This is a genomic window from Actinomadura luteofluorescens (assembly GCF_013409365.1).
Taxonomy (GTDB): Bacteria; Actinomycetota; Actinomycetes; order Streptosporangiales; family Streptosporangiaceae; genus Spirillospora; species Spirillospora luteofluorescens.
The window spans coordinates 6,794,844-6,852,514 of the sequence record NZ_JACCBA010000001.1; the positions used below are offsets into that span (position 1 = coordinate 6,794,844).

Annotated in this window: 42 protein-coding genes (2 of these 42 cut by a window edge); 20 read left to right on the forward strand and 22 right to left on the reverse strand. The window is 74.6% G+C overall.

The features are described from left to right. Both BJY14_RS31640 and BJY14_RS31645 read right to left on the reverse strand, forming a co-directional pair. Nucleotides 1–93 carry the 5' portion of an ExeM/NucH family extracellular endonuclease gene (locus tag BJY14_RS31640; RefSeq protein ID WP_179846958.1) on the reverse strand. Its footprint begins 1,596 nt before the window's first position, so 93 of the gene's 1,689 nt are visible here — the first part of the coding sequence; it begins with the start codon at nucleotides 91–93; the stop codon falls past the left edge of the window. Nucleotides 94–169: 76 nt separating this feature from the next. Beyond that, entirely contained in the window at nucleotides 170–1,033 is an 864-nt protein-coding gene (locus BJY14_RS31645) for an NAD(P)-dependent oxidoreductase (protein WP_179846959.1), read from the reverse strand. Nucleotides 1,034–1,113: 80 nt separating this feature from the next. Between BJY14_RS31645 and BJY14_RS31650 the strand changes: the two genes are divergently transcribed. Then, entirely contained in the window at nucleotides 1,114–4,089 is a 2,976-nt protein-coding gene (locus tag BJY14_RS31650; protein WP_179846960.1) for an AfsR/SARP family transcriptional regulator, read from the forward strand. Nucleotides 4,090–4,121: 32 nt separating this feature from the next. Here the strand turns inward: BJY14_RS31650 and BJY14_RS31655 are convergent, their stop codons facing one another. Further along, nucleotides 4,122–5,312: an MFS transporter gene (locus BJY14_RS31655; protein WP_179846961.1), complete on the reverse strand. Its 1,191-nt coding sequence runs from the start codon at nucleotides 5,310–5,312 to the stop codon at nucleotides 4,122–4,124. A 47-nt stretch (nucleotides 5,313–5,359) separates the two neighbouring features. Here BJY14_RS31655 and pdxR point away from each other — a divergent pair, with 47 nt between their 5' ends. From pdxR to BJY14_RS31675, 4 genes are all read left to right on the forward strand, one after another. Next, a complete protein-coding gene (pdxR, locus tag BJY14_RS31660; protein WP_179846962.1) occupies nucleotides 5,360–6,769 on the forward strand; it encodes a MocR-like pyridoxine biosynthesis transcription factor PdxR in 1,410 nt (469 codons plus the stop codon). Nucleotides 6,770–6,880: 111 nt separating this feature from the next. Continuing rightward, nucleotides 6,881–8,152 carry a lipase family protein gene (locus tag BJY14_RS31665; protein ID WP_179846963.1) on the forward strand — a complete coding sequence of 424 codons (1,272 nt, stop codon included), beginning with the start codon at nucleotides 6,881–6,883 and terminating at the stop codon, nucleotides 8,150–8,152. A gap of 48 nt (nucleotides 8,153–8,200) precedes the next feature. Further along, nucleotides 8,201–9,169: an acyl-CoA desaturase gene (locus tag BJY14_RS31670; RefSeq protein ID WP_179846964.1), complete on the forward strand. Its 969-nt coding sequence runs from the start codon at nucleotides 8,201–8,203 to the stop codon at nucleotides 9,167–9,169. After that, on the forward strand, nucleotides 9,166–10,923 hold the full coding sequence (locus tag BJY14_RS31675) for a fatty acyl-AMP ligase (RefSeq protein ID WP_179846965.1): 1,758 nt from the start codon (nucleotides 9,166–9,168) through the stop codon (nucleotides 10,921–10,923). Before BJY14_RS31670 ends, BJY14_RS31675 begins: the two co-directional genes overlap by 4 nt. Nucleotides 10,924–10,939: 16 nt before the next feature. On the opposite strand, the gene BJY14_RS31680 is transcribed toward BJY14_RS31675, so the two are convergent. Continuing rightward, on the reverse strand, nucleotides 10,940–12,184 hold the full coding sequence (locus BJY14_RS31680; RefSeq protein ID WP_246396187.1) for a PucR family transcriptional regulator: 1,245 nt from the start codon (nucleotides 12,182–12,184) through the stop codon (nucleotides 10,940–10,942). 291 nt (nucleotides 12,185–12,475) lie between these two features. On the opposite strand from BJY14_RS31680, the gene selA reads away from it, so the two are divergent. The 3 genes from selA to selD are packed head-to-tail and all read left to right on the forward strand — an operon-like array spanning nucleotide 12,476 to nucleotide 16,556. Then, nucleotides 12,476–13,795 carry an L-seryl-tRNA(Sec) selenium transferase gene (gene selA, locus BJY14_RS31685; RefSeq protein ID WP_179846966.1) on the forward strand — a complete coding sequence of 440 codons (1,320 nt, stop codon included), beginning with the start codon at nucleotides 12,476–12,478 and terminating at the stop codon, nucleotides 13,793–13,795. Beyond that, the gene (locus BJY14_RS31690; RefSeq protein ID WP_179846967.1) at nucleotides 13,792–15,558 is read left to right on the forward strand and encodes a selenocysteine-specific translation elongation factor; all 1,767 of its coding nucleotides are present in this window, start codon (nucleotides 13,792–13,794) and stop codon (nucleotides 15,556–15,558) included. Before selA ends, BJY14_RS31690 begins: the two co-directional genes overlap by 4 nt. Next, on the forward strand, nucleotides 15,555–16,556 hold the full coding sequence (gene selD, locus BJY14_RS31695) for a selenide, water dikinase SelD (RefSeq protein ID WP_179846968.1): 1,002 nt from the start codon (nucleotides 15,555–15,557) through the stop codon (nucleotides 16,554–16,556). Before BJY14_RS31690 ends, selD begins: the two co-directional genes overlap by 4 nt. A gap of 180 nt (nucleotides 16,557–16,736) precedes the next feature. On the opposite strand, the gene fdh is transcribed toward selD, so the two are convergent. The 4 genes from fdh to BJY14_RS31715 all read right to left on the reverse strand — a co-directional run bounded on the left by fdh (nucleotide 16,737) and on the right by BJY14_RS31715 (nucleotide 24,399). Then, nucleotides 16,737–19,988, reverse strand: a complete 3,252-nt coding sequence (gene fdh, locus BJY14_RS31700; protein WP_179846969.1) for a formate dehydrogenase — start codon at nucleotides 19,986–19,988, stop codon at nucleotides 16,737–16,739. Nucleotides 19,989–20,081: 93 nt separating this feature from the next. Next, the gene (locus BJY14_RS31705; protein WP_218905675.1) at nucleotides 20,082–21,812 is read right to left on the reverse strand and encodes a hypothetical protein; all 1,731 of its coding nucleotides are present in this window, start codon (nucleotides 21,810–21,812) and stop codon (nucleotides 20,082–20,084) included. Between the two features lie 143 nt (nucleotides 21,813–21,955). Beyond that, a complete protein-coding gene (locus BJY14_RS31710; protein WP_179846970.1) occupies nucleotides 21,956–22,693 on the reverse strand; it encodes an SCO6745 family protein in 738 nt (245 codons plus the stop codon). A 125-nt stretch (nucleotides 22,694–22,818) separates the two neighbouring features. Beyond that, nucleotides 22,819–24,399, reverse strand: coding sequence for an MDR family MFS transporter (locus BJY14_RS31715; RefSeq protein WP_179846971.1), 1,581 nt, complete (start codon nucleotides 24,397–24,399; stop codon nucleotides 22,819–22,821). A 108-nt stretch (nucleotides 24,400–24,507) separates the two neighbouring features. Between BJY14_RS31715 and BJY14_RS31720 the strand changes: the two genes are divergently transcribed. After that, nucleotides 24,508–25,083 carry a TetR/AcrR family transcriptional regulator gene (locus tag BJY14_RS31720; RefSeq protein WP_179846972.1) on the forward strand — a complete coding sequence of 192 codons (576 nt, stop codon included), beginning with the start codon at nucleotides 24,508–24,510 and terminating at the stop codon, nucleotides 25,081–25,083. A 45-nt stretch (nucleotides 25,084–25,128) separates the two neighbouring features. Here the strand turns inward: BJY14_RS31720 and BJY14_RS31725 are convergent, their stop codons facing one another. Next, the gene (locus tag BJY14_RS31725) at nucleotides 25,129–26,508 is read right to left on the reverse strand and encodes a PP2C family protein-serine/threonine phosphatase (protein WP_179846973.1); all 1,380 of its coding nucleotides are present in this window, start codon (nucleotides 26,506–26,508) and stop codon (nucleotides 25,129–25,131) included. A gap of 264 nt (nucleotides 26,509–26,772) precedes the next feature. Next, a complete protein-coding gene (locus BJY14_RS31730) occupies nucleotides 26,773–27,297 on the reverse strand; it encodes a MarR family winged helix-turn-helix transcriptional regulator (protein ID WP_179846974.1) in 525 nt (174 codons plus the stop codon). A 417-nt stretch (nucleotides 27,298–27,714) separates the two neighbouring features. Here BJY14_RS31730 and BJY14_RS31735 point away from each other — a divergent pair, with 417 nt between their 5' ends. Genes BJY14_RS31735 through BJY14_RS31750 form a run of 4 tightly spaced genes read left to right on the forward strand, consistent with a single transcriptional unit; the run spans nucleotide 27,715 to nucleotide 35,324 of the window. Beyond that, nucleotides 27,715–29,166 carry a lipase family alpha/beta hydrolase gene (locus tag BJY14_RS31735; protein ID WP_179846975.1) on the forward strand — a complete coding sequence of 484 codons (1,452 nt, stop codon included), beginning with the start codon at nucleotides 27,715–27,717 and terminating at the stop codon, nucleotides 29,164–29,166. Then, nucleotides 29,163–31,121 carry a hypothetical protein gene (locus tag BJY14_RS31740; protein ID WP_179846976.1) on the forward strand — a complete coding sequence of 653 codons (1,959 nt, stop codon included), beginning with the start codon at nucleotides 29,163–29,165 and terminating at the stop codon, nucleotides 31,119–31,121. The genes BJY14_RS31735 and BJY14_RS31740 overlap by 4 nt, the downstream gene beginning before the upstream one ends. After that, nucleotides 31,096–32,040: an AAA family ATPase gene (locus tag BJY14_RS31745; RefSeq protein WP_179846977.1), complete on the forward strand. Its 945-nt coding sequence runs from the start codon at nucleotides 31,096–31,098 to the stop codon at nucleotides 32,038–32,040. The genes BJY14_RS31740 and BJY14_RS31745 overlap by 26 nt, the downstream gene beginning before the upstream one ends. Continuing rightward, a complete protein-coding gene (locus BJY14_RS31750) occupies nucleotides 32,040–35,324 on the forward strand; it encodes an SAV_2336 N-terminal domain-related protein (protein ID WP_179846978.1) in 3,285 nt (1,094 codons plus the stop codon). Before BJY14_RS31745 ends, BJY14_RS31750 begins: the two co-directional genes overlap by 1 nt. On the opposite strand, the gene BJY14_RS31755 is transcribed toward BJY14_RS31750, so the two are convergent. Genes BJY14_RS31755 through BJY14_RS31770 form a run of 4 tightly spaced genes read right to left on the reverse strand, consistent with a single transcriptional unit; the run spans nucleotide 35,317 to nucleotide 40,940 of the window. Continuing rightward, nucleotides 35,317–36,519, reverse strand: a complete 1,203-nt coding sequence (locus tag BJY14_RS31755) for a hypothetical protein (protein WP_179846979.1) — start codon at nucleotides 36,517–36,519, stop codon at nucleotides 35,317–35,319. The genes BJY14_RS31750 and BJY14_RS31755 overlap by 8 nt on opposite strands. A gap of 11 nt (nucleotides 36,520–36,530) precedes the next feature. Then, nucleotides 36,531–38,570 carry a hypothetical protein gene (locus tag BJY14_RS31760; RefSeq protein ID WP_179846980.1) on the reverse strand — a complete coding sequence of 680 codons (2,040 nt, stop codon included), beginning with the start codon at nucleotides 38,568–38,570 and terminating at the stop codon, nucleotides 36,531–36,533. A gap of 10 nt (nucleotides 38,571–38,580) precedes the next feature. Next, nucleotides 38,581–39,537, reverse strand: coding sequence for a hypothetical protein (locus tag BJY14_RS31765; protein ID WP_179846981.1), 957 nt, complete (start codon nucleotides 39,535–39,537; stop codon nucleotides 38,581–38,583). A 29-nt stretch (nucleotides 39,538–39,566) separates the two neighbouring features. Beyond that, nucleotides 39,567–40,940 carry a hypothetical protein gene (locus BJY14_RS31770; protein ID WP_179846982.1) on the reverse strand — a complete coding sequence of 458 codons (1,374 nt, stop codon included), beginning with the start codon at nucleotides 40,938–40,940 and terminating at the stop codon, nucleotides 39,567–39,569. 288 nt (nucleotides 40,941–41,228) lie between these two features. On the opposite strand from BJY14_RS31770, the gene BJY14_RS31775 reads away from it, so the two are divergent. From BJY14_RS31775 to BJY14_RS31790, 4 genes are all read left to right on the forward strand, one after another. Beyond that, nucleotides 41,229–42,662: a DUF4407 domain-containing protein gene (locus BJY14_RS31775; protein ID WP_179846983.1), complete on the forward strand. Its 1,434-nt coding sequence runs from the start codon at nucleotides 41,229–41,231 to the stop codon at nucleotides 42,660–42,662. A gap of 7 nt (nucleotides 42,663–42,669) precedes the next feature. Further along, entirely contained in the window at nucleotides 42,670–44,205 is a 1,536-nt protein-coding gene (locus tag BJY14_RS31780; protein ID WP_179846984.1) for a protein kinase domain-containing protein, read from the forward strand. Between the two features lie 24 nt (nucleotides 44,206–44,229). Beyond that, nucleotides 44,230–44,571 (forward strand): hypothetical protein, encoded by a 342-nt coding sequence (locus tag BJY14_RS31785; protein WP_179846985.1) that lies wholly within the window; start codon nucleotides 44,230–44,232, stop codon nucleotides 44,569–44,571. Between the two features lie 110 nt (nucleotides 44,572–44,681). Next, nucleotides 44,682–45,101, forward strand: a complete 420-nt coding sequence (locus BJY14_RS31790) for a hypothetical protein (protein WP_179846986.1) — start codon at nucleotides 44,682–44,684, stop codon at nucleotides 45,099–45,101. A 7-nt stretch (nucleotides 45,102–45,108) separates the two neighbouring features. On the opposite strand, the gene BJY14_RS46795 is transcribed toward BJY14_RS31790, so the two are convergent. Continuing rightward, nucleotides 45,109–45,654 (reverse strand): TetR/AcrR family transcriptional regulator, encoded by a 546-nt coding sequence (locus tag BJY14_RS46795; RefSeq protein ID WP_179846987.1) that lies wholly within the window; start codon nucleotides 45,652–45,654, stop codon nucleotides 45,109–45,111. A gap of 28 nt (nucleotides 45,655–45,682) precedes the next feature. Further along, a complete protein-coding gene (locus BJY14_RS31800) occupies nucleotides 45,683–46,846 on the reverse strand; it encodes an acyl-CoA dehydrogenase family protein (RefSeq protein WP_179846988.1) in 1,164 nt (387 codons plus the stop codon). Between the two features lie 96 nt (nucleotides 46,847–46,942). Between BJY14_RS31800 and BJY14_RS31805 the strand changes: the two genes are divergently transcribed. Next, entirely contained in the window at nucleotides 46,943–48,094 is a 1,152-nt protein-coding gene (locus BJY14_RS31805; RefSeq protein WP_179846989.1) for an enolase C-terminal domain-like protein, read from the forward strand. On the opposite strand, the gene BJY14_RS31810 is transcribed toward BJY14_RS31805, so the two are convergent. The 6 genes from BJY14_RS31810 to BJY14_RS31835 all read right to left on the reverse strand — a co-directional run bounded on the left by BJY14_RS31810 (nucleotide 48,069) and on the right by BJY14_RS31835 (nucleotide 53,923). Continuing rightward, nucleotides 48,069–49,304: a cytochrome P450 gene (locus tag BJY14_RS31810; RefSeq protein WP_179846990.1), complete on the reverse strand. Its 1,236-nt coding sequence runs from the start codon at nucleotides 49,302–49,304 to the stop codon at nucleotides 48,069–48,071. The two genes, BJY14_RS31805 and BJY14_RS31810, sit on opposite strands and share 26 nt — an antisense overlap. Further along, complete coding sequence (locus BJY14_RS31815) at nucleotides 49,301–49,942, reverse strand: GTP-binding protein (protein ID WP_218905676.1); 642 nt, start codon at nucleotides 49,940–49,942, stop codon at nucleotides 49,301–49,303. The genes BJY14_RS31810 and BJY14_RS31815 overlap by 4 nt, the downstream gene beginning before the upstream one ends. Next, on the reverse strand, nucleotides 49,923–50,285 hold the full coding sequence (locus BJY14_RS31820; protein ID WP_179846991.1) for a DUF742 domain-containing protein: 363 nt from the start codon (nucleotides 50,283–50,285) through the stop codon (nucleotides 49,923–49,925). Before BJY14_RS31820 ends, BJY14_RS31815 begins: the two co-directional genes overlap by 20 nt. Continuing rightward, nucleotides 50,282–50,686: a roadblock/LC7 domain-containing protein gene (locus BJY14_RS31825; protein WP_179846992.1), complete on the reverse strand. Its 405-nt coding sequence runs from the start codon at nucleotides 50,684–50,686 to the stop codon at nucleotides 50,282–50,284. Before BJY14_RS31825 ends, BJY14_RS31820 begins: the two co-directional genes overlap by 4 nt. A 129-nt stretch (nucleotides 50,687–50,815) precedes the next feature. Next, nucleotides 50,816–52,468, reverse strand: a complete 1,653-nt coding sequence (locus BJY14_RS31830; protein WP_218905677.1) for a sensor histidine kinase — start codon at nucleotides 52,466–52,468, stop codon at nucleotides 50,816–50,818. Between the two features lie 231 nt (nucleotides 52,469–52,699). Beyond that, nucleotides 52,700–53,923, reverse strand: coding sequence for a cytochrome P450 family protein (locus BJY14_RS31835; RefSeq protein WP_179846993.1), 1,224 nt, complete (start codon nucleotides 53,921–53,923; stop codon nucleotides 52,700–52,702). Nucleotides 53,924–54,191: 268 nt separating this feature from the next. Here BJY14_RS31835 and BJY14_RS31840 point away from each other — a divergent pair, with 268 nt between their 5' ends. Beyond that, complete coding sequence (locus tag BJY14_RS31840; RefSeq protein WP_179846994.1) at nucleotides 54,192–54,980, forward strand: DeoR/GlpR family DNA-binding transcription regulator; 789 nt, start codon at nucleotides 54,192–54,194, stop codon at nucleotides 54,978–54,980. A 201-nt stretch (nucleotides 54,981–55,181) separates the two neighbouring features. Beyond that, nucleotides 55,182–57,671: the 5' portion of an alpha-L-rhamnosidase gene (locus BJY14_RS31845; RefSeq protein WP_179846995.1), read on the forward strand. It continues 207 nt past the right edge of the window; the window shows 2,490 of its 2,697 coding nt (coding positions 1–2,490); it begins with the start codon at nucleotides 55,182–55,184; the stop codon falls past the right edge of the window.

Consider the following 57,671-nt stretch of genomic DNA (forward strand, 5'->3'; position numbering starts at 1 on the left):
GCAGGTGGACGGCTCCGCCGCGGCGGCCGTCTGGACGCCGGCGGCGAGGCCGGCGGTCAGGACGGTCGCGAGTGCTGCTGCTGTTCGGCGCATGGCGGGAGAGTAGGCGCGCCCCCTGGCCGACCAGCGAACCGTTAATGAAGACTCCACCAATTCGCAACGGACCCGGCTACCGGCCAGGACGCTCCAGCAGGGTGATCAGGCGGGCGAGGCCGTCCTCGCCGTGGCCCTCCTCGACCGCGCGGTCGAGCAGGTCCCGCACGGGGAGCAGGTACCCGGGGTCCACGCCCTGGTCGCGGCTCGTCTCGATCAGGCCGGGGAACGCCATCCGGCTGGTCGCGACGCTGGAGACGGTGGTCGCGAAGTCGCCCGCCTCGACGGCGCGGGCCTGCTCGGGGAGCGAGCCCAGCATCGCGGTCAGCCACGCGGTGGCCATCGGCTCGAAGTCCGTGGCCGCGACCTTCTCCGACCGGACGAGCGCGAAGGCGTGCTGGACGCCGGCGAACATGCCGTACATCGCGTCCAGCAGGGCCAGGTCGAACAGCGGCGCGAGCCCCGGGTCGCCCCCCAGGAACCGCGGCCGGCCCAGGACCGCGAGGGTCTCGCGGTGCTCCTCGAACGCCTCCTCGTCGCCGCTGTAGAGGATCAGCGCCCCCGGCTGCCCGATCATGGGCGGGACGGCCATGATGCCGCCGTCCACGTACCGGGCGCCGAGCCCGGCGGCGCGGCCGGCCATGGCGCGGGCCTGCCTGGGCGTCCCGTTGGTGAGCTGGACGATCGTGCGCCCGGCCGCCGCGCCGCCGAGGATCTCCTCGGCGTTGCCGTACACCGACAGGCACACGATCACCAGCGGGCTCGCCGCGATCGCCGCCTCGGCGCTCTCCGCCTCCACCGCGCCCTTGGCGACGAGCGGCCCGGCCTTGGCGCGCGAGCGGTTCCAGACGGTCACCGTCCGCCCGTCCCTCAGCAGCGCCTCGGCGAGCGCGCCGCCCATCAGCCCGAGCCCCAGCACGGTCACGGAAGTCGTCGTCATGTCGGTCCCTTCGTCTTCGTAGGGCTCCAGCCTGCGGCGGGCGGGTTCGGGAAAGGTTCGGGCCGCATTACGGTGGGGGCATGCGCTTCGGGGTCCTCGGTCCGCTGGAGGTGCGGACCGAGGACGGCCGCCCGGTCCCGGTCCCGGACCGGAAGGTGCGGGCGCTGCTGGCCGATCTCCTCGCGCACGCCGGACGCGCCGTCCCCGCCGACCGCCTCATCGACGACCTGTGGGGCGACGCGCTGCCCGCCGATCCGCCGGCGACGCTGCGGGCCCGCGTCTCCCAGCTGCGCCGGACGCTGGAGGACGCCGAACCGGGCGCCCGGGCCCTGGTCGAGACCCGCCCGCCCGGCTACCGGTTGGCCGCGCGGACCGACGCGCTCGACTTCGCGGACCTCGCCGGGCGCGCGCCGGACGCGTCCGGCCCCGCCGCCCGGGCCGCGCTTTTCGCCGAGGCGTTGGAGCTCTGGCGCGGCCCCGCGTTCGCCGACTTCGCCGACGCGCCGTTCGCGGCCCCCGAGATCGCCCGCCTGGACGAACTGCGCCTCGCGGCCCTGGAGGGGCGCGCCGAGGCCCGCCTCGAGCTGGGCGAGGACGCGGCACTGGCGGCGGAGCTGCGCGGACCGGTGCGGGAGCACCCGTTCCGGGAGCGGCTGCGCGCGGCCCACATGCGGGCCCTGTACCGGGCGGGCCGTCCCGCCGAGGCCCTCGCCGCCTACGACGACCTGCGCGTCCGCCTGCGCGACGACCTGGGCCTGGACCCCTCGCCCGCGCTGGCGGCCCTGCACGCGTCCATGCTCCGGGGCGACCCGGCGGCCGGCGGGCCGCGGGGCAACCTGCCGGCCGAAGTGGCGCCCCTCGTCGGCAGGGACGCCGCCGTCCGGGAGCTGACCGCGCTGCTGGGGGAGTCGCGGCTCGTAACGCTGCACGGGACGGGCGGGGTCGGGAAGACCCGGCTCGCGGTGGCGGTCGCCCGCGAAGTGCGCGACCCGGGCGAGGCGTGGCTCGTACGGCTCGACGAGGGGCTGGAGGCGGGCGCGTCCGCCGACGAGGCGGCGTCGTTCACCGCAGGGGTGCTCGGGCTGCGCGACGACGCGGGCTCGGGCGGTGGACCGGCCGCACGGCTGGGCGAGGCGCTGCGGGGCAGGCGGGCGCTGCTGGTCCTCGACAACTGCGAGCACGTGGCCGGCTCGGTGGCGCGGCTGGCGGCCGCGCTGCTGCGGGACGTCGCGGACCTGCGGGTCCTCGCCACGAGCCGGGAGCCGCTCGCGATCTCGGGGGAGCGGCTCTGGACCGTCCCGCCGCTGGCCGCCGGGGCCGCCGCCGCGCTGCTCGCCGAGCGGGCCGGCATCGCGCCGGGCCTCCGGAACGACGAGGCGATCGCGGCGATCTGCGACCGGCTCGACGGCGTCCCGCTGGCCCTGGAACTGGCGGCGACGCGGGTACGGGCGCTCGGCCTCGCCGGCCTGGCCGAACGGCTGGACGACCGCTTCCGGCTCCTGTCGTCCGGCGCCCGGGACGCCCCGCCCCGGCAGCGGACGCTTCGCGCCCTGATCGACTGGAGCTGGGAGCCGCTGGACGAGCGCGAGCGGGCGGTGCTGCGGCGGCTGGCGGTCCACGCGGGCGGCTGCACCCTCGACGCGGCCGAGGCGGTCTGCGGCGCCGACGTCGAGACGCTCGCGGGGCTCGTCGACCGTTCGCTCGTCGCGGTGGGGGAGGGCCCGCGGTACCGGCTGCTCGAAACGGTCGCCGCGTACGGCGCCGAGCGGCTCCGGGAGGCGGGCGAGGACGGGCGGGTGCGCCGCCGCCACGCCGAGTACTACATCGGCCTGGCCGAACGCGCCGACCTGCGCGGTCCGGGCCAGCGCGACGCCCTGTGGCGGCTGCGCGCGGAGACCGGCAACCTGCGGGCCGCTCTCGACGGCGCCGTCCGGGCCGGGGACGCGGGGCTCGCGCTGCGGCTGGTCAACGCGATGGGCTGGGCGTGGTTCCTGTGGGGCCGCGCCGGCGAGGCGCGCCGGGCGTTCGGGCGGGCGCTCGCCGTGCCGGGCGCGGCGGAACCGGCGGACGCGGCGCGGGCGCGGACCTGGCACACCGGGTTCGCCATGCTGGACGGCGACGGAGCGGACCGCGACGAGCGCGTCCGCGAGGCCCTCGCCGCCGACGGCGACCCGTGGGCGCACTGGTTCCTCGGATTCGTGCGGGGAGGGTTCGGGGACCTCGGGCCGATCGAGGAGCTGACCGCCCGCGCCCTCGACGGGTTCCGCGCCCGCGGGGACGGCTGGGGCGAGGCGGCGGCGCTCGCGGTGCGGGCCGGGCAGGCGCTGTCGGCCGGTGACCTCGCCGGGGCCCGGCGCGACGGCGAGCGGGCCCTGCGGCTGTCCGGCACGGCGGGCGACCGGTGGGGCCGCCTCCAGGCCACCGAGACACTCGCCCTGGTCGCGGAGGTGACCGGCGACTACGCCCGCGCGCGCGAGCTCCACGAGAGCGGCCTGCGCGACGCCGAGGAGCTCGGGCTCTGGGCGGAGGCGTCCGGCCGGCTGGCCCGCCTCGGCCGCGTCGCGATGCTCGAAGGCGACCTCGACCGCGCCGACGACCTGCACGAGCGCGGCAGGCGGCTGGCCGTCCGCGAGTCGCACCGCCGGATGGAGCACTTCGCCGAGATCGGCCTCGCCCTCGCGGCGCGCAGGCGCGGGCGCCTTGCCGAGGCGGAGGCGATCCTGCGTCGCTGGCTCGGCTGGTGCCGCGAAATCGACGGCGCCCCCGGCCTCGCCTTCCTCCTGGCCGAGCTGGGATTCATCGCCGAACTGCGGGGCGACGCCGGACGGGCGCTCGACCTGCACACCGAGGGGCTGGCCGCGGCCCGCGCCACCGGCCACCCCCGCGCGGTCGCGCTCGCGCAGGAGGGCATGGCCGGTGCGCTGTCCCTCGCCGGCCGCCGCGCGGAGGCCGCGCGGGCGCTGGCCGCCGCGTCGCGGGCCCGGGCGGCCGCCGGCGCGCCGCTGCCCGAGGCGGAGCGCGGCGACGTCGACCGCATCGCCGCCCGCCTCGGCTAGGGCCTTTCTCGAAGTGGGCCGGGACGCTGAAATCAGGAGCGGCGGGTGAAGGCCAGGGGGAGGGCGAGGAACATCACGGCGGCCGTCAGGGCGAAGGCGGCCGGGTAGCCGGTCGCGGCGGCGGCGAGGCCGAACGCGGCGCCGCCGACGCCCATACCGCCGTCGTAGCCGATGTTCCACAGCGCGCTGACCGTGCCGTAGCCGGACGCGGGCGCCCGCTCGAACATCATGGCCATGCTCGCGTTCTGCGTGACGCCGAAGCCCGCCCCGAACACCACCATGGCGGCGAGGACGGCGACCGTGTTCGGCGCGAGGGTCAGCAGCGCGATGCCGGACGCGGAGACGGCCACGGCGGGCAGGAGGAGCCGCGCGGCGCCGTGCCGGTCCCCGATCCGTCCAGCCCACCAGCGCGAGAGCGTGGCGGCCGCCGGCTGGACGAACAGCGCCGCCGCCGCGACCCCGCCGGGGACGGCGTCGGGCAGGAACGTGACGAGGATGCCCGCCGCCATCGCGGTCGAGGCGAACGCGACGGCCGGGCGTACCAGCGCCGCCGACCGCAGTCCCGCGACGATGCCGAAGGGCCGCTCGGGAGCCGGCGTGGAGGAGACCGGGCCGGTGACCTCGCGCGGCAGGCCGGGCAGGACGGCGAGCGCGGCGAGCGAGGCCGCGGAGCCCGCGAGGAAGACCGGCGTGTAGCCGACCTCGCCCGCCAGCCACACCCCGAGCGGCAGCGCGAGCAGCGACGGCACCCCGGCCACGACCCCGAACAGCCCGATCCCCTCGCCGCGCCGCTCCGCCGGGACGAGCGCCGCGATCAGCGCGCCCGTCACCACCACGGCCACCGCGAAGCCGAGGCCGCGCACCAGGCTCACCGCGGTGATCGTCGCCATGGACGAGGAGAACGGCAGCGCGAGCGAGGGCGCCCCGAGCAGCACCGTCCCCGCCGTGAGCACCCGCCGGTGCCCGAACCGGTCGAGCAGCCGGGGCAGCGAGAGTTCGGCGAGCACGGTCGTGAGCATCAGCGCGCCCGTGGTGACGCCCGCGCCGACGCCGCCCGCGCCGCCGTCCACCGCGTACATCGGCACGACCGAGAACAGCAGGAAGAAACCCGTCAGCGTGGTGAAGGCGGCCACGAACACCAGCGCCAGATGCCGCCCGACCAGCGGCGGCCGCGCGGCGACGGCGGTGCCCGGCTGCGGCAGTGTCTCCCGTGTCTCGCTCATGGGCACGACGCTAGGGGACCATCCGGCCTGCTATATGGTCCAATTTCATGGCAATCGAGTGGGCCGGTTCGACACCGGAGCTGCTGCTGGACCTGGACCGGGACGCGACCGGGACGCTGCGGTCGCAGCTGGAGACCGCGCTGCGCGACGCGATCTGCACCGGACGGCTGAAGACGGGGGAGCGGCTGCCGTCGTCGCGGGAGCTGGCCCGCCAGCTCGGCGTCTCCCGCGGCCTCGTCCAGGAGTGCTACGGCCAGCTCACCGCCGAGGGATACCTGTGCACGCGGGCGGGGTCGGCGACCCGCGTGGCGCCCGTCCGCGCCGTCGACGGCGGGCCGGCGCCCGCCGCGCGGCCGGACGCGTCCCGGCTCCGCGTCGACTTCGCCGCGGGCGTGCCCGACCTGGCGTCCTTCCCGCGCGGCGACTGGTCGTGGGCGCAGCGGGAGGTCGCCCGGACGGTGCGCAGCGAGGCGCTCGGCTACGGCGACCCGCGAGGCGCCGAGGCCCTGCGGGACGTCCTCGCCGGTCACCTCCGGCGGGTGCGCGCGGCGGTCGCCGAGGCCGAGGACATCGTCGTCTGCGGCGGCTTCGCCCAGGGGCTCGGCATCGTCCTGCACGTCCTGGCCCGCCGGGGCGTCCGCCGCGTGGCGTTCGAGGACCCCGGCTACGGCGACGGCGCGACCATGGCCGCCGCGGAGCGCGCCGGGATCGAGGCGGTGCCGGTCCCGGTCGACGGCCTCGGGCTGGACGTCGGCGCGCTCGACGCGAGTGGCGCCCGCGCGGTCGTCGTCACCCCGGCTCACCAGTGGCCGACCGGGGTCGTGCTGGCCCCTGAGCGGCGCCGCGCCCTCGTCGACTGGGCGTGCGAGCGGGACGGGGTCGTCGTCGAGGACGACTACGATGCCGAGTTCCGCTACGACCGCGAGCCCGTCGGGTCGGTGCAGGGGCTGGCCCCCGGCCGCGTCATCGCCCTCGGGACGGTCAGCAAGTCGCTGGCCCCGGCCGTCCGGCTCGGCTGGATCCTGTGCCCGCCCGCGCTGACCCGGGCGGTGGCGGAGGAGAAGCGGCTCGCCGACCGCGGCTCGCCCGTCCTCGACCAGCTCGCGCTCGCCGCGCTCGTCGAGTCCGGCCGCTTCGGGCGGCACCTGCGCCGGATGCGGCCCGTCTACGCCGCACGCCGCGCGGCGCTCGTGGCGGCCCTCGCCGAGCACGCGCCCGCCGTGCGGCTGACCGGGCTGGCGGCCGGCTTCCACGCCGTCGCGCACCTGCCGGACGGGGCGGACGAGCGGCGCGTCGTCGCCGAGGCGCGCCGGCGGTCGGTCGGCCTGTACGGGATGAGCACCTACCGGGCGTCCGGCGCGGCCGACCCGCCCCGGCTCGTCCTCGGCTTCGGCGACCTCTCCGAGACCGCGATCCGGGACGGGGTCCGGGAGGTGGCCGACCTCCTCGGACCTTGAGTTGAGTGCTAAGAACGGCGCCCCAGCATGTGACAGGACTTCATTCCGCGCGCCGCGCCGGGTGGGAGACAGTCGTCAGCATTCGGTTTCCAGCCCACCCCTGGAGCGAGAATGCGCTTCCGCAGCCTCCTCACCACCGCGGCGCTCGGCGCGGCCCTCGCCGTGCCCGTCGCCGCGCCCCCGGCCGCAGCCGCGCCCTCCGGCTGCGGCGCCACCGACGCGGAGATCTACGCGGCGCCGCCCGCGACGGTCGCGGGGAGTCCGGGCGACCTGCTCGCCTGCCGCCCGGCGAAGCTGACGAACATCCCCGGCGACGTCCCGATGAAGGCGTGGAAGGTCCGGTACGTCTCGACCGACGCCAAGGGTGCCAGGAGCGTGGTGACCGGGGCGGTCGCCGTCCCCGACGCGGCCTGGACGAAGGGCGGGTCCCGCCCGACCGTCGCGTTCAACCCGGGCACGCTCGGCTCCGGCCCGCAGTGCGCCTTCTCCAAGCAGCTCGCCGGCGAGTACGTCGACATGTACGAGGGCGCCAACCTGACGCTGTTCCTCAAGGCGGGCTTCGCGGTCGCCGCCACCGACGGTGCCGGGTACCTCGACGGGCAGGTCCACACCTACATGGTCGGCGCGAACGCCGGGCACGCGCTGCTCGACGCCGTCCGGGCGTCGCGCCGCATCCCCGGCGGGTCCCTCACCGCGGACGGCGCGGTCGGCATCTCCGGCTACTCCGAGGGCGGCGCGGCCGCGCTGTGGGGCGCGCAGCTCGCCTCGTCCTACGCGCCGGAGCTGAACGTCGCCGGCGTGGCGGCGGGCGGCGTGCCCGGCGACCTGAAGCTGACGGCGAAGCAGCTGAACGGCGGCCTGTTCGCGGGTTTCCTCGCCGACGCGCTCGTCGGCCTGCACGCGGCCCACCCGGAGATGCCGTTCGACGAGCTGATGAACGACCGGGGCAAGCAGGCGATCAAGGACGTCCGGTCCAACTGCCTGTACGGGACGCTCGCGGTCTTCCTCGGCGCGAGGGTCGAGAACTTCTCCAAGGACGGCCTGTCGCTGGAGCAGATCTACGCGCTGCCCGGCCCCGGCGGCGTCACCTGGGGCGACATCGTCGACCGGCAGAAGCTCGGGGTGGACGTCGGCGTCCCGTCCTCGGCCGCCAAGTACAAGATCGGCTTCCCGGTGTTCCAGTACCGCGGGTGGCTCGAAGAGATCATCCCGCACGAGACCGAGGACGCCACCCGCCAGGCGTACTGCGCGGCCGGCATCACCACGACCTGGAAGAACACCTACCCGGCCGAGCACCTGTCCACCGACTGGGGAGCGGCCGGGGACGTGACGAACTTCCTCGGCGACCGCTTCGAGGGCAAGCCCGCCCAGGGCGACTGCTGACCGGCGGAGCCGGGACACCCCGCAACTCGAACCAAGGGAGTCCAGATCATGACAGCGGGCGTCGCCGACGTCGGCAGCCGCACCCCGCAGCCGGACGTGTCCGGCACCGTCCCGTTCCCCGAGCGCGTCGCGGTCGTGGTGTTCGTGGTCGGGCCCGTCATCGGGCTGCTGGGCGCCGTCCCCTTCCTGTGGGGCTGGGGGATCGGCTGGGCCGACGTGGCCATCTTCGCGTTCCTGTATCCGCTGAACGCGATCGGGATCACGGTCGGCTACCACCGGCACTTCACCCACGGCGGCTTCAAGGCCAAGCGGTGGCTGCGGATCGCCCTGGCGATCCTCGGCGGGCAGGCCATGCACGGCTCGGTGGTCCGCTGGGTCGCCGACCATCGCCGCCACCACAAGTACGCCGACCAGGAGGGCGACCCCCACTCGCCGTGGGCGTACGGGCCCGGCGTGTGGGGGCTGACCAAGGGCCTCTACCACGCGCACATGGGCTGGCTGTTCGGCAAGGAGCGCACGTCCCGCAGCAAGTACGCGCCCGACCTGCTGAGGGACAGGGACATCCGGTTCCTGTCCCTCGACCCCGTCTACGCCGTGATCGTGCTGTCGACGTTCCTCGTCCCGCTGGGGCTCGGCGCGCTGCTCACCTGGTCGTGGCACGGCGCCGTCACCGCGCTGTTCTGGGGCGGGGTGATGCGCGTCTTCGTCGGCGACCACATCACGTTCTCGATCAACTCGATCTGCCACGTGTTCGGCAAGGAGGACTTCAGGACGCGCGACCGGGCCCGCAACGTGTGGTGGCTGGCGATCCCCTCGTTCGGCGAGTCCTGGCACAACCTGCACCACGCCGACCCGACCTGCGCGCGGCACGGCGTCCTCAAGGGACAGATCGACATCAGCGCCCGCGTCATCTGGGTGTTCGAGAGGCTCGGCTGGGTCTGGGACGTCCGCTGGCCCGACCACGAGCGCCTCGCCGCCCGCCGCGTCACCGCCGCCACCACCGGAGAGCGATCATGACCGGTCTTCCCGCGCTCGACCGCACGCCGCTGATCGAGCGGCTCGCCCGGTTCGCCAAGGACTTCCCCGGCGACCGCGCCTACACGTTCATGGACTACGTGACGGACCCGGACGGCGTCGCCACCGACGTCACGTGGGGGGAGCTGGACCGGCGCGCCCGCGGCATCGCCGCCGCCGTCCGCCGGGCCACCGAGCCCGGACGGCGGGTCGCGCTGCTCGCCCCGCAGGACCTGCACTACGTCACCGCGTTCCTCGGCGCCATGTACGCCCGCGTCATCGGCGTCCCGCTGTTCTCCCCGGACCTGCCCGGCCACGGCGACCGGCTCCTCGCCGTCTACCGGGACGCCGAGCCCGACGTCGTGATCACCACGAGCGCGTCGCTGCCGCACGTCCGCGCGTTCCTCGGGGGCGGATCGGTCCCGGAGCCCGCCGAGGTCATCGTCGCGGACGAGGTGGACGCGGCGCTCGACTGGACGCCCGAGCCGATCGACCCCGGCGACGTCGCCTACCTGCAGTACACCTCCGGCTCGACCCGCACCCCCGCCGGCGTGATCATCACGCACGGGAACTTCGCGACGAACGCCGAGCAGCTGTGGCGGACGTTCGAGGGCGTCCCGCGCGTGTCGTCCGGTGTGAACTGGCTGCCCGTCTTCCACGACATGGGCCTGGTGACCACCGTCGCGCTGCCGCTGGTGTACGGCAACCCGGGCGTGATCATGGATCCGGTGGCGTTCGTCATGCGCCCCGTCCGCTGGCTGGAGCTGCTCAGCGCGCAGAGCCACGCGTTCACCGGCGGCCCCAACTTCGCCTACGAGTACCTCACCGCGCAGGTCACCGAGGAGGAGAAGGCGAAGCTCGACCTGAGCGGCGTGCAGGTCTTCATGAACGGCGCGGAGCCGGTCCGGGAGAGCACGCTCACCGGGTTCTACGAGGCGTTCAAGGGCTGCGGGCTGCGGCCCGAGGCGCAGGTGTGCGCGTACGGGCTGGCCGAGGCGACCGTCTACGTGTCGGCGTCGTCCCGGTTCCGCGAGCCGACCCGCGTCGCGTTCGACCACGAGGGGCTGCGCCGGGGTGTCGCCGAGCCGTGCGACCCGGGCGCGCCCGGCGCGATCCAGCTGATCGCCTGCGGGACGTCCTACGGCCAGCACGCCGTCATCGCCGACCCCGGGACCGGTGCGCGGCTCCCCGACGGCGCCGTCGGGGAGATCTGGGTGCACGGCCCGAACGTCGCGGCCGGGTACTGGGGACGTCCCGAGGCCACCAGGGAGACGTTCGAGGCGGAGCTCGCGGACCCCGGCGACCTGCCGCGCTCCCCGTGGCTGCGCACCGGGGACCTCGGCGTCCTGCACGGCGGGGAGCTGTTCGTCACCGGCCGGATCAAGGACCTGGTCATCGTGGACGGGCGCAACCACTACCCGCAGGACATCGAGTTCACCGTCTCCGGCGCGCACAAGGGGATCCGCCGCGAGTACGCCTGCGCGGTGGCGGTCGACACCGGCGACACCGAGGGCCTGGTCGTGGTCGCCGAGCGGAACCGCCGGGTGCCGGTCGCGCTGCTCGACCAGGAGGAGGTGGCGCGGGCGGTGCGGACGGCCGTGAAGCAGCAGCACGACCTGCGCGTGCACGACTTCGTGCTGATCGAGCCCGGCGGCCTGCCGCGCACCAGCAGCGGGAAGATCGCCCGGTCCGCGTGCCGGCTCGCCTACCTCGACGGGACCCTGCCGGTCGCGGAGGCGGCGCCCCCGCCCGAGTGAGCCGGGGCCGGGCCCCTCACGCGTGCTCCCCGTCGGCGCCGTCGCGCAGCCAGACGGGGAGCAGCAGCATCAGCTCCAGCCGGATCGCCGGGTCCTCGATGTCGTAGTCGAAGAGTTCGTGCAGCTGCGCCAGCCGGTACCGGACGGTCTGCGGGTGCACGCACAGCGCCTCCGCCGCGTCCGTCGCGTTGAAGCCGTGCTTGAGGCACTCCAGCAGCGTCGCGGCGAGCCGGCCGCCGCGGTGCGGGCCGAGCGAGGTGAGCGGCGCGAGCCGGCGCCGCGCCGCCGCCTCGGCGAGCGTCCAGCCCTCCTCCAGCAGCAGGTCGGGCACGTACCGGTCGGCGTGGACGAGCGTGCCGGGGTCCTGCCGGGCGAGCCGCCCGGCCGCCATCGAGTCGAGCGTCCGGTGCGCCCAGTGCAGCGATACCCCCGCCCGGTCCAGCGGCACGGAGGGCCCGACCGCGCCCGCCCAGCCGCCGAGGGTGGCGGTCAGCCGGTCGGGGCCGCCGGGGCGGTCCGGGTCGGGCATCACCAGGCACGGCCGCCCGCGGTCCAGGCCGCTCAGCAGGGACGGCGGCAGCCCGGCGGGCCCTTCACCCCCGCTGCCGGGCCGCGGCTCCAGCACGATCACGGCCAGCCGCTCGGGCAGCGGCCAGCCCGCCAGGTTGGCCTGCTCGGCGACGACGTCCCGCGGCGCCGCCGGGTCCGACAGCAGCAGGCTCATCAGCCGGCCGCGGCGCTGCTCCCGCTCGCCCGCCGCCTTCTCCCGCGCCCGGGCGTAGCCCTGGGCGGCGGCCGACGCGAGCAGGTCCAGGTAGGCGAGGTTCGCCTCGGTCAGCGCGATCGCCAGGTCGCGGGGCTTCTTCAGCCGGTCGGCCTCGCGCGACAGGTACCGCCACGCGGTCCTGGAGGCGACGCGCATCGCGTTCTGCAGGTGCTCCAGGCCGCGCCCCTCGACCGCCTCCCCGTACCCGATGTCGAAGTAGACCTGGTGCACCTCCTGCCAGGAGGCGTCGGGGTCGGCGATCATCTGCACGAAGTGCCCCATGCCCTGCGCCGTCGCGAGCCGCATCACCTCGGTGTAGACGGGGTCGTCGGGCCGGGCGTACTCGGGGACGTGCCGCAGCACGCCCTCCACCATGGAGTCGACCAGGGCCGGAAGGTGCGGGCGCATCCACTGCGCCTCCTCGCGCGGCACGTCCCGCCAGGGCTCCCCCGACAGGTCGTCGGCCTGGGCGGACCTCTCGTGCAGCTCCGTCAAAGTGTCACCTCCGTCAGCGGACACCTGGGGCCGCCAGGCTAGGCAGCGTGCGTCGCACAAGACACTCACATCGGTGACAACGCCGCCCGATTCCTTGTCACCCCCGGCGGATGGGGCTGGTGGCGCCGCACAAGGAGTGGTCCTCAGCCCGCCGCGAGGGTCAGCAGGACGACGGCCGCGGCGGCGCCGGCCCGCGGCCCGGCCGCATCCGGGCGCCGCGCGTCCGCTCCTGGAACGGAGCCGTTTGCGTGCCATGCTGGCGGGGTAGCGCTGCATGTCGGAGGTCGTCTGATGGATCGCGGAGCCGGGCCCGGCGCGGGGGAGGACGAGCGGCGGCGGATCGCCCGCACGGACGTGCTGCTCGCCGAGCCCCGCCTCGCGAGCGCGGCGGGACGGCTCGGGCGCGGCGTCGTGAAGGCGGCGGTGGTCGCGGCCCAGCGCCGGGCCCGCGCCGGCGAGATCGCCCCGGAGGCGGTGGCCGACGCCGCCGTCGCGTCGCTCCCGCCGAGCGCCTCCGGGCTCCGCCCGGTGCTCAACGCGACCGGCGTCCTGCTGCACACGGGCCTCGGGCGGGCGCCGCTGTCGGCCGCGGCCCGCGAGGCCGTGGCGGTGGCCTCCGGCGCCACGGACGTCGAGTTCGACCTGGAGACCGGAAGGCGCGCCGGGCGCGGCCGGTCGGTCCTCGCGGCGCTGCGGGAGCGGGTGCCCGAGGCGGAGGCCGCGCACGTGGTCAACAACGGCGCGGCGGCGCTCGTGCTGGCCGCGACCGTGCTCGCGCCCGGCCGGGAGATCGTCATCAGCCGCGGCGAGATGGTGGAGATCGGCGACGGGTTCCGGATCCCCGAACTGCTCGCCACCACCGGCGCCCGGCTGCGCGAGGTCGGCACGACGAACCGGACCGCGCCGGACGACTACGCGGCGGCCGTCGGCGAGGCGACCGGGTTCATCCTCAAGGTGCACCCCTCCAACTTCCGCGTGACCGGCTTCACGCGGGGCACGGGCGTCGCGGAACTGGCCGGCCTCGGAGTGCCGGTCGTCGCCGACATCGGCTCCGGCCTGCTCGCCCCCGAGCCGCTCCTGCCGGACGAGCCCGACGCCGCGTCCATGCTCAAGGCGGGCGCCGACCTCGTCACCGCCAGCGGCGACAAGCTGCTCGGCGGCCCGCAGTGCGGGCTCCTCCTCGGGCGGGCCGAGCCGGTCCGGCGCCTCGCCCGCCATCCGCTCGCGCGGGCCCTGCGGGTCGACAAGCTGACGCTCGCCGCCCTGGAGGCCACCCTCCGCGGTCCGCTCACCCCGACCGCCGAGGCGCTGCGCGCCGACGCGGCGGCCCTGCGGGAAAGGGCCGAACGGCTCGCCGCCCGGCTGCGGGACGCGGGAGTGGACGCGATCGCCGTCGGGAGCGATGCGGCGGTCGGCGGCGGCGGCGCGCCGGGCGTCGTCCTGCCGAGCGCGGCGGTCTCGGTGCCCGAGCCGTACGCGGCGCGGCTGCGGCGGGGGACGCCCGCCGTGATGGGACGCGTCGAGGACGGCCGGTGCCTGCTCGACCTGCGGTCCGTGCCGCCTGACCAGGACGGCGCGCTCGCGGGCGCCGTCCTGGCGGGGACGCCATGACGCACGTCGTCGCGACCGCCGGCCACGTCGACCACGGCAAGTCGACGCTCGTCCGCGCCCTCACCGGAATGGAGCCCGACCGGCTGGAGGAGGAGCGGCGCCGCGGCCTCACCATCGAGCTGGGCTTCGCCTGGACGGCCCTGCCGGGCGGCGACCGGATCGCCTTCGTGGACGTCCCCGGGCACGAGCGGCTCGTCACCACGATGCTCGCCGGGGTCGGGCCCGCCCCGGCCGTGATGTTCGTGGTGGCCGCCGACCAGGGCTGGCAGCGCCAGTCCGAGGAGCACCTCGCGGTCCTGGACGCGCTCGGCGTCCGGCACGCTCTCCTCGTCGTGACGCGCCGCGACCTCGCCGGCGGCGCGCCGGCGGAGCGGGTGCGCGCGGAGGCCCTCACCCACCTCGCGGCCACCACGCTCGGGCGCGTCGAATCGGTCATGGTCAGCGGTACCACCGGCGAGGGTCTCGACGAGCTGCGCGCGGCCCTCGAACGGCTCACCGGGTCCCTCCCGGAACCCGACCGGGACGCCGACGTCCGCCTCTGGATCGACCGGGTCTTCACGATCCGCGGCAGGGGCACGGTCGTGACCGGCACGCTCGGTGCGGGGACGATCGGCGTCGGCGACCGCCTCGCCGCCGGCGGCGCCGTCCTGCGCGTGCGCGGGCTCCAGAGCCTCAAGGAGGACCACCGGGAGATCGGCGCCGTCGCCCGCGTCGCCGTGAACCTGCACGGGAACGCCGGGGAGATCGGCCGGGGCGACGCCCTGCTCGCCCCCGGGCGCTGGCTCGCCGCCGACGTCGTCGACGTCCGGCTCCGCGGCGACGCCGCGCCCGACCTGCCGCGCGAGCTGACGCTGCACGCGGGGACGGCGGCCGTGCCGGTCCACGTCCGCCCGCTGGGGGAGGACACGGCGCGGCTGTCGCTGCGCCGCCCGCTGCCGCTGCGCGTCGGGGACGCCGCGCTGCTGCGCGACCCCGGGCGGCACCGCGTCCCGGCGGGGGCGACGGTCCTGGACGTTCGCCCCGAGCCGTTCGCGCGGCGCGGGGCGGCGGCGGCGCGGGCCCGCGTGCTCGCCGCCATGACCGGCCGCCCGGACGGCGCCGGGGAGGTCCGGCGCCGGGGCCTGATCAGGCGGTCGGACCTGCTGGCGATGGGAGTCCCCGTCCCCTTCGAGCCGGTGGCGGGGGACTGGCTCGCCGACCCCGCCCTCTGGAAGGACCTGCGCGGGCGGCTCGCGGCGGCCGTCGAGGAGCACGCCGCGGCGAACCCCACCGATCCCGGGCTCCCGGCCGACGCCGCGCGGCGCGCCCTGGACCTCCCCGACCGCGTCCTCGTCGACGCCCTCGCCGAGGGCCTCCGGCGGCGCGACGGAAGGATCTACGGCCGGACGACCGCGCCCGAGCTGCCGCCGCCCGTGCGCGAGGCCGTCGACGCCGTCCGCCGCGACCTGGCCGCGGCCCCGTTCCAGGCGCCGGACGCGAACCGGCTCGCCGAACTCGGCCTCACGCCGAAGCTGCTCGCCGTCGCCGCCGCGACCGGCGCCCTGCTCAAGGTGGCCGACGGCGTCGTCCTGCTGCCCGGCGACGACGCCCGCGCCGCCGGCCTGCTCGCCGGGCTCGGCGGCCCCTTCACGCTGAGCGAGGCGCGCCGCGCGCTCGGCACGACCCGCCGCGTCGCCGTCCCGCTCCTGGAGTACCTGGACGACCGGGGCTACACGGTCCGGGTCGACGACCTCCGCCGCCGCTGCACCGGGAGGAAGCCATGACCGGACCGCTCACGAAACGGCTCACCCAGTACGCGCACGGCGGCGGCTGCGCCTGCAAGATCCCGCCGGGCGAGCTGGAGGACGTCGTCGCCGGCCTCGGCGCCGCGCCCGCCTCGCCCAACGCCGACCTGCTCGTCGGTCTGGAGACCGGCGACGACGCGGCCGTGGTGCGGCTCCGCGACGACCTCGCCGCCGTCGCCACCGCCGACTTCTTCACGCCCGTCGTGGACGACCCCTACGACTGGGGGCGCATCGCCGCCGCCAACGCCCTGTCCGACGTGTACGCGATCGGCGGCCGCCCCCTCGTGGCGGTGAACCTGCTCGCCTGGCCCCGCGACGTCCTGCCGTTCGACCTGGCGCGCGAGGTCCTGCGCGGCGGCCTCGACGTCGCCGCCGAGGCGGGCTGCCACGTCGGCGGCGGCCACAGCGTGGACGACCCCGAGCCCAAGTACGGCATGGCGGTCACGGGCATCGCCGACCCCGCACGCCTCCTGCGCAACGACGCCGGCAAGCCGGGCACGCCCCTCAGCCTCACCAAGCCCCTCGGGCTCGGCGTCCTGAACAACCGGCACAAGGCGACGGGGGAGGTCTTCGCGCACGCCGTCGCGACCATGGCCGCGCTGAACCGAGACGCGGCCGCCGCCGCGCTGGACGCCGGGATCGCCTGCGCCACCGACGTGACCGGGTTCGGGCTCCTCGGCCACCTCTACAAGATGGCCCGCGCGTCCGGCGTGACCGCCGTGGTCGACGCCGCCGCCGTCCCCTACCTCGACGGCGCCCGCGCGTCCCTCCGGGACGGGCACGTCAGCGGCGGCACCCGCCGCAACCTCGACTGGGTGGCCCCGCACACCGATTTCGGCGCCGTCGGCGAGGACGACCGCCTCCTGCTCGCCGACGCCCAGACCTCCGGCGGCCTCCTCCTGGCGGGCGAGATCCCCGGCGCCCCCGTCATAGGCGAGTTGATCCCCGCCACCGAGCACCCGCTGATCGTCCGCTGAACCCCTGGTTCCGGGAACCCGCGACGACCTCAAGGGCTGCGATCGCGTCCGAAGGCAGATTCGAGCGAAGCGAGAATCTGATCGCGCAGTGAGCCGCCAGGCGAGTCGGAGCGATGCCAGCGATCGCCCGCGTTTCTCGACGCTGGAGGGCCGCCAGGCCCGAAGGAGGAGAGGGACGCCCTACAGCTCCGTGCCCGTCCGGTCGGTTACGCCGGCTCGCTGCTGGTACTCGCGGACCAGTGCCGCGGCGGCCGGGCCGCGGGGGCGGCGGCCCGGGCGGATGTCGACCGACAGCGCCTTCGCCTCCTGGATGTGGGTGTTCGGGTCCAGGGACAGGTGCAGCAGCTCGTTCGCCGCGTCGCCGCGGCTGTAGCCGTTCGGGCCCCAGTGGTAGGGCAGCCCGACCTGGTGCAGGGTGCGGCCGTCCACGGTCAGCGGCGACATCCGCTCGGTCACCAGGACCCGCGCCTCCACGACGCCGCGCGGGCTGACGATCGTCGCCCAGCCGCCGTGCTCCAGGCGCCGCTCGGCCGCCAGCTCCGGCGAGACCTCGCAGAAGAACTCTGGTTGCAGCTCCGCCAGGTACGGCTGCCAGCGCGACATGCCGCCCGCCGTGTGGTGCTCGGTGAGCCGGTACGTCGTCGCCACGTACGGGTAGACCTCGGCCCCCGGGTCCGTGCCGCTCGGCGCGTACCGGTTGTCGGGATGCGGCGCCGGCAGGTGCCGGACGGGGTTGCGCTGCTGCCGGTACAGCGGGTTCCGGAACGGCGAGTCCTGCGGCTCGTAGTGCGCCGGCAGCGGCCCGTCCGTCAGACCGGCCGGCACGTACAGCCACGCCTTGCCGTCGGCCTGCATGATGAACGGGTCGTCGCCGGCGAGCGCGTCCGGCCCCGTCGCGTCGCGCGGCGGCTCGTAGTCCGGCGGGCGGTCGGCGATGAAGTCGGGCACGTCGTGGCCCGTCCACTTGCCTTCCTCGGCGTCCCACCAGACCAGCGCCTTGCGGTCGCTCCACGGCTTGCCGTCCGGATCGGCGGACGCGCGGTTGTAGAGGATGCGGCGGTTCATCGGCCACGCCCAGCCCCACTCGGGCGCCACCCAGTTCTGGTCCTTGCCGGGCTTGCGGCGCGCCGTCTGGTTGACGCCGTCGGTGTAGCAGCCGCAGTAGATCCAGCAGCCGCACGAGGTGGACCCGTCGTCCTTCAGCTGCGTGTAGGATGACAGCGGGCTCCCGCCGGCGTCCCGGCCGTTGATCTCGGCGAGCACGGCCTCGGCGTCCGGCTCGCCGAGGTCGCCCGTCGTGGGGTAGTCCCAGGTCAGGTCCAGGACGGGCCGGTCCATCTCGTCGGTGGACCCGGCGAGCTTCTCCCGGATGATGCGGCCGAGGTGGTACATGAACCACAGGTCGCTGCGCGTGTCCCCGGCGGGCTCCACGGCCTTGTGGTGCCACTGGAGCATCCGCTGCGTGTTGGTGAAGCTGCCGTCCTTCTCGGTGTGCGCGGCGGCGGGCAGGAAGAACACCTCGGTGCCGATGTCCTCGGTGCGCATCTCGCCCGACTCGATCTCCGGGCCGTCCCTCCACCACGTCGCCGACTCGATCAGCGAGAAGTCGCGGACGACGAGCCAGTCGAGGGCGGCCATCCCGAGCCGCTGGATCTTGGCGTTGGCGGACCCGACCGCCGGGTTCTCGCCCATCAGGAAGTAGCCCTTGCACACCCCGTCGATCTGCGCCATCGAGGTCTCATAGGTGCTGTGCGACCCGGTCAGCCGCGGCAGGTAGTCGAAGCGGAAGTCGTTGCCGGCCGTCGCCGCGTCGCCCCAGTACGCCTTCAGCAGGCTGACCATGTAGGAGCGCATCTCTCCCCAGAACCCCTTGCGCGCGGCCTCGGCCTCGATGAACGTGTCCAGGTCCTCGTTGCCGTGGGCGTGCGGCATCGGGATGTAGCCGGGAAGCAGGTTGAACAGCGTCGGGATGTCCGTCGAGCCCTGGATGGACGCGTGGCCGCGCAGCGCCAGGATGCCGCCGCCGGGGCGGCCGATGTTGCCGAGCAGCCCCTGGAGGACCGAGGCCGCGCGGATGTACTGGACGCCGACCGTGTGCTGCGTCCAGCCCACCGCGTAGGCGAACGCGGTCGTCCGGTCGCGGCCGGAGTTCTCCGTGACCATCTCGCAGACCTTGAGGAACTGGTCCTGCGGGACGCCGCAGATCCGCTCGACCATCTCCGGCGTGTACCGCGCGTAGTGCCGCTTGAGCACCTGGAACACGCACCGCGGATGCTCCAGCGTCAGGTCCCGCTCCGGCTCGCCCGCGCCGATCGCCGCGCCGCCCGAACCGTGCGCCTCGCCGCGCGCCGCCTGCTCCACCGGGCCGACGCGGTCCTCGTACTCCATGTCGCGCTGGCCGGAGGCCGCCTGGACCTCCGTGCCCGCGTACTGCCACGTCCTGTGGTCGTAGGCGCGCTTGTCCGCGTCCAGGCCGGAGAAGACGCCGTCCAGGTCCTCGGTGTCGCGGAACTCGTCGGTGAGGATCACCGGCGCGTTGGTGTAGGACACGACGTAGTCGCGGAAGTACTTCTCGTTCCGCAGGACGTAGTTGATGATCCCGCCGAGGAACGCGATGTCGCTTCCCGCGCGCAGCGGGACGTGCGCGTCGGCGAGCGCGCTCGTCCGCGTGAACCGCGGGTCCACGTGGATCAGCTTCGCGCCGCGCGCCTTCGCCTCCATCACCCACTGGAACCCGACCGGATGGCACTCGGCCATGTTCGAACCCTGCACGACGATGCAGTCAGCGTGTTGGAGGTCCTGCTGGAAGGTGGTCGCGCCGCCGCGTCCGAACGAGGTTCCCAGACCGGGAACGGTGGAGGAGTGTCAAACGCGGGCCTGATTCTCGATCTGCACCGCGCCGAGCGCGGTGAACAGCTTCTTGATCAGGTAGTTCTCCTCGTTGTCGAGCGTGGCGCCGCCGAGGCTCGCGAAGCCCAGCGTCCTGCGCACCCGCACGCCGTCCTGCTCCCACTGCCAGCCGTGCCGGCGCGCCTTGATCACCCGGTCGGCGATCATGTCCATCGCCGTGTCGAGGTCGAGCGGCTCCCAGCCGGTGCCGTGCGGGCGCCGGTACAGCACCTGGTGCTCGCGGGCCGGCCCGGTCGTCAGCTGGAGGGACGCCGAGCCCTTCGGGCACAGCCGCCCCCGGCTGACCGGCGAGTCGGGGTCGCCCTCGATCTGGGTGACCTTGCCGTCCTTGACGTACACGTCCTGCCCGCAGCCGACCGCGCAGTAGGGGCAGACGGACTTCACGACCTCGTCGGCGGTGCTCACCCGCGGCGTGATCCGCCCGGTGCCGGCGCTCCTGGCCGCCGCGCCCCGGCCGAGGGGGTCGTCGCCGCTGAACTGGCGGTAGACGGGCCACGACTCGATCCATGTTCGTACGCCCACGTCACACCGCCCTTCTCGGCTCGGTCCGCCGCCCAGATACCCGACGCCCGCCCCTCGAAACACGCGGGGCGGGCGGCGGGGCGGGGAGGCGCGTCATCCGGCGGCGAACGCCGCGAGGTTCGCCGAGACGGGCTCGGGCCGTCCGCCGTTCTGGACGGCGGACGCGGTCAGAACGTCGATGTGCTGGTAGCCGGGCGCGACGACGTCGCCGGGCTGCGGATCGCCGCCGAGGCCGCCCTCCGCCTCCAGGTTGAGCGTCGGGTTCGCGGCGACGCCGTTCTCATGGACGGCGTCGTCGGCGATCCCGGGCGCCGCGGCCAGCGCGATGTCGGTGACCATCTTCGTCGGGAAGTAGTGCTCGGTGAAGTCGAGAGGGTGCTCCGACAGGCTGCGGGCCAGTTCGGCGATGTCGGTGACCTCCTTGCCCGCGGACGTGAACGGGGTGCCGTCCTTGGACGTGTGCACCGGGTCGTCCGGGGCGCCGACGCGGTCGAAGTTCCGCCACGTGTACAGCGGGCCGCCCGGCTCGTCCGGGATCGCCTTCTTCTCCGTCCCGAGGAGCCGGGTCAGGCCGCCGAGCCCGATCCCCTCCAGGTCGTTCGGCGCGGGGAACTCCTTGTCGACGATCTTCCCGCCGTCCCAGAAGCCGAGGCTGGCCTGCATGAACGCGAGCGGCTGGGAGTTGTCGTCCAGCAGCCCGCCGAGCGCGGCGGCGTTGGTGAACCGGAAGTCCCTCACCGCGGGGGAGCCCTTGAGGAACGCCGGGTAGTCCTTGGAGAACAGGATCCGGTAGGTGGTGTCGGTGTTGAACGACGGCGGGGGGTAGGTCGCGAGGTCGGAGACGCCGCCCGGATCGAGGCGCGCGGCCAGGCCCGCGACGGCGAGCAGGTTCATCGTCTCGGTGTTGATCACGGCGGGGGCGGACAGGGCGCGCGGGACGACGCCCGTCTCCAGCCCGGCCTGGACGGCGCCCGCCCCGAACCGCAGGAGCGGGACCCATTCCTCGGGGAAGTCGCCGCCGAACCCGGGCAGCCGCGTCGAGATCCGGGTGTCGAGCGCGAAGTAGCCCGAGCACTGGTTGTACCCGGCGTCACCGGTGGTGGAGTGGTCGCCGTCGAAGTCCCACTCGGCGAAGAACGCCGTCAGGACGCCGCCCAGCGAATGTCCCCCGCACATCATCTTCCGCCTGCGCGCGGCCTGGTCGGGGAGCTCCCTCACCATCAGGTCGTACTGGTCGCGGACGGTCTGCTCGAGCCCGACGTTCTGGAGCCACTTCACCTGGTCGTTGGTCTGGTACCCGGCGAACTTCCGGCCGTCCACCTCCTTCTGCCGGTAGTAGTAGTCGACGGCGAGATGGACGTCCTTCGCCCTGAGCCCCGCCTGGATCCCGGTGCCGTCCTCCAGGCAGTTCGAACGCCGGTCGAGCGCCCAGAACTCGATGTGCCCGCCGCTCCTGGCCGCCGCCGAGACCGTGTTGCGGGCGACGCTGTCGAACGCGCCCGCGCCCTCCAGGATGCCGGGCTGCGCGACCAGGATCCGGTCGGCCGCGGCCGGCGAGGCCGGCCCGTCCTTGTGCCGGAAGCGCAGGTAGGACAGCCAGTCGCAGGCCGCCGGGTGCGGACCGGCCGACGCCGGCAAGGGGACCTTGACCCGCACCACCGACTCGGTGACGTCGGTGACGGGGGAGCCGGAGGCGACCGGCGTCTCGGACCGTCCGGGCTCGCGCGCGCTCACCGGACCGGCCGCCGTGGTGACGGCCAGCAGGGTCGCGGCCGACGCGGCCAGGACCGCGAACGCGCCGAGGGGGTGGGGGGACCGTCCCATCACGTGCTCCTTCCGGGCGTGATCGGTTCACGGTCCGACAATGGCCCCGTCGTCCCCCGCGCGACAGTCCTCCGGTCGCGCAATCTCCCCGCGGCTCTTGTACGCCGGCGACAAGTCCGGCCCCGGGCGGGGCGCGGAACGGCTCAGCGGAGGACGGCCGCGCCGACCGCGCCGATCCGCTCGGCGAACTCGGCGCGCTCGGACGGGGACAGCGCCCGCTCGTAGACGGCGGCGGAGAGCCGGTCGGTGATCTCCTCCGCCTCCGCCCGGCGCGGCCGGAGCGCCGCGCAGTCGGGGAGGTCGCCCTGCCAGCCGAAGAAGCGCGCGGTGTCCGGTCCGTCCTGCGTCAGGATCGCCTCCAGCGGGGAGAGGCCGACGGCGGTCGTCGCGACGAGATGCAGCCCGCCGCGCAGCTCCCGCAGCACCTGCACCAGCTGCATGAGCCGGGCCCGGTCGCCGTCCGGCAGCGGTTCGGCGCGCCAGCCGCTGAACAGCGGCAGCCCCGAGCCCTCGGCGGCCCGCGCGACGCGCTCGGCCAGCTCGCACAGGCGCGGGTCGTCCGGCAGGTGGGACTCGCCCCAGGCCGCGCATCCGAGGATGTAGCGCCGCGTCGCCTCGCGCGCCCCGGCGACCGCGAGGCCCTCGTCCCACTGGGCGCGGACGAAGCCCGGCTCGAACCAGCCGAGCGCCGCCGCGACGACGTCGGCGTCCGCGTCGCCGAGCACCCCGCCGCGCCCGGCGAAGTAGTACGCGAACGGATTGCCGTATCCGTGCTGCTTGCCGTGCTCCGCCGTCCTGCGCGACAGCATCCACCGCGACCCGACACCGTGGATGATCCTGTCGGCGGCGCGGACGGTCTCCGCGGCGCTCAGCTCGCCCATCGCTGCTCTCCCGCTTCCTCGCTGATCAAGTAAGCGAAAGGTTACTGCCCGGTCGGGGCGGTCTCGCAAGGGGAGCGGCAGAGGCCGTCGTCGATGAGGACGGCCCCTGCCCGGAAGCCGCCGGATCAGATCGCGACGGGTTCGGTGACCGTGCGGTCCTCCGCGGCGGGCCGCTCCGCGGGACCGCCGCGCAGCGGGGTCTCGCGGATGAACCAGGCTGCGACGATGGCCAGCAGGGTGAACGCGGATGCCCAGAGGAAGACGTTGTGGACGCCGGAGGCCACCGCGTGCTCCACGGCGCCGCGCACGTCGGCCGGCATCCGCTTGAGCAGCGCCGGGGTGAGCCGCCCGCCGCTGCCGGAGATCGACTCGCCGGCCCTCTCGCCCAGCCGGTCGCTCAGCCCGCCGGTCAGGCGGCTGCTGTAGACGGCGCCGAGAATCGACACGCCCAGCGAGCCGCCGATCGTCCGGAACAGGGTGGCCGCGCCGCTGGCCGCGCCCATGTCCTTCATCTCCACGCTGTTCTGCGCGATGAGCATCGTGTTCTGCATCAGGAAGCCCATGCCGGCGCCCAGCACGAGCATGAACAGACCGGTGGTGAGCTGGGTGGAGTCCACGGTGAGCCGGGACAGCAGCAGCATGCCCGCGGTCATGACGACCCCGCCGACGATGGGGTAGACGCGGTAGCGCCCGGTCCGGGTCACCAACTGCCCGACGGTCATGGTGGTGAAGAGCATGCCCATCATCATCGGCAGCAGGAGCAGACCGCTGTTGGTGGCCGAGGCGCCCTGCACCAGCTGCTGGAACTGCGGCAGGAAGGTCACCGCGCCGAACATCCCGAAGCCGACCAGGAAGCCCAGCACCGAGGCCAGCGTGAAGTTGCGGCTGCGGAACAGGCTCATCGGCAGGATCGGGGACTCCGCGCGCATCTCCCACAGCACGAACAGGACCAGCAGGACGGCGGAGCCGGCGCCCAGGCCGATGATCGTGGCGGAGGCCCAGGCGTACTCCGTCCCGCCCCAGCTGGTCATCAGCGAGAGGCAGACGATGCCGGCGGTCAGCAGGGCCGCGCCGACGTAGTCGATGCGGGCCGTGCTGCGGGGACGCTTCGGCAGGTGCATGGTCAGCGCGGTGACCACCAGGGCGAGGGCGCCCAGCGGAAGGTTGACGTAGAAGGCCCACCGCCAGCTGAAGTGGTCGGTCACCAGGCCGCCCAGCAGCGGGCCGCCGATGAAGGCCAGCGGCATGACCGCGGCTATCAGCCCCTGGTAGCGGCCGCGCTCGCGGGGCGGCACCAGGTCGCCGATGATGGCCATGGCGCCGACCATGAGGCCGCCGGCGCCGAGCCCCTGGACGCCGCGGAAGGCGATCAGCTGCGTCATGCTGTGCGCCATGCCGGCCAGCGCCGACCCGGCCAGGAACACCACGACGGCGGCCATGAACATGCCCTTGCGGCCGTACATGTCGCCGAGCTTGCCCCAGATCGGCGTCGCCGCGGCGGTGGCCAGCGTGTAGGCGGTGACCACCCAGGACAGGTGCGCCACCCCGCCCAGCTCGCCGACGATCGTTGGCATCGCGGTGCCGACCACCATGTTGTCGAGCATGGCGAGCAGCATGCCGATCATCAGCCCGCTCATCACGATGTACACCTGGCGCTTGCTCCGGGGCGGCTCCGCCGTCCCGTCCTTCGTGAGTGACGTACTCATCCCTGTCCCCGCTCCGTTCGACTTACCTGCCGCCCGGCTAGTTCTTACCTGCCGTACGCTAGACTCGGAACTAGCCGGTCGTCAAGTAAGTTTGAGGGGGAGGACGCGATGGCCCGCCGTCGAGGCGACACCCGCGAGCGGATCCGCAGCGTCGCGCTGGAGCTGTTCGCCGAGCAGGGGTACGAGAAGACCTCGCTGCGCGAGATCGCCGAACGCCTCGAGGTGACGAAGGCGGCGCTGTACTACCACTTCAAGACCAAAGAGGACATCGTCGCCAGCCTCTTCGAGGACTTCCGCGCCGAGGGCGAGGAACTCCTGGAGTGGGCGCGCGGGCAGCAGCCCAACCCGGCGTCGCGGCGGGAGTTCGTGCGCCGCTATGCCGAGATCATCGAGGGCCCCGGCAAGGAGATGCTCCGCTTCATGCAGGTGAACGAACCGGCCGTCCGAGAGCTGAAGGCCGCCTCGGACCTGCGCGAGCGCATGAGGTCGTACGCCGAGTTCATGGTCGACGAGAAGGCGGACCTGCCCGACCAGATCCGCGCCCGCCTGGCCATCCTCACGCTGCACATGACCCACTTCGCCATGCGCGACACCGCCTTCAGCGAGGACGAGCTGCACGCCGCCGCCCTCGAGGTGGCCCTCGGCCTCGTCCCCGGCGACCGGCCGGGCCCGCCGGCCGAGTGACCGGAAGGCCGCCGCCCTGTCGGTAGCCGGCCGCGGGCGGCTCCCCTAGACGGCGGACTCGCCGCGCACGGCCCCGCCGCGCGGGTCCGGCGCGGCGCCGCCGAGCGGGTGGTTCCAGTCGAAGCACACCACGACCGCGTCGTCGGCGAGGTCGGTGCCCTCGTGGAACTCGATGAGCTCGTCGATCACGGTCAGCGGGACCTCGGCCGCGGGCTGGAGCCGGCTGCGCCGGGCCGCCTGCTCCAGCTGGTGGGCCCCGTACTCGCCGGCCGGGGCCGTCGCGGAGAAGACCCCGTCGCTGACGATGATCAGCCGGTCGCCGGGTTCGAGCTCGAACGACTGGGGGAGGTACTCGGTGTCGGGGAACATGCCGAGCGGCATCTGCTGCTCCAGCGGCACCGGCGCCACCTCGGCGCCGCGCAGCAGCAGGAGCCGCGGGGACCCCGCGTCGATGACGTGCACCTTGCCGTCGGCGAGATCGATCCGCATGACGAGGGTCTCGGTGAACTCCCGGCCGCCGTGCCGCACGTGCACCATGTCGTTCGCCAGGCTCGCCTGCTCGCCGAGGTCGGCGCCCGACCGGCGGGCGTTGCGCAGCGCGCCGACGGTCAGCGACGTCAGCAGCGCCGCGTTGATGCCGGTGCCCGAGCCGTTGGTCACGGTCAGCGCCAGATGGTCGTGCTCGACGGACCAGTCGAAGTTGTCCCCGCCGATCGAGTAGGCCGGCTCCAGATGCCCCGCGAGGCTGAACGAGTCGTCCGCGTGGGCATGGCCGGGAAGCAGCTGCCACTGGAGCTCCGCGGCGAGGGTGAGGCGGTGCCGCCGCCTGGCCCGCTCGTACCGGTCGGTCCGGTTCCACGCGACCTTCAGGGCACTGCCGAGAAGCTCGCCGATCTCGGCCAGCTCGCCGACCTCGTCGGCGCTCCAGGGGCCTGACGAGCCGATCTCCAGGACGCCGAGCCGCTCGCCCCGCGCGCGCACCGGTATATAGGTCCCGGCCTCGCCGGACCCCTCGCCGTCCCCCTCGGGGGCGGTGAGGACGCGCCCGGTGACGAACGACCGCCCGGCCGGGCTCTGCCGGATCCTGATCGCTTCGGCGGCCTCCTCGGCGGCCCGCGCCTCGCCGTCCGGCACGGCCAGGGCCAGGCTGTCAGGGTGGGGCGTGGCCAGAAGCGGCGCGACCGGCATCAGGGCGCGCGAGTGGTAGTCGCTGACGAGCAGGCGGGCGGTGGAGACCGCGGAGTACTCCCGCGAGAGCGTCGCGGCCAGCACCTCGGGCAGCGCGTACGCCGGGGCGGCCCGCAGTGCCCGCTCGACCCTGGCCGTGCGCCCCGGGCGGCCGTCCTCGTCCCCGGCCGGGCGGCCTTGCTCGACCCTGGCCGGGCGGCCGAATTCATCCCTGGCCGGGCGGCCGTGCGTGCTCATCGCGACCCCATCTCATCACTGCCTGCCGACGCGCCGGACGCGGCCGCGTTCCCGGGGCGGCCCGGTTCCCATGCACCGGGCCGCGGGAACGGCCGTGCCCCCCTCGACCGGCCGTCCAACCGCGGGAATGCGGCTCTGTCATCGGGTCCGCCCCGTCTCGGACGCAGGACCGCAGGGGAAGACTGCCAAAGAGATTGCCGTATGGCAAATACTTGATGTCGAGCTGCGGGCGGAGGGGTCCGCGCCGGGCCGCGCGGGCGCCGGTCAGGCCGTCCGGGACCCGAGCATCCCTCTTCCGCCGTGCTCACGCCGCTCACCCGCCTGGCCGAACTCGGTCAGCGCGTCGAGCAGCCGGCCCCGGGAGGTGGGCGACATCTGCGCCAGCACGTCCCGCACCGCCGCGCGGCGCCGCCGGACCAGCTCGGCGTGCAGGCGCTCGCCCTGGTCGGTCAGCCGCAGCACGATCTCGCGCCGGTCGACGCGGGCGGTCTCCCGCACGATCAGCCCGGCCGCCTCCAGCCGGTCGCAGAGCCGGCTCGTGGACGAGGGGATCGCGCCGAGCTCCTCGGCGAGCCGCCCGAGGTTCAGCCGGCCGAACCGCGCGATCACCTCGACGGCGCGCAGCTGGATCGGCGAGATGGCGGGTTCCAGGCCCTGGTCGGCGCGGTTCCAGAGCAGCGCCGTCGCGCTCAGCACGCGTTCCACGGCGGCCGCGACGTCGTCCGGGACGGCGCCGGGTGCTTCGCTCGCCTGCTGTTCGCCTGACGGCCGCGGTCGTCGCTGACTCACACTCCAGCCTTTCGCACGGAGTCCCCGCCGGTGAGGCCTCTCCTCGGCCCCCGGTGGCCCCGCCGCGCCGCCCCCGGTCAGGGACCGGACGGTACGGTCGCGGGCAGTACCACGATAGGGGCTCGGGCCGTCGCGACGCACGGCCGCGTCCGCGCCGGTGTGCGGAGGCGCCCTCCGGCCGGTCCCGCCCCCGCCGGGAGTCAGGCGCGCCATAAGGCGCATTCGGGGCGTGCGCCCCGCATTCTCGATTTCATGATCGATAAATCCCGCTTCCGTGCGGGTGGACCATTGCGGCCAAAGCGTGTCCTTGGCGGATATGTGCGATGTAGCATTTGCGCCCAGACGTTGCCGATCCACGGGGGACGGGCATTCGTGGTGAGTCGATACGGGGGCACCCCGGACGGGGGCGGGCGACCGGTGAGGCGGGCTTTCCCGCATCTTCTGGTCCTCCTGCCCGGTCTGGGCGGAAGTGCCCTGCGCAGGGGAGACGAGGAGATCTGGGGGACGGGCGCCGCCCTGGCGCGGGCCATCGCCAATCCCGATCGGCTGGCCCTGCCCAAAGCGCGGCTGGACGATCCGGAATACGACGACGGCGTCGAGACGTACGATCTCATGGCCATTCCGGTACCCGGGTTTTCCCGGATTCTCGGGCCTTACCAGAAGCTGCGGTCGCGCCTTCGCCGGCACTTCGAGCTGGACGACGCCAACCATCTGGAATTCGCCTACGACTGGCGGCGTCCGGTAGCGGTCAACTCCGCCCGGCTCGCCGGCGCGGTGGCGCCGCGCCTCAGGGCGCTGCGGGAGCGGTTCCCCGCCGCCGGGGTCATCCTCGTCGCGCACAGCATGGGCGGCCTCGTGGCGCTCGACTACATCCGCCGCCACGACATCCGCCGCGACTGCCGGCGCGTCTACACGCTCGGCACGCCGTTCCGGGGCGCGGTCAAGGCCCTCGACACCCTCGCCAACGGGCCGCGGCTCGGGCCCGTCCCGTCCGAGCGGCTTCCGCTCGGGCACATCCGGGAGGCGCTGCACCGCCTCCCGTCGGTCTACGAGCTGCTCCCGCTCTACCCGGTGGTCACCGACGCGCGGAACGGCTCCGCCCGGCCCGCCGCCCGGGTCGCGGAGCTCGCCGGCGCGATCGCCGGGCTCGACGCCGGGCGGGCCCGCGCCTCGCGGGACTTCCTGCTGGAGCTCAACGCCCCGCACGAGCGGCTGTCGGACGTCCGCCCGGTGATCGGGTACGGGCAGCGGACCGCGCAGCACGCCGTCCTGCGCCCGGGCGGGCGCCTGGAGGTCTCCAAGGCGGCCGGGTCCGGGCTGACCGGCGAGGACTCCGGCGGTGACGGCACCGTCCCGGCGGTCTCGGCGAGCCCCGCCGTCTACCAGGAGGTCCCGCCCGTCTACTGCAACCAGACGCACAACGGCCTGGCGCACGGAGGCGACCAGGTGGACGAGCTGATCCGCATGCTCGGCTACGACCTTTCGAGGCTGGCGCGGCGCAGGCCGGTCCTGTTCCCGGGGCGGCCGGACGCCCCCGCTCCCGCTCCCTCCCGCGCCGAGGCCGAGCCCGACGACTTCGGGCCGCCTCCGGGAGAGCGCGTGCTGGGCCTCGACCTGGCCGACGCCTACCTCGCCGTAGAGCCGGTCACCGTCACGGGCCGAGCCGAGGGGTTCGAGGCGGGCGACACCCTGTGGTTCCGGTTCGCGGCCGGGTCTGCCCCGGCGTCCGGCGACCCCGCCACCACCGTGGTCGAGGACGACGGTTCGTTCGCGATCCCCTTAGGACTCGTCCAGCCCGGCCTCTACACGCTGTCGGTCGCGGCCTCTCCAAGAGGAGACGGTCTTCTCGACGTGGTGCACGTCTCATGAGCACGGACTGGACGTGGTGGTCCACCAACCCGGCCGACCTCGCGGTGTTCACCGTCCCCGCCGAGTACGAGCTGATGCGCGGGGTGGGGGAGGAGCTTCCCCGCACGGTGCTCGAACGCGCCGGGTTCGCCTACGCACAGCTGCTCGACCTGGAGCTGGCCTACGACGGGCCGCTCTACCACTGGAACCCCAACGGCCAGAAGATCCGCCAACCGCACCAGGTGGTGGAGACGGAGAAGCACGGCAACTGCCTCGACCTGTCGGTGGCCTACGCGGGCCTGTGCCAGCAGCTCGGGCTGCGACCGCTGATCGCGCTCCTCGATCTCCCGAACGGCCCCCACGCGATCGTGGTCCTCCCGGACGTCTGGCTCGACCAGGACGAGGCGACCCTGGTCTGGGGCCGGGTCCCCGCCGCGGACGGACTCGCGCGGCCCACCGCGGACCACGTCCGCGAGAACCTCGCGGGCCGGTGGCATCCGGTGGAGCTCACCGCCCTCACACCGCTCCCGTTCGGCAGCCGGCTCGGCTTCGAGGAGGCCTGCGCCAAGGGCAGGGAAGTCCTCCACAGGTCGAACGGGACGACGATGGTGGACGTCGGCTTCGTCCTTCACGTGACCAACCGTCCGGTACGCGAGGTCGACAGGTCCCTCGTCGAGCGGCCCGCGCCCAGGGCGTCCTTCGGGGACGAGGTGCGCCTGCGGTACGCGGGCAGGCTCGCCGCGCAGCCCGCCCGGTGGGACGTCGAGGGGCTGGAGGAGATCGCCTTCGACGGCGGGACGCAGGACCACGCCCTGACCGCTCCCGCCCTGCTGCGGGCGCTGCGCGCCAAGGCCGTCTACCAGGCGATCGGGGGGACGCCGGGCCTCCAGCACGCGCGCTGGTTCTTCTACGAGGCCACCGACCGGGTGGTCGACACCCAGAGCACGGAAGTCCTGCTGGTCGAGGCCGCGCTGACGGGCTACGACCGGGTTCCCGATCCGCTGACCGCCTTCCTCCTGCGGGTGGCGGCGCACCACGGTGTCGGCCTCGGCAACCCGGCGCTGCACACATGGGTGATGGAGCACGGCCTGGAGAAAGAGGCCCCGGAGTACCTGCGGTCCTGCAAGCGGCACTACTGGGCGCTGATCTTCCTCGGCGAGGAGACCATCGGCGCGGACCGGGACGGGCCGATCCGGTTGTGCGCCGTGGTGGAGCCGAAGCCCGTGGGCCTCCTGGAGGCCGCCGACGGCGACGGCTCGTACATCGACCACGCGCTCGTCAAGACGGAGTGCCGGTCCCCGGAGGAGCTCCCCGCCAAGCTCCACGAGCTCATCCGCGACCTCCAGAAGAAGCTGGAGAACGCCCCCATGGTGATCGACCTGGTGGCGCCCCTGCGCTTCCTCACCGAGGGCTACGAGCACCAGAGCCTCGTCCCCCTCCCGTCCGGTTTCAGGGAGCCGCTGAGCCGCCGGTGCAAACCGAGGCTGCGCTGGGTGAGGCACGTGCTGGACCCCGGCGTCCGGCAGATGCAGCACGACCGCGCCGCGGCCATGGCGGAGTCGGCGTGGGAGCAGGCGCCGCCCCTCCTCTCGCCCGACGAGGCCGGCAGCTGGGACGCCGTCTCCGCGTGGCTGGCGCACGAGGCCAACGCGAAGCGGCCCTGCGTGCTCGCCGTCGAGGACGAGACGGTCCGCACCGAGGCGCTGGGCTGGCTGCTGGCCGCGGGATGCGGCTACATCGTGTGGCACCGCCCCGGCGGCGTCGTGCAGATCACGCGGCGGCACTGGGACGAGCTGGAGGGGCACCAGCGCCGCCAGCTGCTGCCGGAGAAGCTCCTGAACGGCGGCAACGGCGCGAACCCGCCGTCGGTCATCTGGAACGACCCCACGGGCCGCCCGGGCTTCGACCTGCCCCTGGCCCGCCTGCAGAACCCCCCGGAGGAGAGCGACGGTGACCTGGAAACTGTTTCACGGTGACGGCAGGCCCCGGCCCGGCGGGATCGGCCCGGACGGCAGACCGCTGCCGGCCTGGCGCGCCCTTCCCGACCTGCCGCCCTGGCGGGGCCGCGCCGAGGGCGACGGCCCCCCGGTGTTCGTCGCCCTGCCGGGCCTGGACGACGCCGTCAACGCCGCGCTCCACCTGCGCCGCCCGCTGCTGATCAACGGGTCCGCCGGGATGGGCAAGTCGACGCTCGTCGGCGTGCTCGCGCACGAGCTGCAACTCGGCGAGGTCCTGGAATGGCACATCACCTCCAAGAGCACGGTGAACGACGGGCTCTACCGGTACGACGCCCTGGACCGCCTGCACGCCGCCCAGCTGGCCGACGGGAACGCGCCCATCGGCGAGTTCGTCCGCCTCGGGCCGCTCGGCACGGCGCTGGCCGATCCCGGCCATCCGCGCGCCGTGCTCATCGACGAGATCGACAAGAGCGACCTCGACCTGCCGGGGGACCTGCTGAACGTCCTGGAGAGCGGCCGTTTCGACATCCCGCCCCTGATGCGCAGCAAGGGCGGCCCGTTCCGGGTGACCGGCGCCGACGGCCGGACCTACGACGTGGGGGACGGGAGGGTCACCCGCCGGCACTATCCGGTCATCGTGCTGACGAGCAACAATGAGCGGACGTTCGCCCCGCCCTTCCTCCGCCGCTGCATCCGCTTCCAGATCAAGAACCCGGACGCCTCCTTGCTCACCAGGATCGTGCAAGCGCACCTGCCGGAGATCGACGGCGCGTGCCGGCAGGACATCGAGCGTTTCGCCGGGCGGCTCCAGGCGGGCGAGAAGCTCGCCGTCAACCAGCTCCTGGAGATGGTGTACCTCGTCACGGGGCACGACCTCGGCGCCGAGGAGCGCGGGCGGCTGGAGAAGATCCTTCTGGACGATCTCGGCGAGCGGTGATGGACGGCCTCGTACGCGCGCTCGCCGAGTTCGGGCTGGCCCGCGGCGACGTGGGCCCCGACGCCGAGCAGATCCTCGACCTGCTGTGGCTGGCCCGGGACCCGCCGCCCCTCCCGGCCGGGCGGGCGGCCCCGGTCACGCCGTCGCCGCTCCGGGTCCCGGCTCCGCCGACGGTCCGGGAGGAGGCGATCGAGCGGCGACCGTCCGAGCCCACCGGGCCGGACTCGCCCGCCACGGTCGTGGAGCCGGTGTTCGCGGGCGACACGCCCTCCGTGCGGATCGGGGACGGCGCGGCCGGCCCGCCGGAGGCGGGCGGTCCACCGGAAGGGGGCGGCCCGGCCGAAGGGGCCGGCGCGGGTGACGAGGACGCCGCGCCCGGCCGAGACGCCTCGGACGAGGGGCCCGACCGGCTCGTCCCGGTGACCGGCGTCGGCTTCAAGGGCGTGCGTCCGCTGCGGGACGCCCTTGAGCTGACCCGCGCGCTCCGGCCGTTCAGGCGGGCCGTCCGACCCGGACCGCTCGTCCCCGACGAGGAGGCCACGGTGCAGGCCACGGCCGAGGCCTGGGTCACCGCGGCCCTTTCCGCCCGGGCCGCGCCCTCCCGCGCCGGTGCCGCCTCGCCGAGGCCGCTGGTCGTCGTGACGCACCGTCCTCCGGTCCGCGCGCTGGACGTCGCCCTCGTGGTCGACACCGGCTCCTCCATGCGCATCTGGGAGCGGGCCTTCACGCAGCTGGAGCACATCTTCGTCCAGAGTGGCGCGTTCCGGGCGGTGACCCGGTGGGGGCTCCTCCCGCGCCGCGACGGCTCCCGCCTCGTCGACGCGGGCGGCACCCGCCATCCGCCGGACCGGCTCAGGGATCCGTCCGGCCGCCGCCTCGTGCTGCTGGCCTCGGACGCGGTCGGCGACCACTGGTACGACCGGGACATCTGGGAGACGATCGAGTCCTGGGCCGCGGTGATGCCGACGGCGCTCCTGCACGTGCTCCCGCGGCGCTACTGGGGCGAGACCGCGGTCGGCGAGCCGTGCCTGCGGATGCGGCTCGGCGCCCCGGGCACGCCGGCGCCGAACGCCCACTACACGGTGGAGCGCGGCTGGTGGATCACCGGGACGGCCGGCCTGCCGCTGCCCGTGGTCGGGCTGAGCCCGGCGGGGCTCGGCCGCTGGGCCGAGGCCCTCACCTCGGGCGCGACCTGGGCGGAGGGCATCTCCACCGCGGTGCCCGGGACGGGCCCGGCGGAGCACCCGAGCGCGTACAACCGCCGGCTGGAGAACCGGGACGGGCAGCTGCTCGCGGCGTTCATGCGCCGCGCGTCGCCGCGCGCCGTGCACCTCGCGCAGGTCCTCTCATGCGCGCCGACGCTGTCCACGCAGCTGATCGAGATCCTGCAGGAGCACCTCGCCCCCGAGACGGGGCTGGCCGAGCGCGCGGAGATCTTCGTCTCGGGCCTGCTGGAGCCGGCCGGAGCCGAGAGCTACCGGTTCCTGCCCGCCGCCGTGGAGACGTTCCGGGAGCAGGTCGGCCACCTGGAGGAGCTCAAGGCGTTCAACGTCGCCTCCGACCACCTGCAGCGCAACTTCGGCGTCGGCGGGGACCTGCGGACGCTCGTCCCCGATCCGGGCGGGACGAGCGGAGTCCCCGTGGAGGCCGAGCCGTTCGCGCAGCTCCGGCGGAACATGGCCGACCGGCTGGCGGCGCTGACCGGGCCGGAGGACGCGGTGGCGGCGATCCTCCCGGACGGGGGCCGCCCGTCCGGCGAGGGCTTCGTCCTGCCGCCCGCGCGGCACCCGGCGGGCGAGCCCCCGCGACCGGTGTCCCCGGAGCCGGTGCCGTTCGACCGCGCGGCGGTGCCCGCCGCGCGGACGGCGCCCGTCCCGCGGGCGCTCCCGGCGCTGCCGGCGCCCGTGGCGGCGCTGGCCGGCCACGTGGCGGCGGTCGAGGGCGGCGACGCGCTCACGATCCTCGATATCGGCGCGGAAGGCGTCACCCGCTACCGGGTGCACCGCGACGCGATGGGCACCCCGCACCCCAGCAGGCTCGCGACCGAACCCTGGACCGGGCTGGGGACGGAGGGGGCGGCGGCCCCGCGGATCGAGCGCCTCACCGGCGGCCGCGGCCCCCTGGCGGCGATCCGCACCGCCCCGGAAGGGCTGGCGGAGGCCGACCGGGTGACCGCGCTGGTCCGCGAGGCCCGTCCGGACGCCGATCTCGTCACCGCGCCGGACGCCGACGTCGCCGGCTGGCTGCGCCGCGTCGTCGAGCGCGAGCCGATCCGCCAGCCCTACAGCCTCGTCGCCCTGGCCCCGCACAACGGCGCGGGGGGCCTGCGGCTCACCACCGTGCCGCTGTTCGCGCCGGGCGCCCTCCGCGACGACAGCGTGCCGGTCTCGGTGCGCTGCGAGCCCGGCGCCGACGCCGGAACGGCCTTCGCGGTCGGCGCGCACGGTCCCGACGGCCTGTTCCGCGTCATGTCGATCCGGTCGGCGCGGATCCGGTCGGGGCACCACGACCTCGTGGCGCGGCTGAGGCGCCCCGGCCTGGTCAGGTTCGGGGGGCTGGACGGCCTGGCCTCCGACCGCCGGGACTGGACGCAGATCGTCACCGCCGTCCCCGACCGCTACGACCCCCGGCCCCGGCCCCTGCACCTGGTCTGCCTCGTCGAGGTCAGCGGTGCGCGCGAGCGGGTCGCGGACCGGCTGAGCCGCATCGACCAGCTCGTCATGCTGCTGGGATGGGAGGTGCCAGCGGGCCTCAGCGTGTCGCTGGTCGCCTACGGCCGGCACGACTACGGCGACCGGCTCGGCCGCCGCGATCCCGTGCCCGACGTCCTGGCCTGGTCGGCCGACGCGCGGGCGGCCCGCGCCGCGCTCTCCGCGGCGACGGAGCGGGCCCCGCTGCCGGTGACCTACCCCGACGCGGCCATGGTCGAGGACGCGCTGGCCGTCGTGGACGAGAGGCTGCCCCGGCGCCCCGGGGGCCGCACCGCGCTGCTGACGGTGGGCGACCGGCCGCCGCATCCGGCGCGGGTCACCGCGTCGGAGATCCTCCCGTGCCCGAACCGCCGCGACTGGACGGATCTACTGCGGCGGCTGGAGGCGCGGGAGGGGATGACGTTCGCGGCGATCTGCGACGACCCCGCCCGGCGGCCGGAGGCCCCCTGGCGGCGCCTCGGCGGCGGGGCGCCGCCCGTCCCCCTCGACGTCGTCGACGCCCAGCGGCTGGCGATCGACCTGCGGCTCGTCCCGCCGATGGCGGCCCGGCTGCCCCTCCCGCTCGTCATCTGACGGGCCGCGCCCCCGCCGACAGCCGCCGCAGCGCCTCCAGCAGTTCCGCCGGGGGGTCGGAGAACGCGCCGAGGAGCTTCTCGGCGGCGGCGTCGTCGAGCCTGGGGCCGTGCATGAGCCGCAGCAGGACCGAGTAGAACAGCACCGCGATGGAGCCGGAGAGGTTCGCGTGGTCGGCCATGAGCCCGAGATCGTCGATGACCTTGCGGTGCTGCGCGCGCTTCTTGTGCGCGTCGCCGGACCGCAGTTCGGCATCGAGCCTTCCGAGCGCGGTCACCAGCGGCTCGTGGCGCTCCTGCCGGAGCATGTCGCGGCACACGGTGAGCAGCGTCTCGATGTCGGACGACTCGCCGGTCGCCACGGCCACGGCCGTCTTCAGCGCCTGGAGGACGGCGCGGGGATCGGCGAACGACAGGGGGGCGGCGGCGCTCGCCAGTTCGCCGCGGACGTCGGCGGAGCCGGCGGAGTCCGTCAGCAGCGCCAGGTACCGCCTCGGCACGTCCGCGCCGGCCGGCAGGTCCGGCGGCCGGTCCCAGGTGAGCGCCCGGGACCCGGACGGGGCGTGGTCGGTGAACGACAGCCGGATCCGGTGCTCGGCGGTGCTCCTCGTCCAGGTGGAGACCGACAGCCGGGCGCGCATCCCGTACGGCAGCAGCCACGCCACCTCGTCGAGGAAGCGCAGGCGTTCGAGCATGGGAAGCGCCCCGGCGTCCTCGATGACGACGGGCCGGCTCTCCCCGGACAGCAGCGTCGCGGCGGTCCCCATCGCGGGCCCGCCGGGCGGCTTGCCGGGTTCGCCCGCCGGGAGGACGACCGTCGCGGCGGCGCCGTCCGCGGGCGGATCGAGCGGGGCGAAGGCCCGGTACAGCGACTCGTAGGACACCCGGGCCCGCGCGAGCGGTGCGAAGGGGACGCAGAACACGCGCGTCACCGAGTCGCCGGCGGGCGCCGCCCCCGTCCCGCGCCAGGTCTCGATGGCGAGCGTCAGGTAGGGGACGTCCCGCAGGCGCGTCCAGCCGATCGTCACCTGCGGCAGCTCGGCCGGCGCGCCCGTGTGGTACCGGTGCACGATCTCGGCGAAGTTCCCCCGGCTGAACCGTCCTCCGCTTCCGGCGAGCACGCCGCGGAGGCCGGAACGCCGGTCCAGACCCCACAGCGCCCACTCGGCGGTGACCCTCGTCTCGTCGTGCGGCATGCGGCCTCCGATCAGGGGGGCGGGGAGTTGAGGCGCAACCACTGCAGGGTCAGCACCAGCAGCGTGAGCACCAGAAGCAGGACGACGACCGTCAGGAACGTGATCCAGGGCCCCTGGGCGTCGTAGTCAGGCTCGCGGTTCTGCCGGGGCCGGGACCGGCCGGGTCGCTCATCCGGTCTCGATCCTTCGCCCCACGACGGCGGAGCCGACGTCCCGGACGGGGAGGGGGAGGCATGCCGTCCCCGGCCGCCGCGCCGGGGACGGATCTTGCGGACGAATCTCTCCACCACGCTCCCGGACTCCTGCGGAGGACCGCTCGGGGGCGGCGGGTCCGGCACGGTGCCGTGCAGGATCGCCTCGATGTCCTCGGTGACCTGGGGACCGAGCGTGGACGACCGCAGCATCCGGCCGAAGTACGCGTCGAAGAGGGCGGCGCCGGCGTCCGGGGAGGGTCCGTGCAGCGAGAGCGCGGCCGCGAACAGCGCCGGGGTCGGCTGGAGCGCCCGGCTCCCGTCCACGACCTCCTCGAACTCCTTGACGCCCAGCTGGGGGCCGTAGGCCGCTTCGAGCAGCCCGCGCAGCCAGGTGAACTGCGTGAGGTCGTCGTTCGGGAAGCGTCCGCGGAGCGGATGGGCCAGGTAGGCGTGCCGCCACAGCGGGCCGACGGCGTCCTCCTCCTCGGCGAGCCGCCGGGCCAGCTCGCGGAAGACCAGGTCGAAGAGGCCCACCCTGAGCGGCTCCCGCGCGGCCGCCGCGACCAGCGCACCGCTGTCGAGCCGGCCCAGGATCCTGCGGCGCCCGTCCTCGCCGCACCTGACCGCGATGAGGAGGTCCACGACCGGGTCGGCGCAGGGGTAGTTCTCCAGGGCCCGCAGGAGCAGGCCGTGGACCATCCCCGCGTCCTCCTCGATCTGGTCGAGATGGGCCTCGCTCAGGGTGCTCGCGTACGCCATCTGCAGCAGGGCCTGGTAGAGCTGGAGCTGCCGGGGCGGTGCGAGCACGGGCGACTCCTCCAGCAGCCGCTGCTCCTTGACGATCTGCCGGTACCGGCCGCGCTGCTCGGCCGTGATGCTCTGCGTCCGCAGATGCTCCAGCTGGTCGACGCAGTACTCGGCCGCCTCCCGCCGCCCGTTCCGGCGTGCGTCGGCGTAGGTGCGCAGCACCTCCGCCGGGTCCGTGTCGGCGCCGACCACGGGCGCCGGACGCTGCGGGGGAGAGTCGGCGATGTCCTGGAGGCGCCGCAGGGCGGCCCGGATATGGAGGTGACCGAACCCCATCGGCTTGTCGATCTGGGCCAGCTCCCCGATCACGTGGGACAGGTCGCCCTGGCGGGCGAGGATGTCCAGGTAGGTCCGCGCGACCTGTTCCGCGGGAGGCACGGCGGGCGGGCCGCTCCACATGACGGGCAACGCTCCCTCCCGCACGTGGCTGCTGAACGCGAGCCTGAAGTTGTGCTCCGAGGTGCTGCTCACCCAGGTCACCGCCGAGAACCGGGTCCGCATCGGGTACGGCAGCAGGGCGGCCACGGTGTCCAGGAAGCGCAGCCTGTCCAGCATGGGGACGCCCTCCGCGCCCTCGATCTGGACCGGGGACCGGGTGAGCAGGAGCGCCGCCGCCCCCAGCGCGTCCGAGCCGGCGCGGGCGGCGATCCGGTGCGGGTCGAGCCCGGGCACGCTGATCGGCTCGCCCGAGGCGGCGTCGTAGGTGGCGAGCGCCTCGTAGAGGTCCACGTAGGAGATCGGACGCCTGAGCTGGAAGTAGGGGACGCCGAAGTAGCGCGTGACCGCGATGTCCCGGCCGAGCCGGTCGCCCTCGCTGGACCATTCCTGGATCGCGAAGCCGAGGTAGATCTCGTCGCCGAGCCGCGTCCAGCTGATCGCGACCTGCGGCAGGTCGGTGTGGGTGCCCGGCGAGTAGCGGGAGATGATCTCCGAGAAGTCGTGCCGCCCCAGCCGCACGTCGCTGCAGCGGAGAAGGCGGAAGTCGCGCTCCTGCGGGTCCTTGCCCCACAGGGCCCATTCCGGCGTCAGCCGCACCCCGTCGGTGCTCATCGTCGACACCTCACCCTTGCTGATCGGCGGACAGGGACTGGGCGAGCCACAGCAGCGGCTCCATGACGTTGATGGGCCGCACGCCGCTGCGGATCTGGTAGCCGCCCGGGGCGGGGACCAGGTTCTGGTAGTCGCGCGGATCGAAGCGGTTCGTGCCGGGCGGGAGGTGGAAACCGATCGCCGAGGTCACGAAGAACCTGATGCGGTCCTGATGGAAGAACTTCTTCAGCTTCCGCAGGACCAGTTCGGCGTTGCCGCTCGCCGACACCCCGCAGAGGCTCTCGAACAGGCGCTCGGCGTCCTCGTCCTCCATCACCCGCGGGAAGCCCCGCGTGTCGTCCGGGTCGACGCCGAGGACCCCGATGCTGTCGGCCGTCTTCAGCACGCTGACCTCGTCGAACTTGGTGACGCACACCGCCAGGTGGTGGGGGAGGCGGCCGCCGGGGAACGTGCCGGCGGCCACCATCCGCTGCGAGAGCTGGGCGAGCATGCCGTGCAGGTTCTCGAACGCGTCGCCCTTCTCGTACTCCCGGATCGGGTCGAACAGGTAGAGGATGCCGCGGCTCTGGACGAGGTTGTCGAGCAGCCTGCGCCCGATCACCCGTCCCCGCTCGAACTGCTCGCCGCCGGCGTCGATCAGGTCGAGGCCGATCCGGCTCTCGGCCACGACGGTGCGCCGCCTCGGGAACCGTCCGGTGCGGACCGGGCGGTTCCCGATCAGGTACCACTTGTAGCGCTCGATGGCCTCGCCGGTCGCCCGGGGGAACTGCCGCCTGTCGGCGAGGGACCGGGTCAGGTCGGTCAGCACCTCGGTGGAGCCGGCGTCGGCGCCGACCACCTTCCAGTCGCCGTCCACCTGGGTCAGCGCGATGTCGAGCGCGGCGAGGAAGGTGGTCTTCCCGCAGCCGGCCGCCCCCCACATCGCGATGTTCTGCGTGGCGGCGCGCTCGTCCTGTCCTGGTTGCATCCTCGACCTCGTCCCTCCGCGGGTGGACGTCATGACGGCTCGCTGATGGGGAAGGGCACGCGGTACCCCTCGTCAGGGCCGAGGCCCAGCCGGGCCACGAGTTCGGAAAGGCCGCCGGCGTCCGCGCCCGCCGGGGGCTCTCCGGCCAGCCGCGCCCACGCCGGATGGGAGCGCGTGGCCGGACGGTCGCACAGGGCGCCGACCCGCACGCGCCGCTGGTGCCGGAGTCGTACCAGCGCCTCCTCCCAGTCGGTCCCGGCGGGGCAGGGAAGGTGCCCCGGCGTGGGCCAGAGCGGATGCGGCGGACGGTCGCCGACCAGGACCAGCGCCGTCCGCTCGGCCTCCGCGCCCCGGACGCCGGGGGCCGGCCGCGCGGCGGTGCGGCCGCGCGCGGCGAGCCGGGCGTCGACCTCGGCCAGGACGCACTCGACCGGCGCCGCGCGAGGATGGCCGGGCGGCCCGGGCGGGCGTGCGTCCAGCTCGTCCAGCGCGGCGAGCGCCTTGTCGGCGGACGCGTCCCAGAGCAGCACCTCCACCGGCGATCCCCGCGGCCGCCGCTCGTAGGAGTGGCTCCCGTACGCGATGAGGGACACCGTGAGCCCCGGGCGCATGCCCGCCGCCACCTCACCGATCACCTCCCGCGCGCGGGAGACACGGGCGGCGACCGCGTCGGCTTCCGCCGCGCAGACCTCCACCGCGCAGACCAGGTGGGTGCGCGGCATCGTCCGCGCGAGCCGCGCGGGAAGCGCGGCCACCAGCTCGTCCGTGCTGCGCTCCTCGCGGCTCAGGGGGCCGGGCAGCCCGTGGAAGGACACGCGCCCTGGCCCCCGCAGCTCGGCGCTGAGCGGGTAGCGGCCGGGCGCCAGCCGGATCCGCCGCCGCGACACCAGGCTCAGCGTCCTGCGCTCGCTCGACCACGCCATGACCGCGAACACGGTGCCGTCCTCTCCGGCGGGCTCGCAGCGCAGCGTCAGCGACGCCCGCTCGCCGCGCCGTGCCCCGACCGCGAACAGCAGCAGGCCGGACAGCTCGGGCCGCCCCGACGCCGCCTCCCGGACGGTGACGAGTTCGTAGCTCTGGCTCAACGGCTCGTCGTCGATCACCTCGCGGAGCAGTTCGGCCGTCCGCGCCCCGTGCACCCGCGCCGTGCGCGCGTCGGGCCGCTCCGCCACCAGCCACTCGTGCGCCAGCAGCGGCCGCATCGCCGAGGTGAACGTGCAGGTCAGGAACACGGTCGGCGCGTCGTGCAGGCGCGGGACGCGGTCGAGCACCGCCCCCCGGTCGAGCTGGTCGTACCGGACCAGGCCCGACCAGGGCGTCCGCCAGGTGCGGCCGGACGGAACACCGTTCTCCAGCCGCACCAGTTCGTGGACGTCCAGGCCCTCGGCCGTCGCGTCCACCACCAGAAGGGGCTTTTGCGAAGAATGCAGAACGATCGCTTTTGCAAGGCTTTCGCGTAGCTCCCCACTCTGTTCGATCAATGGCGGCTCCCGTCACCCCGTGGAAATACGGACTCAAGGCCGGCCCCCAGGCCGCGAGACTGCATCGATTGTGGGGCATGGGATCGCATTACCGGCCCCTCAATGGCCTGATCCGGCCAATGGCTTCAAATGGGGACTGCGCCACACTGCCCTCCGAGTTCGCTGTTTTATGCTTATCCATCCCAACCATCGGCGCGAGCGGGGGCCGAATTGCGCAGAATTTTGATCACCCTCTCCGGCGCCCGGGCCTCGGTCCTCGACCAGTGCCCGACCGAGCGCGGCAAGTTCGAGGGCATCGGCGGCGCCGTGCTCACCACCAGCACCCTGGCGACCATCTCCATGTGGTTCGCCCTCTCCAGCGCCATCGGCGTCCACCCGGTCGCCGCGATGCCGCTCGCGCTGCTCTGGGGCCTGGCCATCCTGAGCCTGGACCGGTGGCTGGTCGCCACCATCCCCTCCAGCGGCGGCCGGCGCTGGAAGCTGGCGCTGCCCCGGGTGGCGATGGCCGTGCTGCTCGGCTTCGTGATCTCGACTCCGCTGGTGCTGCAGATCTTCCGGGCGGAGATCGACGCGCAGATCGTGGAGATCAAGCAGCGCCGGGCCGACGACTTCGCGCTGGACCAGAAGAGGGGCGCCATCGGCGCCGACGTCGCGCGCGACCGCCAGGCGGTCGCCGGCCTCCAGCAGGTGATCGCCTCCCAGGGCGACGTTCCGCTCGACCCCGCCTCCGACGTCCGGATCCGGGCGCTCACCCAGCAGCGCGACGACCAGCGCAAGCAGATGCAGAGCCAGTACCAGCAGTGGCAGTGCCAGCTCTACGGCGGCCCCCAGTGCCCCCGGAAGGGCGACGGGCCGCTCGCCGCGGCCAGCGAGGCCGCGTACCGCAACGCCAAGAAGCGCGTGGACGACCTCAACGGCCAGATCGAGGACCGCAAGCGCGAGCTCACCGCGACGGGCGACGCCGCCAGGCGCACCCGGCTGGAGCAGGCGCAGGCCGACCTGCCCGCGGCCCGGCAGCGGCTCACCGCCGACGAGCGGCGCCAGGCCGATCTCCAGCGGTCCTTCGACGCGCAGAACGGCAACACCCACGGGCTGCTGATCCGCCTGCAGGCGCTGGACGAGGTCTCCGGCAAGGACGTCGTCCTGAACGGCGCCCGCATCCTCCTCTTCCTCCTCTTCCTGCTCATCGAGTGCCTTCCGGTGGCGGTCAAGCTGCTCCAGAAAACCTCGAATTACGATCAGATCCTCGCGCTGGAGGCCAGGAAGGAACTCCAGCAGGCCAAGAAGAAGATCGTTCCAGTGCCGGGAAACCTGTTCGGGGGCGAATCCGGCGGGTCCGTTCACGATATTTGGGGTGAGCGCCAAAGGGAGCAGGAGGAATGGCGCCCGGCCCGGCCGTCCGGACCGGGCAGGGAAACGGGGTCTTCCGGCGGCGAAGGCGGAATCCAAGGCGCCCCGGAATGGGGTTCGGGGCCCGGCGGCCCTCCGGCCGGCACCCGGCCGGAGGCGTCCGGCGACGGGACGCCGCCCTCCAGCGAGCACGAGGCGATCCGCAACGCGCTCGACACGCGCGTGACCCGGACGGTCGACTCCTCCGACCGGTCCGACGGCCAGCCCCTCTACACCGACGACGACGATTTCTGAGCCGCCGGTGGCCGGGCGCGACCCCACGCTCAACGGCCGGTACCGCGTCCTGTCCCGGCTCGGCGCCGGCGGGATGGGCACCGTGTGGGTGGGCGACGATCTGGTCCTGCACCGCCGCGTCGCGCTCAAGGCGATCAACCTCGAACCCGGCCGCCCGGGGGAGGCCGGCCCCATCGTCGCGCGCGCGAGGCGCGAGGCCCAGGCACTGGCGCGCGTCGGCCACCCCGCCGTGGTCGAGATCTACGACCTGTTCGTCGAGGACGGCGTCCCCTGGCTGGTGATGGAGCTCATCGACGGCCGCACCCTCGCCGACCTCGTCGCCGAGGGCCCCGTCGCCGAGCGGGAGGTCGCCCGGATCGGGCGGTGGGCGCTCGAAGGGCTGGACGCGGTGCACCGCGCGGGCGTCCTGCACCGCGACGTGAAGCCGGCGAACATCCTCCTCGCCGCCGACGGCCGCGTCCTGCTCGCCGACTTCGGCATCGCGCGGCTCGCCGGGGCCGCGTCCCTCACCGTCACGAACACCGTCCTCGGAACGCTGGAGTTCATGGCCCCGGAGCAGATCGCGGGCCACGACGCGACGGTCGCCTCCGACCTCTGGTCGCTCGGCGTCACCCTCTTCCTCGCGCTGGAGGGCTACTCGCCGTTCCGCCGGGGCGCGGACGCCCTCAACGTCCCCGCCACCCTCTACGCGATCGTGCACGACCCCGCGCCGGCGCCGAGCCGCCCCGGCCCCCTCGCCGACGCGATCGTCCGGCTCCTCGACAAGGACCCGGCCACGCGGTCCGACGCCGCCCGTTTGCGGAGCGCCCTGGAGGAGGTGGCGCGGGACGTCCCGCGGCCCGCGCCTCCCGGTCCCGCCGCGGTGGAGGCGCGGGTGCCGCGCGCGGAGCGGGCCGAGGTCCCTGGGCGGGCCGAGGTCCCCGGGCGGGCCGGGAGGCCGGGCGCGGCCCGCGCGGCACGCCCCGTGAGCGCGGCGCCGCCGGTGAACGCGAGACCCCCCGCGGGCGCGGCGGCCCTGGTCGAGGACATGACGGTGGACGAGGCCGCCCGGGCGGTCGTGAAGGCCGGGCCGGCGGCCGCCGCCCCCGCGCTGCTGGCGCTGCCCCGCCACCGCGCCGCGCTGATCCTGGCGGAGCTGCCGCCGGCGTCCCTCGGCGGGGTCCTCGACGCGATGGCGGCCGTCCCGGAGGCGACCGCGCTGATCCTGCCGATGTTCACCGCCGAGCGGGCGGGCCGCGCCCTCGGGCGGATGACCGGGAGCCGCGCTCTGGCGGTGCTCGCCGCGATGCCCGCCGGCGAGGCGGCGCGCATCGTCGCGCAGGCCGACCAGCGGACGGCCGCCTGGGTGCTCGGGGCGCTGCCGCCGTCCGAGGGGGCGCGCCTGCTCGCCGCGATGCCGGTGCCGCGCGCCGCCGGGGCCCTCGGATACGTCCCCCCGCCGACCATCGCGGCCCTGCTGCGGGGGCTCCCCGGCGACCGGGCCGCCGTCCTGCTGCGAAGGCTCACCCCCGCGGTCCGGGCGCGGGTCGACCGGCTGCCGTGAGCACCCCCGAGTGAGGAGAACGACATGCGGGACTTCTACGCGACGATGGCCCAGGTGCTGCCCGTCCTCCTGTTGGCGCTCATCTGGGAGTCGAGGTACCTGCAGGAGCTGCGCGGCGAGCACCGCGTGACCCGCCGCGACGACCCGGCGAACGGCGTCCGGTTCTGGACCAAGCCCCGGGTGCGGATCTACGGCTTCACCGCGGCCGGCGCCATCGTCGTGACGACGGCGCTGTGCTTCCTCGTCCTGGCGGGCGCGCTCCACGACGGCGTCTGGCTCCGGGTCGCCGTCATGTGCGGGCTGGCGCTCGCCCTGGCGAGCCTGCTGTTCCGCATCTGCGTCGAGCTGATCAAGGCGACGCGATGACCGGCGCGGATCCGAACCCGGCGGGCACGCCGCGCGTACGAGGGAGTGGGGCCCCGCGGGGCCCGGCCGACGCGACGTGAATGGACAGGGATTCGTGAAGCCTGCGCGGGGTGACCGGAGTGGGTGACCGGGCGGCGAGCGCCGGGTTCCTGTCACGGCTGCTGGAGGCGCTGGAGGACGACTGCGCGGAGTGCGGGGGGACGGGCAGCACCCCGAACGGGCAGTGGCTCTCCTGGCACCGGCGGGCCGGCGAGCTGATCGCGGTCGCCCAGGCCGCCCGCCGCGCCCACGAGCTGCGCCCCGTCCCGGGCGCCCCGCCCGCCGCCCCGCCCGCCGCCGCGCCCGAGCACGCCGAGCCCGCCATCGTGACCGCCGTCGAACGCGCCATCGACGATCACATGCGGGCCCGCCCGGACGAGCCGGAGGAGGAGCGCTGCGCCGCGTGCCGCGGCCTCGGCAAGGAGCTCACCCCGGCCGGGCGGCAGTTCGCCGAGGTGCTCGCGCGGCACGGCTTCGTCCGCCGGGAGTGAGGCCCGGCTAGGGAGCCAGGAGGATCTCCAGCACGCGTTCGCGCGGGTCGGGTCCGGCCTCGGGGACGAGGTAGCCGCCGGCCCAGAACCGCAGCATCAGCCGCGCCCGCAGGCGCGCCTCCTCCGCCTCGAAGCCAAGGTCCTCCAGGCATGCGGCGATGTGGCCGAGCAGCGCCCGGTCGGCGTGCCGCACCGCCTCCTCCGCCGCGGGCTCCTCCTGGGCCCACAGCCGCATCGCCCGGTCGATGGGCGCGACCTCGCGGCCGAGCGCCTCGATGCGGCGCAGCCGCTCGCGCGGGTCGGCGGTGCTGCCGAGCGCGAGCCCGAGCACCTCGTCGGTCCGCTCGTGCGCCCACCGGTCCAGCAGCGCCCGCATCAGCTCCGGGCGGTCCCGGAAGTGCCAGTAGAAGCTGCCCTTGGTGACGCCGAGCCGGGCCGCCAGCGTGGTGATCGCGACGCCGCGCTCGCCGGCGCGGGCCAGCTCCCCGTAGGCGGCCTCGATCCAGTCGCGCCGCGCCACCCTGGGCCGCACCGTCCTCGTCCGGGCCGTCATCCCACCCCCTGTCTCCGCCGGGCCGCCGTCACACCAGGGTCACCGGGCCGGGATCCAGGCCCAGCTCGATCCTGCCGTAGAGGGCGTACGCCGCGTCCGGTTCGAACACCACGTGCCCGGAGATCGTATTCACGTCCCGCTGCGCCCGCTGGAAGGGGGAGTCGGCGAACTGCGCGCTCGCCCCGGCCGCCGTGCACAGGTCGTTGACGACCCGCCGCGCCGTCCCGGCGACATGCGCCGCCACCAGCCGGGCCCCGGCCCGCCGCCGCAGGTCGCACCTCCCCTCGGCCACGGCGCGGACGACGCCGCGCAGGGCGTCCTCCAGCAGCAGCCGGGCGGCGGTCAGGTCCGCGGTCGCGGACGCGAGCCGCACCTGCGCCCCGGTCGTCTCGCGCTGCCGCTCGCCGGAGTAGGCCATCACCCGGCCGCGCGTCCGCTCGGCGAACCGTGCCAGCACGCCTTCGGCCACGCCGAGCACGGGCGCGGCGCCGGTCAGCGCGAACACGGGCACGAGCGGCGTCCGGTAGAGCGCGCCGGAGTGGACGAGGGACCCGGGCGAGCGCCCCTCCGCCAGGTCGAGGAGCGGCACCGACCGGTGCGCCGGGACGAACACGTCCGCCACCTCGATGTCGTTGCTGCCGGTGCCCCGCATCCCGCTGGTGTGCCAGACGTCGTGGACGGCCACCTCCTCGCGCGGCAGCAGGAACAGCCTCGGCTCGACGGCGTCGCCCGCGGTGACCGGCGCCATGACCATGACGTGCCCGGCGTGCATCACCCCGCTGCCCCACGACCAGCGCCCGGTGACCCGGTGCCCGCCGTCCGCGGGAGCCGCCGTCCCGGTCGGCGCGAGGACGCACGGGATCAGCGCGTACGGCCGGTCCGCCCAGACCTCGGCCTGCGCCCGCTCGGGGAAGAGCCCGACCATCCAGTTGTGCAGCGTGTAGATGACCGACAGCCACCCCGTCGAGGCGCATCCGGCGCCCGCCTCCCGGCACGCCGCCGCCATCTCCTCGAACCCGCGCTCGGCCCCGCCGAACCGCTTCGGCACCAGTATCGCGAAGAGCCCGGTCGCGGCCAGGTCGGCGATGGTCTCGTCGGGCAGCCGCCGCGCCTCCTCGGCGGCCCGCGCACGTCCGGCGAGCGTCGGCGCGAGGTCCCGGACGCGGCACACGATCTCGTCTCCATACTCCATGGTATGGAACCGTACTCCACGGTATGGAGACCGGCCAGGGCCCTTCCGGTTCAGGCCCGGCCCCAGCGGTAGGTAGACGCCGACGGAGGGAGAACGATGCGTCCGCGGGACGGTGCCGAACTCGAAGGCGTCCGGGTGCACGCCTTCGAAGTGCCCACCGACGGCCCCGGCGGCGAGGAGGAGGACGGCACGCTCCGCTGGGACTCCACGACCCTCGTCCTCGTCGAGGCCCACGCGGGCGGCCAGACCGGGATCGGCTACACCTACGGGGACGTCTCGGTCGCCGCGTTCGTGGAGTCCGCGCTCGCGCCCGCGGTGCGAGGCGCCGACGCGCTCGCCCCACCCGCGGCCTGGGAGCGGATGTTCGCCGCCATCCGCAACGCCGGACGACCCGGCGCGGGCGCGATGGCGGTGTCCGCCGTCGACGTCGCGCTCTGGGACCTCAAGGCGAAGCTTCTCGGGCTTCCGCTGTTCAGGCTCCTGCCCGCATTCCACGACCGGGTGCCCGTCTACGGCAGCGGAGGCTTCACGAACTACTCCCTGGACCGGCTGGCCGGCCAGCTCGCCGGCTGGGTCGAGCAGGGCGTCCCGCGGGTCAAGCTGAAGGTCTCGCGGCGCCCCGACGAGGACCCTAGGCGCCTCACCGCCGTCCGCGAAGCGATCGGGGACGGCGTCGAGCTTTTCACCGACGCCAACGGGGCCCTCACCCGCAAGGACGCCCTGTACTGGGCGCGGCGTTTCGCCGAGGAGTGGGACGTGCGGTGGTTCGAGGAGCCGGTGAGCTCCGACGACCTCGCGGGCCTCCGCCTCGTCCGCGACGAGGGGCCCGGCCGGCTGGAGGTCGCGGCGGGGGAGTACGGCTTCGTGCTGAAGGACTTCGCCGCCCTGCTCGACGGCCCCGCCGTGGACTGCCTCCAGGCCGACGTCACCCGGTGCGGCGGCATCACGGGACTGCTGCAGGTCGCGGGGCTGTCCGCGGCGCGGCAGACCGATCTGTCAGCGCACTGCGCCCCGGCGGTGTCCGCGCACGCCTTCTGCGCGGTCGACCGCCTGCGCCACCTGGAGTACTTCCACGACCACGTCCGCGTCGAGCGCCTGATCTTCGACGGAACGCTGACCCCCGCGAACGGCGCCCTCGTCCCCGCCCCCGACCGTCCCGGCCTGGGCCTGGAGGTCAGATGGCCCGACGCGGAGCCCTACCGCACCCACGGCTCCAGAGGGGTCAGTGGGAGGTCATCGTGGGGGTGAAGGTGACGGGGAGGGCGGCCAGGCGGCGGACCCAGAAGGACGGGAGCCACAGGAGTTCTTCCGGTTTGACGGCCAGTTCGATGTCGGGCAGGCGATCGAGGAGGACCTCCACCGCCGTCCTCGCGACGACCTCGGCGAGCTCCGGGGCGGGGTAGGGGCATCCGTGGTCGCCGTGGCCGAACGACAGGTGCGCGCGGTTGCCGGCGCCGACGCCCTGCGCGGGCGGCTGGACCTGGGGGTCGGCGTTCGCCGCGGCCCAGCCGAGGATCAGCATGTCGCCCGGACGGATCTTGCGGCCGGCCAGCTCGCAGGAACGCACGGCGAAGCGCCCGATGTTGTTCTGGGACGGCGTGTCCTCCCACAGCACCTGGTTGAGGGCGTGCGAGACGCTGCCGCGGCCGCCCTGGAGCGTGACGGCGAACTGCTCGTCCACCAGCATCAGCCGCAGCGTGTTGCCGATCCAGTGGCCGGTCGGCAGGGTCCCGGCGCTGAGCATCGGGATCAGGTCGCTGATCAGCTCGTCGACGGTGTAGCCGGCGGGGTGCTGGAGCAGGCGGGACGTGACGTCCGGGCCGGGGTGCGCCCTGCGCGTCTCGGCCAGCCGGCGCATCGTCTCCTGGAGCCGCTGGTAGGCCGCGACGGCGTGCTCGTCGGAGCCCGCCACGTTCTGGATGTCGCGGATCATGTCCGGCACCTCGGCGTCGGGGACGCCGAACAGGCCGACCATCACCATCGGGGGGAGCCGGTCGGCGAACTGGGTGCCGAGGTCGGCCTCGCCGTCCCCCGCGAACTCGTCGATCAGGTGGTCGGCGACGCGCTCGCTGATGCCCGCCAGCTCGGTGCGGTCGACCGCGTCCAGCGAGTCGCTGATCGCCGCGCTGCGCCGGTGGTGCTCCTCGCCCTCGGCGAGCATCACCGAGGGGTTCCAGCCGACGAACGGCAGCAGCGACCAGTTCTCCGGGACCATGTCCCAGGCGTTCCAGCGGCGGGTGTCGCGCGCGAACAGGGCGGGGTTGCCGGTGACGTGGTTGACCTCCCGGTACCCGATCACGTACCAGGCGGGGATGTCGCCTTCGAGCAGGACGGGCACGACGGGGCCGTGCTCGCGCCGCATCCGTTCGAAGAAGTCGCTCGGCCGCTGGTCGAACTCCTCGCCGTACAGGCGCACGGCGTTCTCGTCGGCGGGCGGCCGGACGGTCGCGTCGGTCACTGCGCGGCCTCCTGGAGCGCGGCGGGATCGTGGAGGGTGGTGAGGTGCCGGACGAGCGTGATCAGCACGTTCTTGGACGAGTCGCGCTGCCGGGCGTCGCAGTCGATCAGGGGGACGTCCGCGGGCAGCGACAGCGCGTCGCGGACCCGGTCCAGCGGGGGGCGCGGCTCGGGGCCCTCGAACCGGTTGACCGCCACCACGAACGGCATCTTGTGGTGTTCGAGCCGGTCGAGCGGATAGAAGGACTCCTCCAGGCGGCGCGTGTCCACCAGCACCACCGCGCCGAGGCTGCCGGAGAACAGCTGGTCCCAGATGAACCAGAACCGCTGCTGGCCGGGGGCGCCGAACAGGTAGAGCACGCGGTGGGCGTCCAGGGAGATCCGGCCGAAGTCGAAGGCGACCGTGGTGGTGCGCTTGTCGGCGACGCGGCTCGGGTCGTCGATGCCGACGCCGGCCTTCGTCATGACCTCCTCGGTGCTCAGCGGGGGGATCTCGGAGATCGAGCCGACCATGGTGGTCTTCCCGACGCCGAACCCGCCCACGACCACGATCTTCAGCGCGTCCCGGACGCTTCGCCGCAGCGGCACGCCGCCCGCGGGCGCGGGGTCCGGTGCGCGGTCAGAGGGCTTTGAGTCCAACGAGCACCTCCTTCAGGGTGTCCAGGTCGGCCAGGTGGGTGGTCGCGGTGGCCGACGTCGGATGGCGGACGGTGATGTGGCCGGTGTCGCGCAGGTCGAGCAGAAGGATCTTCACGACGCTCACCGGCAGCCGCAGATGGGAGGACAGCTCGACCACGGCCACCGGCTCGTTCCGGCACAGCCGCAGGATCGCGACGTGCTCGGACTGCATGCCCGGAGCCGGGTCGTTCTCCGCGACGACCAGCGTGACGAGGTCGAGGTCGGCGTCGCCGGCCCGGCTGCGGCCACCGGTCACGGTGTAGAGCCGGTCCGGCCCGCCGAGATCCAGGGGTCGGGGGGTCATCTCGACGCGGACGTGCGCGGAGCCGCGGTCAGGTAGCCGCCGATCTGCTCCACCAGCTCGTTCATGCTGTGCCCGACCAGGCCGACGTCGGCGTCGTCGCCGGCCACGACGGCCAGGTGCGCGCCCTCGCCGGCCGGGATGATCAGCAGCAGCCCGCCCGGGAACTCCACCATCGCCTGGCCGGCGCCGACGCCCCGGCCGAACTCGTGGGAGGCGGTCATGGACAGGCTCTGGATGCCCGAGGCGATGGCCGCGAGCTGGTCGGCCCGGTCGTTGTTCAGCCCGGGGGTGTGGCAGATCTTCAGGCCGTCCCGGGACAGCACGAGGACGTGCTGGACGCCGGGGGCCCGTTCGGCGAGGGACGTCAGCAGCCAGTCGAGTCGACGCTCATCGGTGCTCATCAAGATCACGGGGCGCCGTCCGCCGCAGACGCGGGCCCCTGCCTCCTATCTGTCGATCCTGCGGTCCGGACGAGGCCGCCGGGACCGGTCGGCCGGCGGCCGTCCGCGGGACGGGCGCCGGGCCATGAGCTACTGATCGGGGTCTTCGGTGGACGTGTCCTCCCGGGCGGAGCCGGTGCCGGCGCCGCCGGTCGTTCGGTGGCTCCCCGACGTGGACGCGCGGAAGGCGGCGAACCGCGCCCCCGGGTCGCGGGGGAGCGGAGGCGGGGCCGCCGGCTGCTCCACTTCCTCGGTGAGGGTGGCGCCGCGCCGGCGTTTGGGCAGGTACGCCGACGGGTCGGAGGCGTCCGCGCCGGGCGCCGCGGCCATGGCCGCGGCGGGTTCGCGGACGGGTCCGCGGGCGTGGGCGCCGGTGTTCCGGGGCGCGCTGCGGATGGACTCCGCCAGCGTTCCCGTGCCGGGCCCTTCGGAGGAGTGGGTGACGAGCTGGCGCGGGATCAGCAGGACCACGCCGACGCCGCCGCGCGAGGACGGCCGGAAGCTGACCCGCAGGCCGTGCTTGCCCGCCAGCCGCCCGACGACCGCCAGGCCCAGCCGGGTGCCGGGCAGCGACGTCAGGTCGGCGGCCTCGGAGACCAGCCGCTCGGCGCGCTCCCGCTCGCGCTGGCGCATCCCGAGCCCGCTGTCCTCGACGGTGACGACGATCCCGGCGTCCTCTTCCTCGGCGTAGACGTGCACGGCCGAGCCGTGCGGGGAGAAGTTGGCGGCGTTGTCCATCAGCTCGGCCAGCGCGTGCATGACGCCCTCGGCGGCGAACCCGGCGATGGCGGCGGTGCTGGTCGAGTGGTACTGGACGCGCTGGTAGGAGGCGATCCGCCCCATGGCGCCGCGGATGACGCTCTCCAGCACGATGGGCTTGGTCCAGCGCCGTCCCGAGCGCCCGCCGCTGAGCAGCGCGATGCTGTCGGCCAGGCGCCCCATCTGGGAGACGTGGTGGTCGAGGTCGAGCAGGTCGCCGAAGACCTCGTCCTCGCTGTAGCGGTCCTCCAGGTCCCGGAGCTGGGCGAGCATGCGGGTCGTCTGCGCCTGGATCCGCGCGGCCGCGGCCGCGGAGGCCGCCATGGCCGCCGCCCGGGTGCGCTCCCCGGCGGCCACGTCGTCGGCGAGCGCGCGCAGGAGCCGGTCGAGCGCGGCGTGCGCGGGCGCCGGGAACTCGGCCAGCACGGACGCGGCCGAGGCGCGGTCGCCGCGGATCCGCTCGATCAGGACGGGGAGCGTCGAGTCGGCGAGCCGGTCGACCTCCTCCTCCAGGGCGGCCAGCTCGGCCTCGGCCCGGGACGCGTTCCGCTCGCTCGCGGCGACGCCCTCCGCCACCAGGCGCACCAGGCGGCCCAGCAGGTGGTTCGGGACGGAGTGCAGCTCGGCGAGGGTCTCGTCAGGCGAGGCCCCTGCGCGGAGCCGTCCGATCAGGGCCGGGAGCGGTCCGTCGACCAGTTCCTGGAGCCTGCCCTCCAGGAGGTCGCTCTCGACCTTGGTCCGGAGCAGCCGGTCGTTGGCGGTCCGCGTGCACTCCAGGAAGTAGGCCGCGGCGCCGACGGCGAGGCTCAGCAGGAGCGCCCCGACACCGCCGCCCAGGCCGACGATGGTCCGCGCCCCGTCGTCCACGGCCAGCAGCGCGCCGAGCCAGGCGCCCCCGGCGACGATCGCCACGATCAGCCAGACCCAGAAGGCGCGTTCCATCGCGGCGCGCTCGGTGCGTGCTCGATCCGCCTCTGTTGCCATCCCTCATGTCCCTGTGAGCGTCGGTGACTGGCGCGCAGGACTTCTTGGCCCGCTGCACGATGGTCATATCGGTATAAGGCGTGACAAGGATGCACCAAAACGCTCGGGTGCACAGGTGATCACAAGAATAAGTGATCTCCTCTCGCCGTGCGGCGGATGAGCGCGCCGCTCCCCGGCGGACGTGCCCGCGCCTCCCGGTCCGGCGGACGGGCCGCCGGACCGGGAGGGCCGTCAGGGCCGGACGGGCCCGAGGGCCGCCGGCAGGCTGAGCGGGCCGACCGTGAAGAACGAGGGCGAGTAGGGGATGTCGTCCGGGTCGGCGGCGAGGGTGAGCTCCGGCAGCCGCCGGTACAGCGCGGCGAGCGCCAGCCGGCCCTCCAGGCGGGCCAGCGACGCGCCGATGCAGTACCGGGGGCCGTGGCCGAAGCTGACGCGCCCGTTGACCTTCCGGGTGATGTCGAACCGCTCCGCGCTCTCGCCGTGCTCCGCCGGGTCGAGCCCGGCCGCCTGGAACGCCACGCCGACGGCCTGGCCCTCGGGGACGCGCACCCCGGCGATGGTCACTTCTTCCGCGGTGAAGCGCCAGCTCGTCATCATCACCGAGTGGCGGTAGCGCAGGGTCTCCTCGACCACGTCGGCCCACCGGTCTTCGGCCTTGGCCAGTTCGAGCTGGTCGGGGTTCTGCGACAGCGCGATGATGGCGTGGCCGAGCAGGTGGACGGTGGTCTCGTGGCCCGCGACGAGCATCAGCCACAGCACGCCGACCAGCTCGTCGGTGGTCAGCCGGTCGCCCTCGTCGCGGGCCTCGACCAGGCCGGTGGTGAGGTCGTCGCCGGGCGCCCGCTGCTTGCTCTCCGCCAGTTCGTGCAGGTAGGCCTGCAGCGCGTTCTGCGTCGCGAACGCCACCTCGGGCGGCGTGGTGTGCGCGAGCAGCGTCGCGGTCCACTCGCGCATCCGGGGACGGTCCTCGGCGGGGACGCCGAACAGCTCGCAGATCACCCACATCGGGAGCGCCTCGGTGAACGCGGGGACCAGGTCGACGACCTCGCCGGCGGACACGACCTCGTCGAGCAGGCCCTCCACGATCTGGTGGACGCGCGGCTCCAGCGCCTTCACCCGAGCGGGCGTGAACGCCTTGCCGATCAGGCCGCGCAGCCGGCGGTGGTCGGCGCCGTCCTTGGTGGACAGGTGACCGCCCTCGACGATGGCGCGCAGCGGCCAGTCCTCGGGGATCGACCCGTCGTGCAGCGCCGGCCAGTGCCGCGGGTCGCGCAGGAAGGTGCGGTTGTCCCCCGCGAGGATCTCCCGGACGGCGTCGTGGGTCAGCGCCAGGTAGGCGGGGACGCCGCCGGGGAACTGCACCTCGACCACCGGGGCGGTCTCGCGCAGCCGCCGGCAGGTGTCGAGCGGGTTCTCGTTCGCGGCGGGGAAGGCGGGCAGGGAGCTCGTCGTCATTCTGTCCCATTCGGAGATGAGGTAAGTGACCGATGGTCCATCCTTTCCTCAGTGATCATCGCGCGGCAAGATTTTCACGAATTCGCCGTTATTCCGGTCCGTGCGGTCGGCGCGGCGATCGAACCCCCCGCGCACGCTGCGGCGATCCGACGGGACGGGTCAACCCGGCTGACCCGTGTGTTAACAAACCATCCGAACGTGTTACCTTGTGTGGCGCCCGGCCTCCGCCGACAGCCCGTCGCGCGCGCCGGCCGCGGGAGGTTCCGGGATGGTCGAGCAGGGCGGGGGCGCACGCGGACCGGAGCGGCGCCGTCAGGACATCGCCGACATCGTCCTGTCCGCCGGGTCGGTCTCGGCCGCCGGGCTCGCCGAGCGCTTCGGCGTCAGCCTCATGACGATCCACCGCGACCTCGACGAGCTCGAACGCCAGGGCGTCGTCCGCAAGCACCGGGGCGGGGTGACCGCGCAGCCGTCCGGCGTGTTCGAGAGCAACGTCGCCTACCGGATGAAGTCGATGCGGCCCGCCAAGGACGCCGTCGCCGCCAGGGCCGCCGCGATGGTCGAGCCGGGCATGGCGGTCATGCTGGACGACTCCACCACGGCGCTGGCGCTGGCCCGCCGGCTGGCCGCGGCGGCCCCGCTGACGGTCGTCACCAACTTCCTGCAGGCCGTCAACCTGCTGTCCGGTGAGCGCGACATCCGGCTGATGGCGCTCGGCGGCGACTACGACCCGCTGCACGACTCGTTCCTCGGGGTGTCGTGCGTGGACGCGATCGAGGCGCTCAACGTGGACCTGTGCTTCGTGTCGACCTCCGCGGTGTCCGGCGGGTTCGCCTACCACCAGGAGCAGCGCATCGTGTCGGTGAAGCGCGCCATGCTCGGCGCGGCGGCCCGCAGCGTGCTGCTGATCGACCATTCCAAGCTCAGCCGGGTGGCGCTGCACCGGGTGGCGCCGCTGTCGGCGTTCGACCGCGTCATCGTCGACGACGGCGCCGGCGCCGAGGCGCTGCGCGGGCTCGACGAGCACAAGGTGACCTACGAGCTGGCGACGGCCTGACCCGCGCTCCCGTCGATGACCGGCGCCCGCGGGCCCTCTCCCGGCCGCGCCGGTGACGCTGTCCCCGCGCGCGTCCGGTACCGCCGGAAGCGACCGGATGTGAGCCTTGACACCCTGATCAGCGCCCTCCTACGCTCAAGCTCACATTTTTCGCGTTAACTTCACAACCCAGTTTGTTGGGATCGCGATCGGAGCGGGTGAGTGACGGGTTCCCTGGGCCGAGGTCTCGCGCCGTACGGGCTTCGCTGCGACCACCGGGTGGAGCCGCTCGGGGTCGACGAGCCGGCGCCGCTGCTGTCATGGCGGCTGGCTTCCGGCCGGCGCGGGGACGCGCCCACCGGCGTCCGGGTCCGGGTCCTCGCCGACGACGGCGCCCAGGTCTGGGACAGCGGCGCCGTCGCCGACCCCGCCGCGGTCTCCGTCCGCTACCGGGGCCCCGCGCTGCGGCCCCGCACCCGGTACCGCTGGACGGTCGCGGTCACCGGCGCGGCCGGCGAGTCCTCGCGGGAGGAGTCCTGGTTCGAGACCGGGATGCTGAACCCCTCCGCATGGTCGGCCGCATGGATCACGCATGACCCGTCCGTCCAGGACGTGGTGGACGCTCCCGAGGAGGGCGAGCTCGCCCTCGCCGACCACGGCCTCCAGCCGGCCGTCCGGCTGCGGAAGGCGTTCGAGGCCGCCGCCGCCCCGGCTGCCGCGCGCCTGTACGTCACCGCCCGCGGCCTGTACGAGATGCGCCTCAACGGCGCGCGGGTCGGGGACGCCGAGCTCGCCCCCGGCTGGACGGACTACCGCGACCGCGTCGACTACCAGGTGTACGACGTGACCGGCATGCTGCGGACGGGTGCGAACGTCCTGGCCGCGACGGTCGCGGACGGCTGGTGGAGCGGGTTCGTCGGCTTCGACGAGCGCCGCTCGGGCGCGCATTACGGAACGTTCCCGCAACTTCTCGCCGAACTGCACCTCGTGCACGCCGACGGCTCCACCGACGTCGTCGCGACCGGCGGCGACTGGCAGAGCGCGCGGTCGCCCGTCCGGTACGCCGACCTGCTGATGGGCGAGTGCCACGACCTGCGCCGCGAGACCCCGGGCTGGGACCTGCCGTCCGGCGGCCGCGACGGCGCGGGGTGGCGGCCCGCCTGGGTCGCCGCCGCCGACCGGAGCCGGCTCACGGCCTCGGTCGCGCCGCCGGTCCGCGCCGTCCGGGAGCTGCCGGCGCGGTCGGTCACCCGGATCGCCGGCGACCGGTTCCTGGTCGACTTCGGGCAGAACTTCGCCGGACGCGTCCGGCTCACCGCGCGCGGGCTGACCCCCGGCGACCGGGTCGTCGTCAGGCACGGCGAGGCCCTGGACGAGGCGGGCGCCCTCTACACCGCCAACCTGCGCACCGCCGACGCGACGGACGTGCTGATCGCGGGGGAGGACGCCGAGGCCGTCTTCGAACCCCGCTTCACCTACCACGGGTTCCGGTACGCCGAGGTGACCGGGCTGGGCGCGCTCGGCGCGGCCGACGTCACCGGCGTGGTGCTGCACAGCGACACGCCCTGGGCGGGGGAGTTCACCTGCTCCGACCCGGGCGTCGACCGCCTCCACCAGGCGATCTCCTGGGGGCAGCGCTCCAACTTCGTCAGCGTCCCGACCGACTGCCCGCAGCGCGACGAGCGGCTCGGCTGGCTGGCCGACGCGCAGGTCTTCCTGCCCACGGCCTGCCTCAACGCCGACGTCGCCGCGTTCTTCGACGGCTGGCTGCGCGAGGTGCGCGGGGCGCAGTCGCCGGACGGCGCGTTCGGGAACGTGGCGCCGAAGATCGCGGGGGTGGCCGACGAGGGCGCCCCCGGGTGGGGCGACGCGGGCGTCCTCGTGCCCTGGCACCTCTACCGCGTGTACGGGGACGAGCGCTTCCTGGAGCGCAACCTCGACGCCATGTGCGCGTGGGTCGACCACGTCCACCGGCACAACCCCGACCTGGTGTGGACCCGCCGCACCGGCCCGCACTTCGCCGACTGGCTGGCGCCCGCCCCCACGCCGCGCGACGTCCTCGCCACCGCCTACTTCGCCCGCAGCGCCGCGCTGACGGCACGCGCCGCCGAGATCCTCGGCGCGGACGAGGCCGCGGCCCGCTACGGCACGCTCGCCGCCCACGTCCGCAAGACGTTCGCCGAGCGGTTCGTGTCGCCGGACGGGCGGGTCCACGGCGACACCCAGACCGCCTACCTGCTGGCGCTGGCGTTCGAGCTGCTCCCGGGCGAGCTGGTCCCGGCCGCGGTGCGGCGCCTCGCCGCACTGGTCGAGGACGCCGGACCCGGCCTCACCACCGGGTTCCTCGGCGTGGGGCTGATCGCGCCCGTCCTCGACGCGCACGGCCGCGCCGACCTCGCGCACGCCCTGCTGCGCCGCACCGACCCGCCGTCCTGGCAGTACCCGCTGCGGCACGGCGCGACCACCGTCTGGGAGCGCTGGGACGGCTACACCGGCGAGCGCGGTTTCCAGGCCGTGGCGATGAACTCCTTCAACCACTACGCGCTCGGCTCGGTCGGCGAATGGCTCTACCGCGGCGTCGCCGGCCTCGACCAGGCGCCCGGCTCGGCCGGCTACCGCGAGCTGCTGATCCGGCCGCGGCCCGGCGGCCTCACCGCCGCGAGCGCGCGCTACGAGTCGGTGCGCGGGGCGGTCTCCACCGCCTGGACCCGC

Excerpts from the sequence above, each read along its gene's own strand:
- BJY14_RS31840 (WP_179846994.1), top strand. The coding sequence starts at position 54,192 with ATGGTCGAGCAGGGCGGGGGCGCACGCGGACCGGAGCGGCGCCGTCAG.
- BJY14_RS31665 (WP_179846963.1), top strand. The coding sequence starts at position 6,881 with ATGCGCTTCCGCAGCCTCCTCACCACCGCGGCGCTCGGCGCGGCCCTC.
- BJY14_RS31650 (WP_179846960.1), top strand. The coding sequence starts at position 1,114 with ATGCGCTTCGGGGTCCTCGGTCCGCTGGAGGTGCGGACCGAGGACGGC.
- BJY14_RS31720 (WP_179846972.1), top strand. The coding sequence starts at position 24,508 with ATGGCCCGCCGTCGAGGCGACACCCGCGAGCGGATCCGCAGCGTCGCG.
- selA (WP_179846966.1), top strand. The coding sequence starts at position 12,476 with ATGGATCGCGGAGCCGGGCCCGGCGCGGGGGAGGACGAGCGGCGGCGG.
- BJY14_RS31670 (WP_179846964.1), top strand. The coding sequence starts at position 8,201 with ATGACAGCGGGCGTCGCCGACGTCGGCAGCCGCACCCCGCAGCCGGAC.
- BJY14_RS31805 (WP_179846989.1), top strand. The coding sequence starts at position 46,943 with ATGCGTCCGCGGGACGGTGCCGAACTCGAAGGCGTCCGGGTGCACGCC.
- BJY14_RS31785 (WP_179846985.1), top strand. The coding sequence starts at position 44,230 with ATGCGGGACTTCTACGCGACGATGGCCCAGGTGCTGCCCGTCCTCCTG.
- BJY14_RS31715 (WP_179846971.1), bottom strand. The coding sequence starts at position 24,399 with ATGAGTACGTCACTCACGAAGGACGGGACGGCGGAGCCGCCCCGGAGC.
- BJY14_RS31675 (WP_179846965.1), top strand. The coding sequence starts at position 9,166 with ATGACCGGTCTTCCCGCGCTCGACCGCACGCCGCTGATCGAGCGGCTC.
- BJY14_RS31830 (WP_218905677.1), bottom strand. The coding sequence starts at position 52,468 with ATGGCAACAGAGGCGGATCGAGCACGCACCGAGCGCGCCGCGATGGAA.
- BJY14_RS31740 (WP_179846976.1), top strand. The coding sequence starts at position 29,163 with ATGAGCACGGACTGGACGTGGTGGTCCACCAACCCGGCCGACCTCGCG.
- BJY14_RS31820 (WP_179846991.1), bottom strand. The coding sequence starts at position 50,285 with ATGACCCCCCGACCCCTGGATCTCGGCGGGCCGGACCGGCTCTACACC.
- BJY14_RS31765 (WP_179846981.1), bottom strand. The coding sequence starts at position 39,537 with ATGCAACCAGGACAGGACGAGCGCGCCGCCACGCAGAACATCGCGATG.
- BJY14_RS46795 (WP_179846987.1), bottom strand. The coding sequence starts at position 45,654 with ATGACGGCCCGGACGAGGACGGTGCGGCCCAGGGTGGCGCGGCGCGAC.
- BJY14_RS31760 (WP_179846980.1), bottom strand. The coding sequence starts at position 38,570 with ATGAGCACCGACGGGGTGCGGCTGACGCCGGAATGGGCCCTGTGGGGC.
- BJY14_RS31710 (WP_179846970.1), bottom strand. The coding sequence starts at position 22,693 with ATGGGCGAGCTGAGCGCCGCGGAGACCGTCCGCGCCGCCGACAGGATC.
- BJY14_RS31755 (WP_179846979.1), bottom strand. The coding sequence starts at position 36,519 with ATGCCGCACGACGAGACGAGGGTCACCGCCGAGTGGGCGCTGTGGGGT.
- BJY14_RS31705 (WP_218905675.1), bottom strand. The coding sequence starts at position 21,812 with ATGGGACGGTCCCCCCACCCCCTCGGCGCGTTCGCGGTCCTGGCCGCG.
- BJY14_RS31800 (WP_179846988.1), bottom strand. The coding sequence starts at position 46,846 with ATGGAGTATGGAGACGAGATCGTGTGCCGCGTCCGGGACCTCGCGCCG.
- BJY14_RS31750 (WP_179846978.1), top strand. The coding sequence starts at position 32,040 with ATGGACGGCCTCGTACGCGCGCTCGCCGAGTTCGGGCTGGCCCGCGGC.
- BJY14_RS31655 (WP_179846961.1), bottom strand. The coding sequence starts at position 5,312 with ATGAGCGAGACACGGGAGACACTGCCGCAGCCGGGCACCGCCGTCGCC.
- BJY14_RS31645 (WP_179846959.1), bottom strand. The coding sequence starts at position 1,033 with ATGACGACGACTTCCGTGACCGTGCTGGGGCTCGGGCTGATGGGCGGC.
- BJY14_RS31690 (WP_179846967.1), top strand. The coding sequence starts at position 13,792 with ATGACGCACGTCGTCGCGACCGCCGGCCACGTCGACCACGGCAAGTCG.
- BJY14_RS31825 (WP_179846992.1), bottom strand. The coding sequence starts at position 50,686 with ATGAGCACCGATGAGCGTCGACTCGACTGGCTGCTGACGTCCCTCGCC.
- pdxR (WP_179846962.1), top strand. The coding sequence starts at position 5,360 with ATGGCAATCGAGTGGGCCGGTTCGACACCGGAGCTGCTGCTGGACCTG.
- selD (WP_179846968.1), top strand. The coding sequence starts at position 15,555 with ATGACCGGACCGCTCACGAAACGGCTCACCCAGTACGCGCACGGCGGC.
- BJY14_RS31835 (WP_179846993.1), bottom strand. The coding sequence starts at position 53,923 with ATGACGACGAGCTCCCTGCCCGCCTTCCCCGCCGCGAACGAGAACCCG.
- BJY14_RS31725 (WP_179846973.1), bottom strand. The coding sequence starts at position 26,508 with ATGAGCACGCACGGCCGCCCGGCCAGGGATGAATTCGGCCGCCCGGCC.